Genomic DNA, 56446 nt, shown 5'->3' on the forward strand with positions numbered 1-56446 from the left:
CGTGGCCTGCGCGATCGAGCAGCACAGCGCCTTGGCCAGGATCTGGTCGTGCAGGCGTTCGCGCTGCAGTGCAGTGAGCGTCTTGGAGTCGGCGAGCCCGCGGATCGGCCGCAGGTCGTCGAGGATCACGGCCGCCGCCACCACGGGCCCGGCCAGGGGGCCGCGCCCCGCCTCGTCGACGCCCGCCATCAGGCCCGGTGCGTCCCACACCAGCGGGGCTTGCTCAGCCTTCAAGAACTTTCTGGATCGCATCGGCGCAAAGTGTCGGCGTATCGCGCTGCAATTGCACATGCAGCTCTGAAAATCTTTGTTGCAGCGACCGGGTCTTCTCCGGGGCGTCGAGCCAGGCCAGCGTGGCCTTGGCGAGCGCCTCCGGCGTGGCGGCTTCCTGCAGCAGTTCGGGCACCACGAAGTCGCGGCACAGGATGTTGGGCAGGCCGACCCAGGGCTGCAACTGCTTGCGCTGCATGAGGCGCCAGGAGAGCGCATTCATGTTGTAGGCAATGACCATCGGCCGCTTGAACAGCGCCGCTTCGAGCGTGGCAGTGCCGCTGGCGATCAGCGTGGCGTCGCAGGCGGCGAGTGCGGCATGCGACTGGCCGTCGAGCAGTTTCACGCGGCCGGTCATGCCGCTGGCCTGCAGCAGCGCCTCGACTTCCGCGCGCAAGCTCGGAATGATGGGCGCCACGAACTGGACTTCCGGCCGCTCCTTCTGCATCAGCGCCGCGGCCGCGAAGAACCGGGCCGCCAGGTAGCGCACTTCCGAACGGCGGCTGCCGGGCAACAAGGCCACGACCTGGGCGTCGGGCGCAAAGCCCATGGCGGCACGTGCGCCGGCGCGGTCGGGCGTCATCGGGATCACGTTGGCCAGCGGGTGGCCGACGTAGCTGCCTGCAACACCATGCTCCGCCAGCAACGCGGGCTCGAAGGGGAAGATGCACAGCACATGGTCGGCCGCGGCCCGGACCTTCTCGATGCGCTCAGGCCGCCAGGCCCAGATCGACGGGCAGATGAAATGCACCGTCTTCATGCCGCGGCTGCGCAGGCCTGCTTCGAGGTCGAGATTGAAATCGGGGGCGTCGACGCCGATGAACAATTCGGCCCATTCGCGCAACAGGCGGGCCTTGAGCTGGCGGCGGATGCCGGCGATCTCGGCATAGTGCCGCAGCACTTCGACATAGCCGCGCACCGCGAGCTTTTCCTGCGGCCACCAGCTCTGGAAGCCATGGGCCAGCATGCGGGGACCGCCGATGCCTACCGTCTGCAGGTCCGGCCAGCGGGCCTGCAGCCCGTCGAGCAACAGCCCCGCGAGCAAGTCGCCGGAAGCTTCGCCAGCGACCAGCGCAAAGCGTCGCTGTGCGTCCTTCTGCATCGCGGTCACGTCAGCGAGCGATGCCGCGCGTCGAGTTGGCGAGGAAGGATTCCATCAGCGCGACGTCGCCGGCGGCTTCGGGCATTTCAGCCGCGAGCGCGGCAATGGCCGTGCGCGCCTCCTCGAGCGTCTTGCCCTGGCGGTACAGCAGCCGGTGCATCTGCTTCACCGCAGCGAGCCGCTGCGCGGAGAAGTCGCGCCGGCGCAAGCCGACGATGTTGAAGCCGCGCACAGCCAGCGGATTGCCGTCGACCAGCATGAATGGAGGTACGTCTTGGGTGACAGCGCTGGCAAAGCCGAGCATGGCGTGGGCACCGATCGAAACGAACTGGTGGATGCCCGTAAGCCCGCCGACCGTGACCCAGTCGGCCAGGTGCACATGTCCCGCCAGCGTGGTGTTGTTGGACAGCGTGGTGTGGTTATCTACGCGGCAGTCGTGTGCGATGTGCGTGTACGCCATGATCCAGTTGTCGCTGCCCACGCGCGTCACGCCGCCGGCCCCCGGCACGCCGAGGTTGAACGTGCAGAACTCGCGGATGACGTTTCGGTCGCCGATGACGAGCTCGGTCGGCTCGCCGGCGTATTTCTTGTCCTGCGGCACGGCGCCGAGGGACGAGAACTGGAAGATCCTGTTGTCGCGACCGATGGTGGTGTGCCCTTCGATCACGCAGTGCGCGCCGACGGTGGTGCCCGCGGCGATCCGCACATGCGGGCCGATCACGGTATAGGGGCCGACCGACACCGAGGCGTCGAGTTCTGCCTGGGGGTCGACGAGTGCTGTCGAATGAACCTGGGTCATGCCTTGTGAAATGGCTGGCTGCGACCGGATCAGCTGATCTGGCGCATCGCGCACATCAGCGTGGCCTCGCAGGCAAGTTCGCTGCCCACCAGGGCGCGCCCCTTGAACTTCGAGATGCCGGCCTTCATGCGTTCGATCTCGACTTCGAGCGTGAGTTGGTCGCCGGGTTCCACGGGGCGCTTGAAGCGCGCGCCGTCGATGGCGGCGAAGTAATAGACCGTGTTGTCGTCCGGCACGATATCGAGCGAATGGAACGACAGCAGCGCCGCGGCCTGGGCCATGGCTTCGAGCATCAGCACGCCCGGCATCACCGGGCGGTGCGGAAAGTGGCCATTGAAGAACGGCTCGTTCATCGTCACGTTCTTGAGCGCCGTGATGCGCTTGCCCTTTTCCATGTCCAGCACGCGGTCCACCAGCAGGAACGGGTAGCGGTGGGGCAGCAGCTTGAGGATTTGATGGATATCGAGCGTCGTCGTCATGATTTTCTGTTCCTGCATCGTCGTCATTTTTTCGAGGGAGCCTTCTCCAGCGCCTTCAGTCGTTCGCGCAGGGTATGCAACTGCTTGAGCGTTGCCGCATTCTTTTCCCAGCTCGCATTGTCATCGATGGGAAACATGCCGGTGTATTGGCCGGCCTTGTGGATCGAACGGGTAACAATGGTTGCGGCGGACACGTGGACACCGTCCGCCACCGTCAGGTGGCCCAGCACGATGGCGCCGCCGCCGAAAGTGCAGTTGGCGCCGATGGTCGCGCTGCCGGCCACGCCGACGCAGCCCGCCATTGCGGTGTTCTTGCCGACGCGCACGTTGTGGCCGATCTGGATCAGGTTGTCGAGCTTGACGCCGTCTTCGATCACCGTGTCGTCGAGCGCGCCGCGGTCGATGCAGGTGTTGGCGCCGATCTCGACGTCGTTACCGATGCGAACCGCGCCCAGCTGCTCGATCTTGACCCACTGTCCTTGGTGCAGCGCAAGGCCGAAGCCGTCGGCGCCGATGACCACGCCGGGGTGCAGCAGGCAGCGTTCGCCGATCGAGCAATCTTCGCTGACCGTCACGCGCGACTTCAGCACAGTGCCCGCACCGATGCGCGCGCCCCGCTCCACCACGCACAGCGCGCCGATGCGTGCCGTGGCATCGACATGCGCCTCGGCGTGGATCACCGCGCTGGGATGGATGCGGTCGGCCTCCGGACGTGCATGGCGCGCCTTCCAGAGCTGCGTCAGGCGCGCGAAGTAGAAATACGGATCAGGCGTGACGATGAAAGCGCCCCGCGCGGCGGCCGCCTCGCGCATGGCGGGCGACACGATCACGCAGGCAGCTTTCGACGCCGCCAGTTCCTGCCGGTATTTGGGATGGCTCAGGAAGCTGAGCGCATCAGGCTGTGCATTCTGGAGCGGCGCCAGCCGCTCGATGGACAGCGTCGCATCGCCATGAAGCTCGCCCCCAAGGGCGTCAACGATGGCTCCGAGCTGCAGTGACACGCCGGTTCGCGGCGTTACTTGCCGGCCGCGGGCGTAGAAGAGCCGACCGACGCGTTCAGCGCCTTGATCACCTTGTCGGTGATGTCGTGCTTCGGGTTGATGTAGATCGCTTCCTGCAGGATGGCGTCGTACTTCTCAGCCTCGGCCACCTGTTTCACGACGCGGTTGGCGCGTTCGTAGACCTGCTGGAGCTCTTCGTTCTTGCGCGCGTTCAGGTCTTCCTGGAACTCGCGGCGCTTGCGCTGGAAGTCACGATCCTGGTCGACCAGCGAACGCTGGCGCGAAACACGCTGGGATTCGGACAGCGTGGGCGCCTCGCGCTCGAACTTCTCGGATGCTGCCTTCAGTGCCTCGCCTTGCGCGGTCAGGTCTTTCTCGCGCTTGAGAAACTCCGCCTCGAGCTTGGCCTGGGCAGCCTTGGCGGGCTGGGCTTCGCGCAGCACGCGGTCCGGATTCACGAAACCGATGCGAAAGGTTTCCTGTGCTTGCGCCTGGGCAGGCGCAGCAGCGAACACGAGAGCGGGAATCAACAACGCGCCAGCCGCGGCGCGAATCAAATGCTTCATTTAGAAAGACGTTCCGATCTGGAATTGGAGGCGCTGGATTCTATCCTTCGGGATAGTGACGAGGCCGGTGCTCGGATCCGTGACTTCCTTCTGGGACTTGATGGGGAAGGCATAAGCCAGGCGCAGCGGGCCCAGCGGCGAGATCCAGCTGACGCCGAGACCGACCGAGGCACGCAGTTTCTTCTGGGCGCTCCACTGCGCGTCCGTCAGGCCGGGCGCACGGGAGCCGAACACGTTGCCGATGTCGAAGAAGCTGTACAGGCGCAGCGTACGGTCGTTGCCGGCACCCGGGAAAGGCGTGCTCAGCTCGGCGTTGAAGATGGCCTTCTTGGTACCGCCCAGCGCGGCGCCATCGGTCTGGCCGAAGAGCGGCACGTCGCGCGGACCCAGCGAGTTCTGCTCGAAGCCGCGAATCGATCCGAGACCACCGGCATAGAAGTTCTTGAAGATCGGGTAGGTATTGCCGCCAAGCGCCTTGGCATAGCCGACCTCACCGTTGACCGAGAAGGTGTACTGCTTGTTGATCGCGAAGAACTGCTGGTACTGGTAGTTCGTCTTGATGTACTTCATGTCGCCGCCCACGCCCAATTCGAGGTTGGCGCGTTGCATACGGCCCGTGGTCGGGGTCAGCGCGCTGTCGCGGCTGTCGCGGCCCCAGCCGACGGTCAGAGGAACACCCCAGACGCTCTTCTGGTCGCAGCCGAGCACGAAGAATCCGGTCGAATCCTTCTTGCACTGGAAGTAGGAGAGATAGGAATTCGGCGTGTACAGGCCCGCGAAGATCGACGACCGGTTCGGATCGAACGCGTAACGCTCCAGGCCGATGCCGAAGAACACCGTGTCGATCTCGCTGAACGGCACGCCAAAGCGGATCGAGGCGCCCTGGTTGACGAGTTTGTAGTCGCCGTCTTCCGACGTCGAGTAGGGCCGCGTCGTGGTGTGGTAGACGCTGATCGTGCGCGAAATGCCGTCCTTGGTGAAGTAAGGATCGGTCGTGGTCAGCGACAGCGTACGGTTGTACTTGCTGGTGTTGACCTGCACGCCCAGGAAATTACCGGAGCCGAATACGTTTTCCTGCGAAATGCCGAAGGTCAGCGCGACCTTGTCGGAGCTCGAATAGCCGGCGCCCAGCTGCAAGCTGCCGGTGGGCTTTTCGGCCACGTTGACCGTCAGGTCCACCTGGTCGGGCGAACCCGGCACTTCCTGCGTTTCGACGTTCACTTCGGTGAAGAAACCGAGGCGGTCGACACGGTCGCGCGACAGCTTGATCTTGTCGCCGTCGTACCACGAGGCTTCGTATTGGCGGAACTCGCGGCGAATCACTTCGTCGCGGGTCTTGTTGTTGCCGCCGACCATCACGCGGCGCACGTACACGCGGCGCGAAGGCTCTGCCTGCAGCGTCAGCGTGACGCGGTTGTTGACCCGGTCGATGTCGGGACGCGCCTGCACACGGGCGAACGCGTAACCGAAGGTGCCGAAATAGTCGTTGAAGGCCTTGGTGGTCTCCGTGACCTGCTCGCCGTTGTAGGGCTCGCCCGGCTTGATGGTGATGAGCGACTTGAACTCGTCATCGCGGCCGAGGTAGTTCCCGTCGAGCTTGACGCCTGCCACCACGAACTTCTCGCCTTCGGTGATGTTCACCGTCACCGTCAGGTCCTTGCGGTCCGGCGAGATGGCGACCTGCGTCGAGTCGATGCGGAACTCGAGGTAGCCGCGCGTGATGTAGTACGAGCGCAGCGTCTCGAGGTCGGCATTGAGCTTGGCGCGCGAGTATTGGTTCGACTTCGTGTACCAGCTCATGAAGCCACCGCTGTCCTGGTCGAACAGACTGAGCAGCGTCGATTCGCTGAAGGCCTTGTTACCCACCACGTGAACTTCGCGAATGCGGGCCGACTCGCCTTCGGTGACGGTGAAGGTCAGGTTGACGCGGTTGCGCTCGATGGGGGTGACGGTGGTCACGACCTGCGCGTTGTACAGGCTGCGGCTCACGTACTGGCGCTTGAGCTCCTGCTCGGCGCGATCGGTCAGTGCCTTGTCGTACGGACGGCCATCGGTCAGGCCGACCTCGCGCAGCGCCTTCGTCAGCGCGGCCTTGTCGAATTCCTTGGTGCCGACGAAGTCGACGTCCGCGATGGTGGGACGCTCTTCCACGATCACCACCAGCACATTGCCGTTCACATCGATGCGCACATCCTTGAACAACCCCAATTCGAACAGCGCGCGGATCGCGGCGGAACCGCGCTCGTCGCTGTAGGTATCGCCCACGCGCAGGGGCAGCGACGCGAAGATCGTGCCGGCTTCGACGCGTTGCAAGCCTTCGACGCGAATGTCACGCACCGTGAAAGGCTCGACGGCCCAGGCGGCCGTGGCGGCGAGCGCACTGGCAACCACCGCGACAACGCTACGCAGGCGAAAGCGACTGAAGTTTTTGTTCATCTGTGAATTGAGCCGGCACGGAAAGGGCCGGCAGAAAGTTAACCAAAGAGCCGCGTGACGTCGTTGAAGAGTGCGACCGACATCATGACCAGCAACAGGGCAACCCCGCCCCGCTGCAGCCGTTCCATCCAGGCGTCAGAGACGCTTTTCCCGGTCAGGCCCTCCCAAAGATAATACATCAGGTGCCCCCCATCGAGGACCGGCAGCGGCATGAGATTGAGCACGCCAAGGCTCACGCTGATGAGCGCAAGGAAGACAAGATACTGCGTCAGGCCGAGGCTGGCGGACTTGCCGGCATAGTCGGCAATGGTGAGCGGACCGCTCAAATTCTTAAGGGAGGCTTCACCAATGACCATCTTGGCCATCATTCGCACGGTCAGCGCCGACACCTCCCAGGTGCGCACCACGCCACGCCAGACGCCGTCGACCGGCCCTTGGCGCACCGTCACCATCTCCGGGGGGGCGCCCACGTAGGCGCCGATTCGGCCGACCTTGGCGGCGCCCTCTTCCCGCACCTCGGGCTTGACGTCGATCGTGAGCGACTGCCCGCCGCGCTCGATCTTCCAGGCCTGGGTACGCGGCTGGCCGCCATCGACCGAGGCGCGGATCACTTCACGCAGCTGCTGTCCATCGACGATGGCCGTGTCGCCGATGGCGCGCACAACGTCGCCGTTGCGCAGGCCTGCCCGCTCCGCGGCGCTGCCGGCCATGACTTCGCCGATTTCCGGCTTCGTCAGGGGAGCGAGCACGCCGATCTTGCGGAACATCTGTGGATCGGCATCCCGACTCTCGAGGCTGCTCAGGGGAAGCACCAGCGTGCGCGCGGGCCGGCCGCCCTCGCCCGCCACTTCGAGCGTCAGGTCATGGCCGTCGAGCGCGCCGCGCGTCATGCGCCAGCGCAAGTCCTCGAAGGACTGAACCGGCGACAGATCGCCATCGAAGCCCGCCCGGGTGATGTATTCGCCGCCATGCAGGCCCGCGGCCTCGGCCATCGAGGCCGCCACCGGGCGGCCCAGCTTGGCGACAGGTTCCTGCACGCCGATCCAGTTGACCGCCGTGTAGAGCACCACGGCCAGCAGCAGGTTGGCGACGGGACCCGCGGCGACGATGGCCGCCCGCGAGCGCAGCGGCTGGGTATTGAAGGCGCGATGGCGCTCTTCAGGGGCAACCGGGCCTTCGCGCTCGTCGAGCATCTTGACGTAGCCGCCCAGCGGGAATGCGCCGATGACGAACTCGGTCGATTGCCCCGGATGCTGCCGCTTGGGCTGCCAGCGGAACAGCGACTTGCCGAACCCGACCGAAAAACGCTCCACCTTGACGCCACAGGCCACAGCGACACGGTAGTGGCCGTATTCGTGTACCGCGATCAAGACACCGAGCGCGACCACAAAGGCTATGACAGTAAGCATCCGGGTCCTCTGAGCTGTAAGGGTGGATCGTCGTCAGGCTGCGAAACGCAGCGCCGCGGCATTGGCCGCCGCACGGGCGCTGGCATCGATTGCCAGCAGGTCGGCCAGCGATGCCGGCTTGGAGGGGGCGACCGTCTCCAAAGTTTCCATGTTGACCGCATGAATGCGGTCGAAACGAAGCCGCCGGTTCAGGAATGCTTCAACCGCGACCTCGTTGGCGGCATTGAGCACGGCCGTCGTACCCGGCGCCGCGCGCAATGCGTGCCATGCCAGGCCCAGCCCCGGAAAGAGCGCCGCATCGGGCGCGGTGAAGGTCAGCGAAGCCATCTGGCGGAAATCGAGCCGAGCCGCGCCGCTTTCGATGCGCTCGGGCCAGGCCAGGCCGACCGCGATCGGCACCCGCATGTCGGGCGTGCCGAGCTGGGCGATGACCGATGAGTCGGTGAACTGCACCATCGAATGCACCACGCTCTGCGGATGAATGACGACCTCGATCTGCTCGGGCGACACGCCGAACAGGTGGCGTGCCTCGATCACTTCGAGCGCCTTGTTCATCATCGTGGCCGAGTCGACCGAGATCTTCCGCCCCATTACCCAGTTCGGATGGGCGCAAGCCTGTTCGGGCGTCACTGCGCCCAGTGTCTCTGGCGCGCGTGTGCGGAATGGGCCGCCCGAGGCGGTCAGGATGATCTTGTCGATGCGACGCGACCAGGTTGTCGGATCTTCGGGCAGCGACTGGAAGATGGCGGAATGCTCGCTGTCGATCGGCAGCAGCGTGGCCCCTCCGTCGCGCACCGTACGCATGAACAGTTCGCCCCCGACGACCAACGCCTCCTTGTTGGCCAGCAACAGGCGCTTGCCGACACGCGCGGCGGCCAGGCAGGGCCCGAGGCCCGCTGCGCCGACGATGGCGGCCATGACGGCGTCGACATCTTCGTGCGCCGCTATCTTTTCAAGAGCATCACTGTCAGCCAGGACAACGGTTTTCAGGTTGTTCTGCTTGATCTTTTCAGCCAGCAGTGCCGCATGCGGCGCGCTGGCCATGACGGCGAAACGCGGCAGGAACCGCGCGCATTGCGCCAGCAGTTCGTCTACCTTGGTGGCGGCGGACAGCGCAAACACCTCGAAACGCTCGGGATGACGCGCAATGACGTCGAGCGTGCTGACGCCGACCGAACCGGTCGAACCGAGCACAGTGACGCGTTGTTTGGGAGTGTTCACAGGAAAGCCAGCATCATGGCAATGGGAAGCGCCGGCAAGAGGGCATCCACGCGGTCGAGTACGCCGCCGTGGCCGGGCAGCAGCTTGCTGCTGTCCTTGGCGCCGGCGCTTCGCTTGATAAGTGATTCGACGAGGTCGCCCACGACGCTCATCGCCGCAAGAAACAGCGCACCGAGCAGCAGGAGCCACCAGCCGCGCTCGTTGAGCCGTGTGTAGAGACTGGCGACGGTCGCGCCCGTCGCCTTGTCGGCCCAGACCCAGGCAAAAGCCAGCACCACCACGCCGATCATGCCGCCCCAGACACCTTCCCAGCTCTTGCCAGGACTGATCGCGGGAGCGAGCTTGTTGCGGGTGAACTTGAGGCCGAAGGCCCGGCCGGCGAAATAGGCGAACACGTCGGCGACCCACACCAGCACCAGGATGGACAGCAGGAAGTTGATGCCGACCATGCGCGCCTGCACCGCCGCAAGCCATGCAACCCAGAGCGCCAACAGGCCACCGACCAGCCGCAGCCCGCGCGGAATCCGCGGCCAGCCCGGCACCGCCACGCGGAGCAGCAGCGCGCCACCCAGCACCCAGGCGGCGCCGGCCAGGGTCCACATCAGCACCAGCGACTGCTCGAGCAGGCCCAGCCACCACGACAGCGCGCAAAGCACCACCGTCTCGATGCCCAGGAACACCGACAGCCGCTGGCCATAGCCGTTCAGGCGCCCCCACTCCCAGGCAGCGGCACCGATCAGCACCAGCATCACGCAGGCAAAGGGAATGTAGTTTCGGTAGAACAGCGCCGGCAGCAGGATCGCGAGCAGCACGATCGCCGTGAGGATGCGTTGTTTGAGCATGCGAGAGGTTGTCTGGCTGTCAGGCCGTCTGGCTTTGGGGAGCCGAGACCTGTGCCGAGGTTTGGCCGAAGCGACGCTCGCGGCTTTGGAACGCGGCGATGGCCTCGTCCAGCGCAGCCTCGTCGAATTCCGGCCACAGCTTGTCGCTGAAGAAAAGCTCGGCGTAGGCACTCTGCCAGAGCAGGAAATTGGACAACCGCTGCTCGCCGCCCGTGCGGATGAACAGGTCGGGATCGGTCACATGGGCAAGGGCCATCGCCCTGTCGAGGCTTGCCTCGGTGATGGTGTCGCCCCGAGCCGCCAGCTTGGCCGCCGCCTGAGCGATGTCCCACCGGCCGCCGTAGTTGAAGCAGACGTTGAGCACCATGCGCTCGTTGTGCGCGGTGGCAGCCTCGGCGTCGACCAAGCCTTTCACCATCTTCGGCGACAGCCCGCCGCGCTCGCCGACGAAGTGCAGCCGCACGCCGTCGCTGCTGAGCCGGGGCACTTCGCGAGCGAGCGCACCGACCATCAGCTCCATCAGTCCGGAAACCTCCTCGACGGGCCGGTTCCAGTTCTCGGAAGAAAACGCGAACACCGTGAGCACGCCCACGCCGCGGTCGGCGCAGGCCTTGACGCAGCGGCGCAGCGATTCGACGCCCTGCTTGTGCCCCGCAACGCGAGGCAGGAAGCGCCGCGTCGCCCAACGGCCGTTGCCGTCCATGACGATGGCAACGTGATGCGGGGTGCGCGGCGTTGACGAGGCCATGACAGGCCTCAAACGGCCATGATCTCCGCTTCCTTGGCCGCGACCAGGCGGTCGATTTCCGCGATGTGGCGGTCGGTGACCTTCTGGATCTCGGCTTCGGCACGCTTCTGGTCGTCTTCCGATGCCAGCTTGTCCTTGACCAGCTTCTTGACCGATTCGTTGGCGTCGCGGCGCAGGTTGCGCGTGGCGATCTTTGCGCTTTCGCCTTCGTTGCGGACCAGCTTGGTCATTTCCTTGCGGCGCTCTTCGCTCATTGCGGGCAGCGGCACGCGTATCAGGTCACCCATCGAGGCGGGGTTCAGGCCCAGGTCGCTTTCGCGGATGGCCTTCTCGATCTTGGCGCCCATGCCCTTTTCCCAGGGCTGGACGCTGATGGTGCGCGAGTCGAGCACCGACACGTTGGCCACCTGGCTCAGCGGCACCTGGGAGCCGTAGTACTCGACGTGGATCGAGTCGAGCAGTGCCGAATTTGCGCGCCCCGTACGGATCTTGGTCAGGTTGTTCTGGAATGCGGCGAGCGACTGATTCATCTTCGCATCGGTCGCATTGCGGATATCTGCAATGGTCATCTCAAATACTCCTAGGCATGCACCAGCGTGCCCTCGTCCTCGCCCATGACGACGCGCTTGAGCGCGCCGTTCTTGAAGATCGAGAACACCTTGATCGGCAGCTTCTGGTCGCGGCACAGCGCAAAGGCCGTGGCGTCCATGATGCCGAGATTTTGCGCGATCGCCTCGTCGAAAGTCAGCGTGGCGTAGCGCGTTGCATTGGGGTTGGTCTTTGGGTCGGCGGTGTACACGCCATCGACCTTGGTCGCCTTGAGCACCAGCTCGGCGCCGATTTCGGCACCGCGCAGCGCGGCGGCCGTGTCGGTGGTGAAGAACGGGTTGCCCGTACCGGCGGCGAACACCACGACCTTGCCCTCTTCGAGGTACTGCAGGGCCTTGGGGCGCACATAGGGCTCGACCACCTGCTCGATGGCAATGGCAGACATCACCCGGGCCACCAGATTCTGCTTGTTCATGGTGTCGGCCAGTGCCAGCGCGTTCATCACGGTGGCCAGCATGCCCATGTAGTCGGCAGTGGCGCGGTCCATGCCGACGGAGCCTCCCGCAACGCCGCGGAAGATGTTGCCGCCGCCGATGACCACGGCCACTTCGACACCCATGTTCACCACTTCGGCGATTTCCTCCACCATGCGGACGATGGTGGCGCGGTTGATGCCGAAAGCGTCGTCGCCCATCAACGCCTCTCCCGACAGCTTCAACAAGATTCGCTTGTGGGCTGGGCGGGCATCAGACATGGGCAATTTCCTTGAGTTGGCGGGGGCGAGTGTAAAACGTAGCGGTGAAAAAGCGGCGGCACGCGTTCGCGCACCGCCGCTTGTGTGGCGGCTGGATCAGGCAGCAGCCTTGGCAGCAGCAACTTGCGCAGCCACTTCGGCGGCGAAGTCGTCGACCTTCTTCTCGATACCTTCGCCGACCACGTACAGGGTGAAGCCCTTGATCGTGGTGTTGGCGGCCTTGAGCATCTGCTCTACGGTCTGCTTGTCGTTCTTGACGAACGGCTGGTTGTGTAGCGAGACTTCCTTCAGGAACTTCTGCACGCCGCCTTCGATGCGCTTGGCAACGATGTCGTCCGGCTGCGGCTTCTTGCCTTCGGCTTCTGCCGTCTTGCGGTCTTCGTCGGCCTTGCCCTTGGCAACTGCACGTTCCTTTTCGATCAGGTCGGCAGGCACATCGGAAGCCTGGATGGCGACCGGCTTCATGGCGGCGATGTGCATCGCGACGTCCTTGGCAGACGTGTCGTCGCCTTCGAACTCGACCATCACGCCGATGCGCGTGCCGTGCAGGTACGAAGCCAGCTTGCCGTTGCCCGTGAAGTGCTTGAAGCGGCGGAAGCTCATGTTCTCGCCGATCTTGCCGATCAGGCCCTTGCGCACGTCTTCGAGCGTGGGACCGAAACCGTCCTGCTCATAGGCCAGCGCGCCCAGGGCGGCGATGTCTGCGGGGTTGTTCTTGGCGACCAGCATCGCGGCAGCGTTGGCCATGGCCAGGAAACTGTCGTTCTTGGTGACGAAGTCGGTTTCGCAGTTGATTTCGATCATGCCGCCGGCAGCGCCGTCGACGAAAGCCGTGACCACACCTTCGGCGGTGATGCGACCCGACGCCTTGCCGGCCTTGTTGCCGAGCTTGATGCGCAGCAGCTCTTCGGCCTTTTCCATGTTGCCGTCAGCCTCCGTCAGGGCCTTCTTGCATTCCATCATGGGCGCGTCGGTCTTCGCGCGCAGTTCGCCGACCATGCTTGCGGTGATTGCAGCCATTTGTGTATCTCCGTAAATCCAAAAATCAGGTTAAAAAAAAGGGGCACCAAAGCCCCTTCTTCAGGCTCGCGAACGCGCCGATCAGGCCGAAGCGCCTTCTTCGACTTCGACGAATTCGTCGCTGCCGCCTTCGGCAATGGCCTTGACCACGTCACCGGTGGCGCTGTTGCGGCCTTCGATGATGGCGTCGGCGATGCCGCGTGCGTACAGCGTGACGGCCTTCGACGAGTCGTCGTTGCCGGGGATCACGTAGTCGATGCCTTCGGGCGAGTGGTTGGAGTCGACCACACCGATCAGCGGAATGCCGAGCTTCTTGGCTTCAGCCACGGCGATCTTGTGGAAGCCCACGTCGATCACGAAGATGGCATCGGGCAGAGCGGTCATGTCCTGGATGCCGCCGATGTCCTTTTCGAGCTTCTCGATTTCGCGCGAGAAGGTCAGTTGCTCCTTCTTGCTCAGCGAGTCGAGGCCGGCTTCCTGCTGGGCCTTCATGTCCTTCAGACGCTTGATCGAGGTCTTGACGGTCTTGAAGTTTGTCAGCATGCCGCCGAGCCAGCGGGTGTCGACGAAGGGCACGCCGGCGCGGCGGGCTTCGGCAGCCACGATTTCACGGGCCTGGCGCTTCGTGCCGACCATCAGGATCGTGCCGCGGTTGGCCGTGAGTTGCTTGGCGTACTTCATCGCGTCCTGGAACATCGGGAGCGACTTTTCCAGGTTGATGATGTGAATCTTGTTGCGGTGACCGAAGATGAACGGAGCCATCTTGGGGTTCCAGAAGCGGGTTTGGTGACCGAAGTGGACACCGGCTTCCAGCATTTCGCGCATGGTGGTAGACATTGAAATTACTCCAAAGGTTGGGTCTAAAATCCAGCCCGTTTTGTGCTCTCTTGGATGAGTCACAACACCTTGATTGGGCCGGTTTGCGGATGTGTCTGGCTGGATGCAACGGGAGCCGTCGCTCGACCAGCGAAACCCAAAGAGTATAGCACGGCCACTCTGCCCTCTTCCTGAACCCGAGCCGTCCTCGCGGCACTGCAGCCCCACACATGAACGACCTCCACGCCACCCGTCTCTCCCTCCTGGCAGGTGGCTCCGATGTACGCACCGAATTGGAGCGCGCCATCGACGTTTCGCAGTCGGCAGCCTGCGCCCACGTCTTCACCCGAACGATGTTCGACGAGGCCCGCCAGACCGTTGCCGGCACCGACACCGAAAGCCGGCTTGCCGGGCTGGCCTTCACCAGCAAGGACCTGTTCGATGTCGCGGGCCAGCCGACGCCCGCCGGCTCCGTGGTGCTGTCGCATGCACCAGCCGCCAGTACCGACGCCCTCGCCGTGGCGCGGCTGCGCGCTGCGGGCGGCGTACTGACCGGGCGCACCAACATGACGGAGTTCGCCTTCTCCGGCGTCGGCGTCAACCCGCACCACGGCACGCCCGCCAACGTGAGCGACACCGCCACGCCCCGCATTCCGGGCGGCTCTTCGTCAGGCGCCGCAGTCTCGGTGGCCAGCGGCGCCGCTTTCATCGGCCTGGGCTCCGACACTGGCGGCTCGATCCGCATTCCGGCGGCGCTGAACGGCATCGTCGGGTTCAAGAACACCGCCCGCCTGACACCCGCCGACGGCGCGCTGCCGCTTTCGACCACGCTCGACACCGTCTGCGCCATGACGCGATCGGTGCGCGACGCCATCACCGTGCACGAAATTCTTGCCGCGCGGCGCGTCACGGCAGGCAATGCGCCCCTGGCCGCCTACCGGATCGCCGTGGTGAAGAACGTGTTCTTCGACGACATCGACCCCACCGTCGCCACCGCCTTCCAGCGTTCGTTGAAGCGGCTGCGCGCCGCCGGCGCCCGCATCGAAGAGATCGCGCTCCCCGAGTTGGCCGAGCTGGCAACCATCAACGCTACCGGCGGCTTCTCGGCGGCCGAGTCCCACGCCTGGCACCGGCTGCTGCTGGAACGCAGCAGCGCCGGCTACGACCCGCGCGTGGCCCAGCGCATCCTGCGCGGTGCCGGCATGAAGGCGCATGAATACATCGACCTGATCCATGCCCGCCGCGACTGGATCGCCCGCGTCGAAGCCGCGCTGGCGCCTTTCGACGCCGTGCTGTCGCCTACGGTGCCGATCACCGCGCCCGCCATTGCCAGCGTGGCGCCGGGTGCCGAGCGCGACGACGAGTTCTTCCGCATCAACGGACTGCTGCTGCGCAACCCGTCGATCGTCAACATGCTCGACGGCTGCGCCATCTCGCTGCCCTGCCACGTCCCCGGCGAACTGCCGGTCGGCCTCATGCTGTGGCATGCCGCGCTGCACGACGACGCCGTGCTCGCGTTAGCCCTGCAAACCGAGCGCACGCTACAGAATCAATAGCTGGCTTCGCCCATACTACGGGCGTCCGCCGTCTCTCTTATCTAGAACATTCAATGAAAATCGCGATCGTGGGCGCCGGCATCATCGGCGTCACCACCGCCTGGGAACTGGTTTCCGACGGCCATGAAGTGACCGTGTTCGAGCGCCGGGGCGCCGCCGCCGAAGAAGCCAGCTTCGCCAATGCGGGCGTGGTCGCCCCCGGATACGTCACCCCCTGGGCCGCTCCCGGCATGCGCGGCAAGGTGCTGCGCTCGCTGCTGTCCTCGCATGGCGCCATCAAGCTGCGTTGGCCCCTGAGTTCGCGCGACATCGGCTGGATGTCGCGCTGGCAGAAGGCCTGCAAGCTCGAGACCTACCTTGCCAACCGCGCCCGCATGCAGCGGCTGGCCTTCTACAGCCGCACCCGGCTGCACGAAGTGACCGAGGCGCGCGAGCTGAGCTACGAGCGCAGCGACGGCTACCTCGTGCTGCTGCGCTCCAAGCGCGAGAAAAAGCTGGTCCAGCCCGGGCTCGACGTGCTGCGCGCGGCCGGCAGCGTCTTCAAGGAAGTCGATGCCGACGAGGCCCGCCTGATCGAGCCCGCGCTCAACCCCGAAACCCCGCTGGCGGGCGCCATCCACCTGCCGGAAGACGAAGTGGCCAACTGCCGCCAGTTCGCGCTGCTGCTCAAGTGGGAGGCCGAGGCGCTGGGCGCGCAGTTTCATTTCAACTGCGACATCGCACCGCTGAGCCGCGCCGCGCCCACTTCGCTGTCGCTGGCCAGCGGCTCGGATCCCGTGCGCTACGACGCCATCGTCGTGTGTGCAGGCCTGGCCTCGGCCACGCTGCTGCGCCCGCTGGGCCTGCGCATTCCGATGGCGCCGGTCTACGGTCATTCGGTCAGCGCACCGGTGCGCGAGCCGCTCAATGCCCCGCGCAGCGCGGTGATGGACGAGCGCTACAAGGTCGCCGTCTCCCGCCTCGGCCAGCGCGTGCGCGTGGCCGGCAGCGCCGAGATCGGCGGCTCGCTGGACACGATGAATCCGGCCTCGGTGCAGATGCTCTACAAGGTGCTGCACGACTGGTTCCCGGGGGCGGCAACCCTGCAGTCGGGCGTACAGCAATGGAAAGGCGCACGGCCGATGCTGCCGGACGGCCCGCCGGTGCTGGGCGCCAGCGGCATCCCGGGCGTATGGCTCAACCTCGGCCACGGATCGAGCGGCTGGGCACTGTCGTGCGGCAGCGCCCGCGTGCTGGGCGACCTGATCGCGGGCCAGGACCCGGGGATCGACCTCGAAGGGCTCGGCGTCGAGCGCCTCAGTCTTTAGGATCCCACCGGCGCAGGCGCTCCGGGCTCGCGGGCTGCTCGACGGGAAGCTCGGGCTCCGGCGGCGGCCGCAGGCGCTCCGCGATCCATCCCAGCAAGCCGGGGCCAATCAACGCAAAGAACACCAGGCACATCGCACCGGCACCGAACAGGGCCAAGCGCGCCAGCCCCGAAACGCTTCCAGCCGGCAGATCGAACCAGCGGATCACGCTGATGCCGATGCCGACATTGGCGGCCCAGGCCACATCCCTCAACGGCACCCAGCGCTTCAGTTGGGCCAGCAGGAAGACGCCCCACACGGCACCCAGCAGGGCCAGCACCCATGCCCATCCGGCGATCCAGGCAATGGTCGCGGCCAGGAAAAAGACGAGCCCCGCAACAAGCAGGGCCAGCACCCACGCGACGCTCTTGAAGTTCATCCACCGATGATAGAGAGGCAACGCAGCGGCACAATGGATCGATGCAACGCATCACACCCGCCACCGCCGCAGACCTGTTCGACATCGCCGCCACGCGCCGCATCGAGCAGGCCGCGGCAGCCGCGCTGCCTGCTCACACGTTGATGCAGCGCGCCGGCCTCGCGGTCGCGCGACTTGCAATGGCCATTGCGCCGCATGCGCGAACCATATGGGTGGCGTGCGGGCCCGGCAACAACGGCGGCGACGGCTTCGAGGCGGCGGCGCAGTTGCGGCATCGGGGCTTCTTTCCCGTGGTCACGTTCGCCGGGGACGAGAGCCGGCTGCCGCCGGATGCGAAAACATCACTGCAGCGTGCCCGCGACGCGGGTGTCACCTTTGCAGAGAACCCGCCGACCGCTTACGAGCTCGCCATCGACGCACTGCTCGGCATCGGCTCCACAAGACCACCCGAAGGCACGATGGCCGAATGGCTACGGCAGATGCATGCGAGCGCGCAGCCGGTGCTCAGTGTCGATGTGCCGTCAGGGTTGAACGCGGACACCGGCGTGCTGCCGAAAGACGCCGACCACACGACCGCGTCGACACGCCACTGCATCACCTTTCTTACGCTGAAGCCCGGTCTCTTCACCGCACAAGGGCGCGACGCAGCAGGCATCACCTGGTTCGACGATCTCGGCTGCAGCCACATCAAGGATCAGCCAACCGCCCGGCTCGCCGGCACGCCGAGGGCACTGCCGCGCGCGCATGCCGCGCACAAGGGCAGCTACGGCGACGTCGCGGTAATCGGAGGAGCGTCCGGCATGGCGGGCGCGGCGCTGCTGGCAGGATCAGCCGCGCTGCATGCCGGCGCAGGCCGGGTGTTCGTCGGCCTGCTCGACCCCGGGGCGGCCGTCGTCGACACCTCACAGCCAGAACTGATGCTGCGCGACGCCCGCTCGCTCGACCTGTCGGCAATGACCGCCGTCTGCGGTTGCGGCGGCGGCGAAGCCGTGCGCGAACTCCTGCCGCGCGTGCTGGCGACAGCCGCTGCATTGGTGCTCGATGCGGATGCTCTCAACGCCATCGCGGCCGACAGCGCGCTGCAGCGGCAACTCGCATCGCGCGGAAAAGACGGATTGCCCACCGTGATCACCCCGCATCCGCTCGAAGCAGCTCGCCTGCTCGGCTGCACGGCCGCCGACATCCAGGCCGACCGGCTCGCGGCGGCGCGCCAGCTTGCATTGCGCTTCGGCGTGGTCGCCGTGCTCAAGGGATCGGGGACGGTGGTTTCGGACGCAAGCGGAGCGCCTCCGGTCATCAACCTGACAGGCAACGCCCGCCTGGCGACCGCCGGCACCGGCGACGTGCTGGCCGGCATGATCGGCGCCGCGCTGGCAGCCGGCCGACCCGCCTTCGAAGCGGCCTGCGAAGCTGTCTGGCAGCATGGCCACATCGCCGACACCTGGCCGGCCGATGCCGCTCCGCTCACGGCGGGCAGGCTGGCCCGCCGCGCGCCCGCCTGACGCGGCTCTTTGCCTAGCCGCGCCCGACGAAGGGCATCTTCGTCGCCATGATGGTGTGGAACAGCACGTTCGCTTCCAGCGGCAGGTTCGCCATGTAGAGCACCGACTGGCCGACGATCTTCACGTCGATCAGTGGCTCGATCGCGAGTTCGCCGTTGGCTTGCGGCACGCCCTTGGCCATGCGCGCGGCCAGCTCGGTCATCGCATTGCCCACGTCGACCTGCCCCACCGCGATGTCGTACTTGCGGCCGTCCAGCGACGCGGTCTTGGTGAGACCCTCGACCGCATGCTTGGTCGCCGTGTAGGCTGCCGAATTGGGGCGCGGCGCGGTGGCAGAGATGGAGCCGTTGTTGATGATGCGGCCGCCCATCGGCGTCTGCGCCTTCATCGTGCGGAACGCCTGCTGGATGCAGAAGAACATGCCCGTCAGGTTGATGTCGACCACGCCCTGCCATTGCTCTGGCGTCCAGTCCTCGAAGGGGCCGGGCGGGTTGCCCACACCTGCGTTGTTGAACAGCAGGTCGACACGCCCGAAGCGCTCGACCGTGGCGGCGAACAAGGCCTGCACCGAATCGGCCTTGGCCACGTCGGCAGGCACCGCAAAGGCACGGGCACCGGCGCCCGATTCTTCGGCGACCTGCTCCAGCGGCTCCAGCCGGCGCCCGGCCAGTGCCACGCTCCAGCCGTCGCCCAGCAGCGCCAGCGCCGCGGCGCGGCCGATGCCGGAACCCGCCCCGGTGACGATGGCGATGCGGCCCTTGTTGTCTTCAGCGCTCATGCTGTCTGTCTCTTTCTTTCTTGAGGTTGTCGATGGTTCATGCTGCAAGGCATCAGCGGCGCGGCTTGCGCCCCTTCATCTTGTTGGCGGCCTTCTTGACCGCCGACTTGAAAGCCTGCATCGCGGATTGCGGCCCGGCAGAAGCCGAGGTGCCCCGCTCCCCGCGCGGCTCGCCGCCGCCGGCTTCCGCCGCCTTGTGGCGGCTGCCTCGCTTGGCCGACGCCTTGACCGGCACGCCCGACGATGCCACGCCCTTGTCCTTCATGGCACGTGCCGTGAGTTCCTCGCCTTCGCGCACGAGGCGGAAGTCGATCTTGCGGCCGTCCAGGTCGACGCGGCTCACCTGCACCCGCACCCGCGTGCCGATGGCATAGCGGATACCCGTGCGCTCGCCGCGCAGTTCCTGGCGCATCTCGTCGAACTTGAAGTACTCGCCGCCGAGCTCGGTGATATGCACCAGCCCTTCGACGTACATCGCATCGAGCGTGACGAAGATGCCGAAGGTCGTGGCCGCCGTGACCACGCCGCCGTACTCCTCGCCGAGGTGCTCGCGCATGTACTTGCACTTGAGCCAGGCCTCGACGTCGCGGCTGGCCTCGTCGGCACGGCGTTCGTTGGCGCTGCAATGCAGGCCCGCGGCCTCCCATGCCAGCACTTCCTTGCTGGGCGCGACAGTCGCCTTCTGCGGCTTGTTGGTCGGCGCCTTCACGCGCGAAGCAAGCCGTTTCGCCAGCTTGGCATGCGCCTCGCCCGGGGTCGGCAGCATCGGCAGCTGGTAGCGCGTCTTGCCCAGGATGGCCTTGATCACGCGGTGCACCAGCAAGTCCGGATAGCGCCGGATCGGGCTCGTGAAATGGGTGTAAGCCTCGTAGGCGAGGCCGAAGTGGCCGCTGTTGATCGGCGTGTAGATCGCCTGCTGCATCGAGCGCAGCAGCATGGTGTGGATCTGCTGCGCGTCGGGGCGCTCCTTGGTGGCCTCGGCGATCGCCTGGAATTCGCCCGGCTTGGGGTCGTCGGTGATGCTCAGGCCGACACCCATCGCCTTCAGGTAGCCGCGCAGGATTTCCTTCTTCTCGGGCGTCGGGCCTTCGTGCACGCGGAACAGCCCCGGGTGCTTGCCTTCGGCGATGAAGTCGGCGCTGCAGACGTTGGCCGCGAGCATCGCTTCTTCGATCAGGCGATGCGCTTCGTTGCGCGTGCGCGGCACGATCTTCTCGATGCGGCCGGCGTCGTCGCAGATGATCTGCGTCTCGGTGGTTTCGAAGTCGACCGCGCCGCGCTTGCCGCGCTGCTTGAGCAGCGCCTTGTAGACGTCGGCGAGGTTCAGCAGGTCCTTTACGCGGTCCTTGCGCTTGGCGGCTTCAGGGCCACGCGTGTTGCCGAGGATGGCCGCCACTTCGGTGTACGTGAACCGCGCGTGGCTGAACATCACGGCCGGATAGAACTGGTAGGCGTAGATCTCGCCGTCGGCCGCAACCAGCATGTCGCACACCATGCACAGGCGTTCGACTTCGGGGTTGAGCGAGCACAGGCCGTTCGAGAGCTTCTCCGGCAGCATCGGGATGACGCGGCGCGGAAAGTAGACGCTGGTGGCGCGGTCGTAGGCGTCGATGTCGATGCCCGAACCGGTCTGAACATAGGCGCTGACGTCGGCAATCGCGACCAGCAGGCGCCAGCCCCTGCCACGGCCCACCTTCGCGGGCTCGCAGTAGACGGCATCGTCGAAGTCGCGTGCGTCTTCGCCGTCGATGGTGACGAGCGGAACGTCGGTGAGGTCTACGCGCCCCTTCTTGTCGGCGGGGCGGACCTTCTCGGGCAGCGCCTTGGCTTCGGCCAGGCACTCCGCGGAAAACTCGTGAGGCACGCCGTACTTGCGCACGGCGATCTCGATTTCCATGCCGGGGTCGTCGATCTCGCCCAGCACTTCTTTCACTCGGCCCACGGGTTGGCCGAACAGCGCCGGCGGTTCCGTGAGCTGCACGACGACGACCTGACCCACCTTCGCGGGACCGGTCGCGCCCTTGGGAATCAGGACGTCCTGCCCGTAGCGCTTGTCTTCCGGCGCAACGAGCCAGATGCCGCCTTCGTGCAACAGGCGTCCGATGATCGGCTGCTCTGGGCGTTCGACGATTTCGACCACGCGCCCCTCGGGGCGGCCGCGCCGGTCTTGCCGCACCACGCGCGCCTTGACGCGGTCCTTGTGCAGCACCGCGCGCATTTCGTTCGGCGGCAAATAAATGTCTGCTTCACCGTCATCACGCTGCACGAAGCCGTGCCCGTCGCGATGTCCTTGAACAGTTCCTTCGAATTCGTCCAGCAAGCCGCTGGAAGTGCCATTATTTTTGATATGATCTCCTTCTTTCCTGAAATTCAAAACGCAGTTGCTTCGGCAACTACGTGGGCCCAGATGGCGGAATTGGTAGACGCACTAGTTTCAGGTACTAGCGAGTAACATCGTGGAGGTTCGAGTCCTCTTCTGGGCACCAAGTTTATACAGACCCTCACCAGGTCATTCGATTCAAGCCACCGGTATCCGGTGGCTTTTTTCATGGTCGTTCGCATCCGCATCACGTGCGACACGATCGCCAGATTGCACCCGCCGATACCGACCGTGCACGCACGAACACGCTCGCCCGCATTCGGCAACAAATCACCCACACGAACAAAGCCGTGAAGACGCAAAAATTTCCACTCGCCAAAAAGGTTGCGCCAAATCTGTGTATATAATCGCAGTCTTTGCTGAAAAGCAGAGAATGCCCAGATGGCGGAATTGGTAGACGCACTAGTTTCAGGTACTAGCGAGTAACATCGTGGAGGTTCGAGTCCTCTTCTGGGCACCAAATTCACATTGACCCCCGCCAGGTCATGTTCCGAAACAAGCCACCGGTCTCCGGTGGCTTTTTTCTTGTCCGTTCGAATCTGCATCAAATCGGCAGGGCGATCAGGTCGTGACCTTCGGCGCCCACGATGCGCGCGCGCGTGAACTCGCCGACCTTCAGCGTCTTGCTGATCTTCTCGGGCGGCAACAGGCGGACCGTGCCGTCGATCTCAGGCGCATCGGCGTACGTGCGCCCCACTCCACCCTTGCGGCCCAGGCCCGGCGCCGAATCGACAAGCACCTGCATGGTCGAGCCGATGCGACGCTGCAGCTTGGCGATCGACACAGCCTCTGCCACTTCCATGAAGCGGGCACGGCGCGCTTCGCGCTCAGGCTCGGGCAGCATGCCCGGAATGTCGTTGGCCGTGGCGCCTGCGACCGGGCTGTAGGCAAAGCAACCGGCGCGATCGATCTCGGCTTCGCGGATGAAGTCGAGCAGGTGCTCGAATTCCTGCTCGGTCTCGCCTGGGAAGCCGGCAATGAAGGTGCTGCGGATCACGAGCTCCGGGCACACCTCGCGCCAACGCGCAATACGCTCCAGGTTCTTCTCGCCGCTGGCCGGCCGCTTCATGCGCTTGAGCACATCAGGGTGGCTGTGCTGCAGCGGCACGTCGAGATACGGCAACACCTGGCCGCTCGCCATCAGCGGAATGACTTCGTCCACGCTCGGATACGGGTACACATAGTGCAGGCGAACCCAGGCGCCATACGGCTCGGCGATTTCACCGAGGGTGCGCACCAGTTCGAGCATGCGGGTCTTGACCGGCTTGCCATCCCAGAAGCCGGTGCGGTATTTGACGTCGACGCCGTAGGCCGAAGTGTCCTGGCTGATCACGAGCAACTCTTTCACGCCACCCTCGAACAGGGCCTTGGCCTCGCTCAGCACGTCGCCGACCGGCCGCGACACGAGGTCGCCGCGCATCGACGGGATGATGCAGAAGGTGCACCGGTGGTTGCAGCCTTCGCTGATCTTCAGATAGGCATAGTGGCGCGGCGTCAGCTTGAGGCCGGCAACGCCGAAGGTGTTGGGAACCAGGTCGATGAACGGGTCGTGCGGCTTGGGCAGGTTCGCATGCACCGCATCCATCACCTCTTGCGTGGCATGGGGGCCGGTAACGGCCAGCACGCTCGGATGCATCTGGCGCACCAGATTGCCACCTTGGTCGCCCGTCTTGGCCCCGAGACAGCCCGTGACGATGACACGGCCGTTTTCAGCCAGCGCTTCGCCGATGGTGTCCAGGCTTTCCTTCACGGCATCGTCGATGAAGCCGCAGGTGTTGACGATCACAAGATCGGCACCTTCGAAGGTCTTGGCAGTTTGATAACCCTCGGCACTCAACTGGGTCAGGATCAATTCGGAATCGGTAAGGGCCTTGGGGCAGCCCAGGCTCACGAATCCGACCTTGGGGGCGGTCGGCGTGGCCGTGCGTTCGGGGGAGGCAACTTCGCTCATATGCCTCTATTGTCCCAGCTATCGGTGACGGCCGGGCGCCCATCGAAAAACCTTTGCCTTATGGCGATCGGGCGGTACTCAAGGACGCTTGATGCCAAAGGCCCCCAATACCTGCTCGGTGTTTTTCTGCATCTGCTCCTGCATCTGAAGGAAAACGTTCTTGGATTGCTCGACGTAGTTGCCCATCAGCCCCTGCAGCATCGGCGACTGCATGGTCATGAAGCGCGACCACATCTCGGGCGTCAGGCCTTCGGCCTTGTCGGCCAACTGCGCCTGCACTTCGGTCATGGCCTGGATGTTCTTCTCGAGATACGGGCCCATGTAGCCCTGCATCGCCTGCCCGTAGAAGCGAATGATGTTGGCCAGCACCTGCTCGGTGAACATCGGCGCGCCACCCGCCTCTTCTTCGAGAATGATCTGCAGCAGGATGCTGCGCGTGAGGTCGTCACCGGTCTTGGCATCCCGCACCACGAACTGCGCGTTCTGGATGACCAGCTGCTTCACCTCGGTCAAGGTGATGTACGTCGATGTCTCGGTGTCGTAGAGCCTTCGGTTGGGGTACTTCTTGATCACACGCTGTACCGGCTTGACCCCGGACTTCTTGCTCTGCACTGCGGACTCCTTCACATGGACGCCCATGTCATCGGATGATTCTAGGGAGCGGTTTTGCTGCATCGCGACAAGGTTTACCCTGACCGCGCCCCGCACATTGTTCAATCCGGCGATATTGCGTACTCCGCGCCGCATGCATGGCAGGCCGCGGTTTCGGGCCGCTCTTCAGCGGTACTACGAAAACGCAGTGGATTTTTTTGCCCGTAGACGACCCAGCAGCGCGGGCAGTGCTCCTGCCCGGTGGTAGGCAGATAGGCGCGCGCACGCTGTTCGGCTCGCTCTTCGGTCACCGGCATACCCTGGCGTTGTGCACGCGCTACTTCGCGTGCGGCCATCGTGTCGGTGCGGCCACTTGAGTGGTCGTTGATGCCGTAGACAGCGCGTGCAAACTCGAGAGGAGCCTGCTTCATCAGCGCCGCAAGACGCCTCTCGGCATGAGCCCGATCAACCAGCGTTGATCGCGTATGTATCGGATCGCTAATCAAGAAAATTGGAATGAAATTTCAGAGCCCTCAAGGTAGCACAACAACATGGCCGAGGTCTTCCAAAACCAGACTGCATGACGCGAACACCCGAACGCTTGCGTCGGATTTATGCGAGATAAATCGATAGTGCCATCGGGGCGGTAAGAAAGAAAAATTGCAGGCTGCTTTTGCTGGCAGCTGCAGTTTTCAAATTTTCCCTGTAAGCCTGAAGACTGGTCTTCTTCAGAGGGAAAATTGGTAGGCGCGATTGGACTCGAACCAACGACCCCCACCATGTCAAGGTGGTGCTCTAACCAGCTGAGCTACGCGCCTAAGGATGTGTCCGAGAAGCAGCTATTGTAGCAGGAGAAATGGCACTTTTTAGCGACGACGTGCAGATCGCACGCCAATTACTGCAGTGACCACGCCAAGCACCTGCGTGAGCCGCGCGGCATCTGCGATTTCGACGGTGAACGTCATCCACGCCGTGCCCTTGATCGATTGCGTCTGCACGCCGATCACGTTCATCTTCTCGCGCGCAAAGACGTCGGAGATATCGCGCAGCAGACCCTGGCGGTCTGCTGCTTCCACAGCCACGTCCACCGCATACACAGGCACTTCCGCGCCCTTCTTGGGAGCACCCCACTCGACATCGATCACGCGCTCGCCATCCTTGGCCGCCATCGTGCGGAAGTTGCTGCAATCGCTGCGGTGAACGCTGACGCCATGCCCGCGCGTGACGAAGCCGCGAATCGCATCCGGCGGCGCGGGCTTGCAGCACTTGGCCAGTTGCGTCATCAATGAAGACACGCCAACCACCAGCACGCCGCCCTTGCCCGACTTCTCGCTGCCGCGCGCCTTCTTGATGAGCACGCCATCGTCCGGCCCGGGCGTCGGCTCCGGCGGACGCAGCAGCGTCTCGATGTTGCGCAGGGAGAACTCGTCCTTGCCGACGACTTCGAACAGATGGTCCGCCGACTTGAAGCCGAGCTGCGAAGCCAGGTCTTCCAGCCGCACCGCCGTCTTGCCTTCGCGCTGCAGCAGCTTCTCGACCGCCTCGCGCCCACGCGCCACGGTCTCGTGCGTGATCTGCGCGTTGAACCATGCACGCACCTTCGCGCGCGCACGATGGCTGGCGAGATAGCCGAGTTCCGCGTTGAGCCAGTCACGCGAGGGCCCGCCTTCCTTGGCGGCGATGATCTCGACCGTCTGCCCGTTCGACAGCGGCGTGTTAAGCGGCACCATCGCGCCATCGACACGCGCACCGCGGCAGCGATGGCCCAGCGTCGTGTGCACCGTATACGCAAAGTCGACCGGCGTGGCTCCCTGCGGCAGCTCGACGATCGCCGCATCGGGCGTCAGTACATAGATGCGGTCGTCGAACAGGCCTTGTCCCTGCAGCCCGCCGGACAGATCACGCTCCCACGCCAGCAGTTGCCGCAGCACCGCGATCTTTGCGTCGTACTCGCCGCTGGCCCACACGCCCGCATAACCCTTGTGGCCGGCTTCCTTGTAGGCCCAGTGCGCGGCCACGCCGTGCTCGGCATGGTCGTGCATTTCTTCGGTGCGGATCTGGATCTCGATGGGCTTGCCCGGCTTGCCATCGACCAGCTCGCGCACCACCGTGTGCAGCGACTGATATCCGTTGGGCTTCGGCCGAGCGATGTAGTCGTCGAACTCCTCGTCGATGGGCTGGAAGTGCGAATGCACCCAGGCCAGGGCCGCATAGCAGTCCTTCACGTCGGGCACCACTACGCGCAGCGCGAGGATGTCGAAGACTTGCGCGAAGTCGAGCGACTTGCCGCGCATCTTCTTGACGATGCTGTAGATATTCTTGGGCCGCCCCTGCACCGTGGCCTTGACGCCCTCGGCCTGCAGTTCGCGCTCCAGTTGCGAACGCAGTTGCTCGACGTGCCCTTCGCGCTCGATGCGCTTCTCGTCGAGCAGCCGCGCGATCAGCTTGTAGGTTTCGGGCTCGAGGAAGCGGAACGAAAGATCCTCGATCTCCCACTTCACCTGCCAGATGCCCAGCCGGTTGGCCAGCGGCGCAAACACCTGCAGCGACTCGCGCGCCACGCCTTCGGGCGCCGGCTGCTTGCTTGCCGCCGCGTGCCGCAAGGTCTGCAGGCGCGAAGCCAGCCGCAGCATCACCACGCGCAAGTCGCGCGAGAACGCCAGCAGCATCTTGCGCACGTTCTCCGTTTGCGCACCCGCGCCTTCGGCGTGATGCCCCTGCGAGGCCGAACGCGCCTGCTCCTGCACGCGCACCAGCTTGGTCGTCTCGACCGCGAGCGCCGCGAAGTTGTCGCCGAACACCTTGGCGATCACCTCCTGCGGACGGTTCAGGTGCTGACAGGCATAGACCAGGTAGCTCGCCGCCTGCATCGCCTCGGAGCCACCCATCTTCGCGACGATGGCGGCCACTGCGTCGGCATGTGCGAGCGTGTTCTCTCCCGTGTCCAGCTTCTCATCGGCGATCAGCGGCTCGGCGAACGCACGCGCGCGCGCCAGCATGTTCTCCATCACCGGCGAGCGCTCGGCAGTTGCGGCGGACAACGGATAGTCGACCATGGCCATGTCGGACACGGGCGCCGTCTGGAGGCTCGATGAATCGCGCTTCACGCTTCTTCACTCAATCGAACAGGAAGCGGGTGACGACAGCGATCTGCGCGGGGTCGACGAAGGTCGGCGCATGGCCGACACCTTCGAACTCGACCAGCGCGGCATGCGGGCCGCGCTGCGTCATCGCTTGCGCGGTTTCGCGCGACAGCAGATCGGACACTGCGCCGCGCGTGATGAGCGTACGCGCCTCTATGGCGTCGTACAGCCCCCACATGATCGCGCCGCCCTGCGCCGCAGCTTCGGGCGTGATGGCCCGCAGCGCCACGCCGATGGCGGGGTCGTAGTGCAGCAGCCAGCCGCCCTGCTTGCCGCCTTTTTCGCCGCTCACATCGACCTTGGCCGAGCCGTCGGCCGTGCGCTGCGACGCCGGCACCACCATGTGGCGCGACAGCGCGAGCCATTGCTCAGGCGTGTGCGGTCCGAAGGTGGTCGACAGCGCCCACATGGCATCGGCCGCCGCCTGCACGCTCTCGTAGCGGCCGCTCTTGCCTACATAGGCACCGATGCGCTGCACCGCAGCGGGCTCAATCGTCGGGCCGACATCGTTGAGGACGAAGCGGCGGATCGGCCGCGCCAGCGGCAGTTCCTTGTGTCCCGCGAGCACGAAGCCGATCAAACCGCCCATGCTGGTGCCGATGTAGTCGAGCGTGTCGATGACCTGTTCGCGGTGCAGTTGCGCCACCAGCGCCACCATGTCGGCCGCATAGACTGGCACCTGGTAGAAGGCTGGATCGCGCAGCCAGTCGCTGCGCCCGCGCCCGGCCACGTCGGGGCAGACCACGCGCACGTTGCCGCCGGCGCGCGCCACGATGGCCTGTGCCAGCAGGTCGAAGTCGCGCCCCTGCCGGGTCAGCCCGTGCACGCAGACGACGACGTGCGCACTGCGTGCGTCGCCCCATTGCCAATAGGCCATGCGATGGCCGCCTTGGGCGTCGTCGCACGCCACGTAATGAAGCGTCGGTTCAGTCATGAAAACGAAGTCGTCCTGGTGCGGATAATTGTCTCGTCGCATCCTAATTCATCCGGAGATTGATCTACATGCTCAAAGGCAAAACCGCGCTTGTCACGGGGTCCACCAGTGGCATCGGCCTGGCCATCGCCAAGTCGCTCGCGCAACAGGGCGCGAACATCGTGCTCAATGGTTTCGGCGACGCCGAGGCCCCCAAGTCCCAGATCGAGGCGCTGGGCGTTCGCGCCGAGTACCACGGGGCCGACATGAGCAAGCCCGGGCAGATCGAGGACATGATGAAGTTCGCCGCCTCGAAGTTCGGCCGTGTCGACATCCTTGTGAACAACGCCGGCATCCAGCACGTGGCCAAGGTCGAGGACTTCCCCGCCGAACGTTGGGACGCCATCATCGCAATCAACCTCACCAGCGCATTTCATACGACCCGGCTGGCGATTCCGGCGATGCGCGAGGCCAACTGGGGCCGCGTCATCAACATTGCCTCCGCCCACGGGCTCGTGGCCTCGGCGCAGAAGTCGGCCTACGTGGCGGCCAAGCACGGCATCGTCGGCCTGACCAAGTCGGTCGCACTGGAAACCGCGACCACCGGCGTCACCGTCAATGCCATCTGCCCCGGCTGGGTGCTCACGGCGCTGGTGCAAAAGCAGATCGACGACCGCGCGGCGCGCGAAGGCATCACGGCCGCGCAGGCGCAGAACGAGCTGCTGGGCGAAAAGCAGCCTTCGCTGCAGTTCACCACCGTCGAGCAACTGGGCGGCCTGGCCGTGTTCCTGTGCTCGCCGGCGGCCGACCAGGTCCGGGGCGTTGCCTGGGCCATGGACGGCGGCTGGACTGCCCAGTAAAGGGTAGCCCGGCGGTACGCAGCCTTCTTATTTGAGCTGCACGGAACCCGACACGTTCACGATCACGCTGGTCTTGCCGGCCTCGACCGGCACGGCCGAATCGGACGAGAACGACGCCTTCGCCTGCATCGCCATCATGCGCGGGCGCGGGCCGTTGTCGCTCGCGTTCACCGACACCTCGCGCAGGGTGTAGCCGCCGAAGCCGAAGCCCTTGGCCAGCTCGGCGGCCTTCTGCTTGAAGTTATCGATGGCAATGCCCTGTGCCTCGGCCTCGGTCTTGGCGCGCTGCTCGCGGCTCAGGCCGAAACCGACGTTGCCCACGCTCAGCGTGCTGATGCGGCCGGCGGTCTGGGTGATGCGCGGGAAATCGCGGCCTTCGAGCACCAGCTCGGTGGAGCCCTGCCAGCCATTGATCTTGCCGTCCTTGGTGTAGCGCGGCGACAGGCTGAAATTGCCTGTGTGCACGTCCAGCTGGCCCGGCTGGGCGCTCTTCCTGGCCTCGCTCAGGGCGGCATCGAGCGCTGCCTTGAGCTGCGTCTGCACGGTGGCGGCATCGGCAGCGTCGCGGGTGGTCGTGAGCGTCATGCTCAGCATGTCCTGCTGCACCTCGACCGTTCCGGTCGCCGACAGCTGCAGCACGTTCTGCGGCGCGGGCGTGACAACGCTTTGCGCAATGGCGGTGCCGGCCACGGCCAGGGCGGCGCAGGCCGCGAGCAATTTGATGGTTTTCAAGGTGTAGTTCTCCCCAGTTGGTATGAAAAGACAAGCCGAGGCCAGCAAGCAAGCTGGCTGGCCCGCCGGAGCGCCTCAGCGGCGTTGGCTGCTGGGATACGTCAGCGGACGGGCCTCGGTCGGCGGTGCCGGCGCGATCCGCTCGGCCGGCTGCGATTCTGCCGAATTGACCAATGCACCCGCGGCGGGCGGGGTCCATTGGCCGCGAACCTGCTGGCGCAGCTCGAACAACTCGGCGGCCGTCAGGCGCCGGCCGGCCACGGCTTCCTCGCGGCGGACCTCTTCGCGCTGCCCGGCCCGATGGGCTGCGACGGCATCGCGAACCTCGCTGCGGCGCACCTCGCCGACCCTCATGAAATTGCCTGGAACCGCCTGCGCCCACAACGGCGCGCAGGCACAGGCGACAAGAAATGACCGGGCGAATAATGGGTGTCTCATTGAGCGAAAGTCATAAGGCAGCAGGAACTTTGCCACCTCAACGCGTACCGCTGGTGACCAGACCGCGAGCGTCCGCAAGTTTTGTAACTTAGTGTCAAACCATAAGTAAATCTGGCTCAACGAGTCCTTAACGCCTTCAGAATCGGCCCTGTTACAAATTCATCGTTGTAGAAATGACTCAAGTTCCCGCTCGCACCGACAAGATCGTGATCGTCGACGACGACGCCCGCATCCGCGACCTGCTGCGCCGCTACCTGACGCAAGAAGGCTTCGAAGTGATCGTGGCCGAGGACGGCAAGGCGCTCAACCGCATCCTGTTGCGCGACACGGTCGACCTGATCGTGCTCGACCTGATGATGCCCGGCGAAGACGGCCTCTCGGTCTGCCGCCGCCTGCGTGCCGCCAATGACCGCACGCCGATCATCATGCTCACCGCCAAGGGCGAGGATGTGGACCGCATCGTCGGTCTCGAAGTCGGCGCCGACGACTACCTCGGCAAGCCCTTCAACCCCCGCGAACTGCTGGCCCGTGTGCACGCCGTGCTGCGCCGCCGCCCGCCGCTCGAGGCGCCCGGCGCCCCCTCCACAGAGAACGAGACCGTCACCTTCGGCCCGTTCGCGTTCGATCTCGGCTCGCGCACCCTGAAGAAGGATGGCGAAGAACTCTCGCTGACCACCGGCGAGTTCGCGATGCTGAAGGCGCTGGTGCGCCATCCGCGTCAACCGCTGTCGCGCGAAAAGCTGGCCCAGCTGGCGCGCGGGCGCGAGTTCGAGCCCTTCGACCGCAGCCTGGACGTGCAGATCTCGCGCCTGCGCAAGCTGGTCGAGTCCGACGCCGCTGCGCCGCGCTACATCCAGACCGTCTGGGGCGTGGGCTACGTGTTCGTGCCGGACGGCACGGCCTGACGCCCCGTTGAAAGGTGGCCATCGGCCAACCCGCCAGACCGGGCCTGGTCCAGGAGGACGGCGCGCAGGTCACGATGCCGAGCCCGCTCGAGGCGAGCTCCCAGCGTGACCGCCGCCCCGGCCTCAAGCTGGGCTTCAGCCTCTTCTGGCGCACCTTCTTCCTGCTCGCGCTGCTGCTGATCGGCTGTACGGTCGCCTGGCTGCAGACCTTCCGCTCGCTCGAATACGAGCCCCGAGCCATCCAGACCGCGCACCAGATCGCCTCGCTCGTGAACCTCACGCGCGCGGCGCTGGTGTATTCGGACGCGATCACCCGGGTCTCGCTGATCAAGACACTGGCCGACCAGGAAGGCGTGCGCATCCTCCCGCGCGAGCCCAACGACCGCTTCGAGCCCTACACCAGTGGCGCGCTCGACCTGCGCGTGACCGAGGAGCTGATCGACCAGCTTGGCGAAGGCACCACGGTGGCCAGCCGCGTGAACGACGAAGCCGGCCTGTGGATCGGCTTCACCATCGAGAGCGACACCTACTGGCTGCTGCTCGACCCCACGCGCTTCAGCCGCGTGGGCGGGCGCACCTGGCTGGTCTGGCTCAGCACGGCGATGGCGCTGTCGCTGGCCGGGGCGGCGCTGATCACGCGGCTCATCAACCTGCCGCTCAAGCAGCTGTCACGCGCGACCATGCAGGTGCGCGAAGGCGAGTACGAAGCCCACCGGCTCGACGAGCGCGCCCGCACCAACGAGATCCGCGCCGTGAACATCGGCTTCAACCGCATGGCCGACCAGCTCGCCAAGATCGAGCAGGACCGAGCCATCATGCTGGCCGGCATCTCGCACGACCTGCGCACGCCGCTGGCACGGCTGCGGCTGGAAACCGAGATGAGCGTGGCCGACGAAGACGCGCGCGACCACATGGCCGCCGACATCGCCCAGCTCGACGCGATCATCGACAAGTTCCTGGACTACGCCCGGCCCGACCATGTCGATCCGCGCCCCGTGCTGCTGCGCGACGTGGTCGACGCCTGCACCTACGCCGTGCAGGACTACGACGAAATGAACATCACCGTCGACGTGCCCGCCGACCTGCGCGTGCTGGGCGACGAGGTCGAGCTCACGCGGGTGATCTCCAACCTGGTCGAGAACGCACGGCGCTACGGCAAGACGCCTTCCACCGGCGTGGCCGACGTGACGATCCAGGCGCAGGCCAACAACGATGCGGTGCTGATCAAGGTGCGCGACCACGGCGCGGGCGTGGAGCCCGCCCTGCTCTCGCAACTGACCAAGCCCTTCTTCCGTGGCGACACCGCCCGCACTTCGGCGGCCGGCGCGGGCCTGGGCCTGTCGATCGTGGCGAAGAACATCGAGCGAATGGGCGGCACCTTTGCGCTGACCAGCACGCCGGGGCGCGGCCTCGCGGCCCATATCCGGATGCCGCGCGCAATGCCGGCGGGTGCCGGCAAGCCCGGCGATTTGCCAGGCGGCAAGAAGCCGGCCTGAGCGCCGCCGCGTCAGCGGTGCAGCAGAACGGCCGCGCGCGCTTCCATCGCGCGGCCTTCGCCCACCGGGCCCAGCTTCTCGGCCGTCTTGGCCTTCACGTTCACCTGTTCCAGCGCCACGCCCAGCGTGTCGGCGATGCGCTGGCACATGAGCGGAATGTGCGGCGCCAGCTTGGGCGCCTGGGCGATCACGGTGCTGTCGACGTTGCCGATCTCCCAGCCCGCCGCGCGCACCCGGCGTGCTGCCTCGGCCAGCAGCACGGACGAATCGGCACCGCGAAACTGCGGGTCGGTGTCCGGAAAATGCCGGCCGATGTCGCCCAGCCCGGCGCCGCCCAGCAGCGCGTCGGTAATGGCGTGCAGCAGCACGTCGGCGTCCGAATGGCCCAGCAGGCCCGTGACGTGCGGCACCTCGATGCCGCCCAGGATCAGCTTGCGCCCCGCCACCAGCTGGTGAACGTCCCAGCCCTCGCCGACGCGGAAATTGAAAGCGCTCGTCATGCCATGCCCTTCCTGCGCCCGAGCAGCACCGCCTCGGCGAGTGCGAAGTCTTCGGGGTAGGTCACCTTGAAGTTCTGGGCGCTGCCCGGCACCAGCAGCGGCGACAGGCCGATGGCCTCGATGGCGCCGGCCTCGTCGGTCACGGCGTCGCCGATGCGCTCCAGCGCGTCGAGCAGCATGCCGATGCGGAACATCTGAGGCGTTTGCGCCAGCCACTTGTCGGCGCGCGGCAGGGTCTGGGCCACGCGGCTTTCCGTGGTCGATGCTTTCAGCGTGTCCGCCAGCCGGTGGGCCAGCAGGCCGCCCACGGCGTCGTGCTCGCAGGCCGCGATCAGCGCCTCGATCTGGCTCGAACTGACGAGGCAGCGCGCCGCGTCGTGCACCAGCACCCAGTCGTGCGCGCCGGCGCCCTTCTGCCGCAGCGCCGCCAGGCCGTTGCGCACCGTGGCCGCCCGGGTCAGGCCGCCTACGCGCAGCAGGTATTCGTTCTCGGCGGGAAAGCGCGGCAGCGCGGCGTCCACGTCGCGGTCGTCCGGCGACACCACCAGCGCCAGCCCCGCGAAACGCCCCGCCAGGGCCCGGAAGGCCTCCAGCGTGTGCGCCACCATCGGCAGGCCGGCCAGGCGCCGGTACTGCTTGGGCTGGGTGGACTGCCCATGGCCCGCGCGATGGCCGGAGCCGGCGCAGGGAATCAGCACGAAAAGGCGGGAAGAAGACATGAGGTCCTGTACGGGCGGGCCAATGGCCGACAAGCGGATGAAGGGCCGCCATTCTAGAATTGCCCTTCGCACACCCCTCGCCAGCCGGCGCGGGGTGTTGTGCATTTCCTAAGCGTTCCATGGACCTCCCCCATCTCACGGCGGGCAAGCGTTTCACGCTGCCGCGTCCCCCGTTGTCGGCCGATGCACTGCTGCTGGCGCAGTTGGCCATGCGCGAGAAAGCCGCCGGGCGCGCCACGGCGATGTTCACCGCCGATGCCAACGACGCCCAGCGCCTGATCGACGAAATCGCCTTCTTCGCTCCCGACCTGCGCTGCGCCCTGTTCCCCGATTGGGAGACGCTGCCCTACGACAGCTTCTCGCCCCACCAGGACCTGATCAGCGAACGCCTGGCCACCCTCTGGCGCATCAGCCAGAAAGAGGCCGACGTGGTGCTGGTGCCCGCCACCACCGCGCTCTACCGCCTGGCGCCGCCGTCCTTCCTGGCCGGCTACACCTTCCACTTCAAGGCCAAGCAGAAGCTCGAGGAATCGAAGCTCAAGGCCCAGCTCACGCTGGCCGGCTACAGCCATGTGACGCAGGTGGTGAGCCCTGGCGAATACGCAGTGCGCGGCGGGCTGATCGACCTGTTCCCCATGGGTTCGCCGGTGCCGTTCCGCGTCGACCTGTTCGACGACGAGATCGACTCCATCCGCACCTTCGACCCCGACACCCAGCGCAGCCTCTACCCCGTGCCCGAGGTACGCCTGCTGCCCGGCCGCGAGTTCCCGATGGACGAAGACGCGCGCGGGCGCTTCCGCAGCCGCTGGCGCGAGCTGCTAGAGGGCGACCCGACCAAGAGCCGCATCTACAAGGACATGGGCAACGGCGTGGCCACGGCCGGCATCGAGTACTACCTGCCGCTGTTCTTCGACGAGACGGCCACGGTGTTCGACTACCTCGGCCCCGACGCCACCGTGGTGCTGCACGGCGACCTGGAGCCAGCGTTCCAGCATTTCTGGCAGGACACCAACGAGCGCTACCGGCTGGTGCAGGGCGACCCCGAGCGCCCGGCGCTGCCGCCCGAAGCGCTGTTCCTGAACGCCGAGCAGTTCTACCAGCGCGCCAAGCCCCATGCGCAACTCGCCATCCGTGGCGATGTGCCCACCGAGGCGCCCTACGCCGAGTTCGACAAGCTCCCGCCCTTCGCCGTGGTGCGCGGCGCCGAAGACCCGCTGGTAGGCCTCAAGGCGCACATCGCGAAGACGCCGCACCGCGTGCTGCTGATCGCCGAGAGCGACGGCCGCCGCGAGAGCCTGCTCGACTTCCTGCGCGCCAGCGGCGTGAACCCGCCGGCCTTCGACTCGCTGGCCGAGTTCGAAGCCTCGACCGACGAGAAGGTCGGCATCGCCACCGCCGCGCTGGCTTCGGGCTTCGCGTGGCGCGAACAGGGTATCGACCTCGTCACCGAGACCGAGCTGTTCGCCACCGCGCCCACCACGCGCCGGCGCAACAAGAAGCAGGAACAGGTCAGCGACGTCGAAGCGCTCATCAAGGACTTGTCGGAGCTGAACGTCGGCGACCCCGTGGTCCACACCGCGCACGGCATCGGCCGCTACCGCGGCTTGATCCACATGGACCTGGGCCAGGGCAACGGCCCCGACGGCAAGCCCCTGCTGCAGGAAATGCTGCACCTGGAGTACGCCGACAAGGCCACGCTCTACGTGCCGGTGTCGCAGTTGCACCAGATCAGCCGCTACACCGGCGTCAGCGCCGACGAGGCCCCGTTGCACAAGCTGGGCTCCGGCCAGTGGGAAAAAGCCAAGCGCAAGGCCGCCGAGCAGGTGCGCGACTCGGCTGCCGAGCTGCTCAACATCTACGCCCGCCGCGCCGCGCGCGAAGGCCATGCCTTCCGCTATTCGCCGGCCGACTACGAGGTGTTCGCCAACGACTTCGGCTTCCAGGAAACCGCCGACCAGAAGGCCGCGATCCATGCGGTGGTGCAGGACATGATCTCGCCCCAGCCCATGGACCGCCTGGTGTGCGGCGACGTGGGCTTCGGCAAGACCGAAGTGGCGCTGCGCGCCGCCTTCATCGCCGTCACCGGCGGCAAGCAGGTGGCCTTCCTCGCGCCAACCACGCTGCTGGCAGAGCAGCACTACCAGACGCTGGTCGACCGCTTCGCCAAGTGGCCGGTGAAGGTGGCCGAGATGAGCCGCTTCCGCTCGGCCAAGGAAATCACCACCGCTGCCAAGGGGCTGGCAGAGGGCCAGGTCGACATCGTGGTCGGCACGCACAAGCTGCTCTCGCAGTCGGTCAAGTTCAAGAACCTGGGCCTGCTGATCATCGACGAGGAACACCGCTTCGGTGTGCGCCACAAGGAAGCGATGAAGGCCATGCGCGCCGAGGTCGACGTGCTCACGCTCACCGCCACGCCGATTCCGCGCACGCTGGGCATGGCGCTGGAAGGCCTGCGCGACCTGAGCGTGATCGCCACCGCGCCGCAGCGGCGCCTTGCCATCAAGACCTTCGTGCGCAACGAAGGCACGGGCGTGATCCGCGAGGCCGTGCTGCGCGAGCTCAAGCGCGGCGGGCAGGTCTACTTCCTGCACAACGAGGTCGAGACCATCGAGAACCGCCGCCAGAAGCTGGAAGAGATATTGCCCGAGGCCCGTATCGCCGTGGCCCACGGCCAGATGCCGGAGCGCGAGCTGGAGCGCGTGATGCGCGACTTCGTGGCGCAGCGCTACAACCTGCTGCTGTGCTCGACCATCATCGAGACCGGCATCGACGTGCCGACCGCCAACACCATCGTGATGAGCCGCGCCGACAAGTTCGGCCTGGCGCAGCTGCACCAGCTGCGCGGCCGCGTCGGCCGTTCGCACCACCAGGCGTATGCCTACCTCATGGTGCCCGACACCGAGGGCCTGACCAAGCAGGCGGCCCAGCGGCTCGACGCCATCCAGCAGATGGAAGAGCTGGGTTCCGGCTTCTACCTGGCCATGCATGACCTGGAGATTCGCGGCACTGGCGAGGTGCTGGGCGAAAGCCAGAGCGGCAACATGATGGAAATCGGCTTCCAGCTCTACAACGAGATGCTCAGCGAGGCCGTGCGCGCGCTCAAGGCCGGCCAGGAGCCCGACCTGCTGTCGCCGCTTTCGGTCACCACCGAGATCAACCTGCACGCCCCCGCGCTGCTGCCGGACGACTACTGCGGCGACGTGCACCTGCGGCTGTCGTTCTACAAGAAGCTGGCCACCGCGAAGACGCCCGACCAGATCGACACGCTGCTCGAAGAAATCGTCGACCGCTTCGGCAAGCTGCCGCCGCAGGCGCAGACGCTGATCGACACGCACCGCCTGCGCGTGCTGGCGCGGCCGTACGGCGTGGTGAAGGTCGATGCCGCGCCGGGCATCATCAACATCACCTTCAGGAAAGACGCGCCGGTCGACGGCATGGCCATCATCCAGCTGATCCAGAAGAACAAGCACATCAAGCTGGCCGGCAACGAAAAGCTGCGCATCGAGCGCGAACTGAAAGAGCCGAAAGACCGGGCCCAACTGGTGCGCGACGTGCTGCGCAGCCTGGGCCAACCCATCGTCAAGGAGACCGCCACCGCATGAGCGCCATTCAAGAAATCTCCCCCGGCCTGGTCATCCAGCGCGTGAAGCCGCCGCTGAAGCTGGCCGACTTCAAGCTGATCGCGTTCGACATGGACTCGACGCTGATCAACATCGAGTGCATCGACGAAATTGCTGACGCGGTCGGCAAGAAGGCCGAGGTGGCCGCCATCACCGAAGCCACGATGCGCGGCGAGATCAAGGACTTCAAGGAGAGCCTGCGCCGCCGCGTGGCGCTGCTGAAGGGTGTGCCGGTCGAAGCGCTGCAGCAGGTGTACGACGAGCGGCTGAAGCTCAACCCCGGCGCGAGCGAGCTGGTTGGGGCCTGCAAGAAAGCCGGCCTCAGGGTGCTGCTGGTGTCGGGCGGTTTCACCTTTTTCGCGAACCGCGTGAAGGACCGCCTGGGCATCGACTTCGCGCGCTCCAACCTGCTCGACGAAGCCGACGGCAAGCTCACGGGCGAGGTCGTCACGCAAAGCTGGGGCGACATCTGCGACGGCGCCGAAAAACGCCGCACGCTGCTCGAGGTGGCTTCGCTCATGGGCATCTCGCCGCAGGAAACCATCGCCGTCGGAGACGGTGCCAACGACCTGCCGATGATGGGCGAAGCCGGTCTCTCGGTGGCCTACCACGCGAAGCCGAAGGTGCGCGAGCAGGCGATGGTTGCCATCAATGAAGGCGGCCTGGACCGCGTTCTCGAAATACTGCGATGACCGGTTGGGGCGTGGTTCCTGGGGCGATCACGCCCCGAACGGACAGCAAACAACACAACGAGACAACGGAGCACTGACATGACCGACACCGCCCCGCTCTACCGCGCCGACGCCCTCAAGGACTACGCCAGCGCCCTCCTCCAAAAAGCCGGACTCGAAGCATCCAGGTCCGACAGCGTCGCCCGCACCTTGGTCGAAGGCGACCTGCTGGGCCACGACACCCACGGCCTCGCGCTGCTGGCCGGCTACGTGAAAGAACTTGAATCGGGCGGCATGACCCGCGACGGCTCACCCGAAGTGCTGTCCGACCGCCCCGCCGCCGTACTGTGGGACGGCAAGCGCCTGCCCGGCCCGTGGCTCATGGACCAGGGCATGGATCTGCTCGTGCCGCGTGCGCGTGAACTGGGCACCGCCTCGCTCGTCATCCGCCGCAGCCACCACATCGCCTGCCTCGCCGTCTACATGCTGCGCGCGCTGCAGGAAGACATGCTGATGCTGCTGGCCTGCTCCGACCCCAACGCCGCCAGCGTCGCGCCCTTCGGCGGCACGCAGGCCGTGTTCACGCCGAACCCGCTGGCCATGGGCTTTCCGCTGTCGCAAGGCGGCGTGATGGTCGACATCTCGGCTTCCATCACCACCAACGGCATGAGCAACCGCAAGCGTGCGGCCGGTGAAACCTTCGCCGAGGAATGGCTGATCGACGCCGCCGGCAAACCGTCGAACGATCCGCAGGTGCTGTTCGACCAGCCGCCCGGCACGCTGCTGCCGGTGGGCGGCCTGAGCCACGGCCACAAGGGCTACGGCATGGCGCTGCTGGTCGAGACACTCACCGCCGGCCTCGCGGGCCACGGCCGGGCCGACCCGCCCGAAGGCTGGGGCGCCACGGTGCACATCACGCTGCACGACCTGAACGCCTTCGGCGGCAAGGACGCCTTCCTGCGCCAGATGGACCACGTGGCCGCGCAGTGCCGCGCCAACACGCCCATCGACCCGGCCAAGCCTGTGCGGCTGCCGGGCGAAGGCGGGTTGAAGCGCAGGGAAGCGCAATCGAAGAACGGGGTGCGGCTGCACCCGTCGATCGCGCGTGCGCTGCACGATGCTGAGCAGCGCTACGGCCTGCGGCTGGCGCAGGCGCTGATCTAGACCAAAGGCAGGCTCAGTCTTCTTCCGTTTCGGAAGAACCAGGAGCGGCCTCACCCTCGGGCCGCGGCTTGCGCTTGCCGGGCTTGGCCACGACCTCGACATAGAACTGCTTGCCGCCGTCCTTGACCACGCCGTCGATCAGGCCGGTGATGGCCGAGAGGTGGACGACTTCGGCCGATTCCTCGGCCGCGCCGAACTTGCAGTCGAAGTCCCAGAAGTCCGCGCCTTCGGGCAATTCGCGCCGTCGTTCGCGCTTGATGTACTTGCGGATCTCGTGCTTGATGGCTTCGAGGAGACGGTCGGGGTGCTTGCCCTCGACCTGAAGCTGAAAGGTTTTTCTCATGGGTGATCGTAACGCCCCCGCCGCGTCGCTGTGTACAGTCGGCGCTTCAAACGAAAGCAGGTGAAAGACATGGCGCGCGCAAACGACTGGGCAAGCAAGGTGATGGCATTGATCAACGGTGGCAATCCCACCGCCGCCATCGCGCAGATCAAGGTCGCGCCCTCGGTCAAGGACCTGAAGGCGCTCCAGACCATCATGACGCTCTCGAAAATGAAAGGCCGCTATCCGAACGTGGATGCGGCCATTGCGGACAACCTGGAGCTGCTCGCGGCGCCCCGCCTGCACCGCTCCCCGTGATTTACAGCGCCTGACCCAGGCGCTTGACGCCCTCTTCGATCTTCGCCACGTCGGCCGTCGCGAAGCTCAGGCGCAGCGTGGCCACGTCGGGCTTCTCGGCAAAGAACGGCGCGCCGGGCACGAAGGCAACCAGCTTCTCGATGGCGCGCTTGGCCAGTTCGTTCGCATCGGCCAGCTTGCCGTTGGCACCCGTGAGGCGGGCCCAGAAGAAAAGGCCTCCGCTGGGTTGGGTGAAGCTCACCGCATCGCCCAGTTCGCGCTTGAGCGCATTGCCCATGGCCTGCGCACGCTGGCCGTACACCTCGCGCACATGCGCCAGCGTAGCCGGCATGCGGCCGCTCTTGAGGTACTGGGCCGCGGTGGCCTGCGAGAAGGTGCTGGTGTGCGCGTCGCTGAACTGCTTGCACATGGTGGCCTTGGCCAGCAGCTCGGGCGGGGCGATCATCCAGCCGATGCGCAGGCCGGGGCTCAGCACCTTGCTCAGGCTGCCGCAGTGGGCCAGCAGCTCGCGGCTGCCGGGCACGTCCTTGCTCAGGGCCATGATCGACGGCGGCGGGGCTTCGCCGAAGTAGAGGTCACCGTAGGGGTCGTCCTCGACGATCAGCGTCTGGTACTTCACGGCCAGCTCGAGCACCTTCTTGCGGCGCTCCAGGCTCAGCATGGCGCCGCTGGGGTTGCCGAAGGTGGGAATCAGGTAGACGAACCTGGGCTTGTGCTCGGCGATGAGCTTTTCGAGCTCGTCGGTCTTCACGCCGTTGGCGTCGATGGGCGCGCTGATGAGCTGCGCGCCGTACAGGCGGAAGCACTGGATGGTGGCCAGGAAGGTCGGGCCCTCGACGATCACCTTGTCACCGGGCGAGATCATGGTCTTGCCCAGCAGGTCGAGCGCCTGCTGGCTGCCGGTGGTGACGATCAGGCCGCCGGGCTCGACGTCGACGCCCTTGGTCTTCATGAAGGCGCTCAGCTGCGTGCGCAGCGGCTCGTAGCCTTCGGTGGCGCCGTATTGCAGCGCGCCGCCGGGTTCTTCGGTGAGTGCCTTGTTGCTCGCCTCCTTGAGGCCCTCGACGTCGAACATGGCGCTGTCAGGGAAGCCGCCCGCGAAACTGATGATGCCGGGCTTGCCCAGCAGCTTGAAGAGTTCGCGGATGGCGGAGGTCTCGACGTTGTCGAGTCGGGAGGCGAATTGCATGGTCTGGCTCTCTTTCTGGGGTGCCATTGTCGCGAAAGCGGCGGGCAATAAAGCTGCGTAAGGCTTTGGCCTTTCAACGATATATTGCGCTAAAGCCGATGCTCGCCCCATGAAAAAAGAAAACATCCCCCTCTTCTTCGCCACATTGCAGGCGGCCAACCCCGAACCCAGGACCGAACTCGAATACACCACGCCCTTCGAGCTGCTGGCAGCCGTGCTGCTGTCCGCGCAGGCCACCGACGTGGGCGTGAACAAGGCCACCCGCAAGCTGTTCCCGGTGGCGAACACGCCGCAGGCCATCCTCGGCCTCGGCGTGGAGGGCCTGGAGGAATACATCAAGACCATCGGCCTGTACCGCAGCAAGGCCAGGCACCTGATCGAGACCTGCCGCATGCTGGTGGAGCAGCACGGCGGCGAAGTGCCGCGCACCCGCGCCGAGCTGGAGGCGCTGCCCGGCGTGGGCCGCAAGACCGCCAACGTGGTGCTGAACGTGGCCTTCGGCGAGGCCACCATCGCGGTCGACACGCACATCTTCCGCATGGGCAACCGCACCGGGCTCGCGCCGGGCAAGACGCCGCTGGAGGTGGAACTCAAGCTGGAGAAGCGCGTCCCACTGCAGTACCGGCTGCACGCGCACCACTGGCTCATCCTGCACGGACGCTACGTCTGCGTGGCGCGCAAGCCGCGTTGCTGGGAATGCGCGGTCGCCACCCTCTGCGACTACAAGCCCAAGACACCCGCGCCGAAGACGGCATGAGAAGCACACACTGCAAGCACATCCGGCAAACACATCGAATGAAAATGAAGAAGACCCCGTCCCGAATGCTCGTAGCCACCGCCCTGCTCGGCATGGCGGCCTGCATGCCGGCCGTGTCGTGGTCGCAGGCCGCTTCGTCGGGCCTGCCCGCCGATGCGATGGCGCAGTACGGCGGACGCTGGTCGACCGACTGCGCCAACGCCGCCGCGCCCACCGTGCAGGTGCATGCCGACATGCTGATCGCCGAAAGCGGCAAGCGCCGCGTGGTCGGCACCGCTCCGCAAACGGCCCACAGCTTCTTCGGCAACAGCCCGCCGCCGCCCAACTTCGACGTGGCGCTGATGAGCAGCGTGGCCAAGGCCGGCGCCATGACATTCCTGGTCTACCGCGAGGCTCGGGGCCAGTCGATCACGCTGGACGCCGAGAAACCCGTCGCCGGCCAGCTCGGCCCCGACATGATGAAGCTGCGCTACTGGCGCTGCGACGGTGCCGCGCGCGCCGTGCCGCCGCCGGCCGAGGCCGCGGCGCCAGCGAAGCAGCCGGCACCGCCCACCGGCAGCCCCGCCGCGCTGGCGCAGGGACCGGCCATGCAGAAGGCCTGGCGCGCCGCACTCGGCACGCGAGAAACCGACCGCTGGCTGGTGCGCCGCGAAGGCCCGGCGCCCGAGCCCCAATGGGTGACGGTCGACGGCACGCGCTACCTGCTGCATGCCTTCTGCAAGCCGCACGACTGCTACGACAACAACGCCATCGCCCTGTACGACCAGGGCTCGGGCCGCATCTACGGCCTGGTGCAGCGCGACGGCAAGAACCGGCTGGTGGGCACGCCGCCTGCCGCGCTCGCACCCCAGCTCGACAAGCTCTGGCGCGAGCAGTGGCGCAAGAAGGGTTGAGCCGCCCCTGCCCCGGGCGCGCTCGCGGCACTCAGGCCAGCTTGAACATGCGCACCGCATGCACCAGGCCCGCGGCCTGATCGTTCATCGACTGCGCGGCGGCTGACGCCTGCTCGACCAGCGCCGCGTTCTGCTGCGTGGTGCGGTCCATCTGCTTGATGGCGTCGTTCACCTGCTCGATGCCGGCCGACTGCTCCTGGCTGGCCGCGGTGATCTCCGCCATGATGTCCGTCACGCGCCGCACGCTGCCCATGATCTCTTCCATGGTCTTGCCGGCTTCGTTGACCAGCGTGCTGCCCGCGTCGACCTCTTCCACCGAGTCACCGATCAGCGTCTTGATTTCCTTCGCGGCCGCGGCCGAGCGCTGCGCCAGGCTGCGCACCTCCGACGCCACCACAGCAAAGCCGCGCCCCTGCTCGCCGGCACGCGCCGCCTCCACCGCCGCGTTCAGCGCGAGGATGTTGGTCTGGAACGAGATGCCGTCGATCACGCCGATGATTTCCACCACCTTGCGCGACGAGGCGTTGATGGACGCCATCTTCTGCACCACCTGATCCACCACTGCGCCGCCGCGCGAAGCCACCTGCGAGGCCGAGTCGGCCAGCTGGTTGGCCAGCCGTGCGTTGTCGGCGTTCTGCTTGACGGTGGAGGTCAGCTCCTGCATCGAGGCCGCCGTCTGCTCCAGCGAACTGGCCTGCGCCTCGGTGCGCGAAGACAGGTCGCGGTTGCCCGAGGCGATCTGGCTCGACGCCGTGGCGATGGAATCGGTGCCGTCGCGCACCTGCCCCACCACCTTGGCCAGCTCGTCGTTCATGGAGCGCAGGGCACGCATCAGCATGCCCGACTCCGAGGAATCGGCCACCTCGATGCGCGCCGTCAGGTCGCCCGAAGCCACCTGCTGCGCCACCGTCACCGCCTGCACGAGAGGCCGCGTGATCGAGCGCGTCATGCGAAAGGCCAGCAGCAACCCGCCGACCAATGAAGCGCAGCTGATCCATACGATCAGCCACTTGGCGCGCTGGTACGCGGCCTGGGTCGACGCGGTGCTTTCGTCGGCGCTCTTCTTCAGTTGCGCCTGGAAGGCCGCGACATGCGCCAGCACCTGGTTGAGCAGCGGCATGCACTCCTGGGTCAGCACCCTGACTGCAGCTTCGGTCTGGTGCGAGGTGGCGAGCGCGACCACATTCCTGGCAATGGGCAGGTACTGCGCCTCGAGCGCGCGCAGCTTCTCGAGCATCTTGCGTTCTTCGGGGGTGGAGGCGGCCGGGTCTGCCATCACCGTGGCCAGGCTCTGCAGGCCGGCGTCGATCTCGCGCTGGGAGCTGCCGACGAGTTCGATGTCGCCTTTCTGCCCTGCCGAGTCATTCACCAGCGCCAGGTTGCGCGCCGCGATGGCGCGCTTGCCGATGGCGGATTGCACGTTGTTGAGTTCGTCGAGCTTGCGCTGGCCGACCTCGGTAGCGAAGGCGATGCGCTCCGAAAGATTGGCCATCTGGTGCAGGCCGATGCCCGTGATGACCAGCTGGAGCAGCAGCAACAGCGCAAAGCCCAGCCCGAGACGGGCTCCAATCCTGAGATTCGAAAGATCGAGCATGTAGCTTCCTTCAAAAAGTTGCGTGGTCTCCCTTTCGTCATCGGCGGCCCTGGCATGCGCCACCCCACCCCTGAAGGGTGGGATGGGCAAACCCGGATACATGTGTTTCAGCGGGCGCGGGATGAATGAAAATTCACCAGGATGCAATCCGAACTCTCCCCCGGCGCGACGGCACTGCGCGCCCGCAGCCGCAGCCGCCGGCTGCTGGTCCGCCAGAGGCTGCTCGACCGGCTCGCCGGGCCGGGCACGCGCCGCTGTGTCGTGCTTCGGGCGCCCGCCGGCTTCGGCAAGAGTTCGCTGCTGCTCACATGGCAGCGCGAGCTGGTCTCGGCGGAAACCGACATCGCCTGGGTCAGGCTCGCCGACGTTCCAGAAGGCGACCTGCATTTCATGACCGCCCTGATGGCGGCTCTGGGCGCCATCGATGCCGCCATCACCAGGCAGGCGGTGGCGCACGCCCGCCCCGATGCCTATGCCATCGAGCGGCTGGTCATCGCGCTGGTGCGGGGCATCGCCGCGCATGGCCGCAAGGTGGTGCTGATCGTGGACGACGTGCACTGCGCCCAAAGCGAGAACGTGCTGCACGCGCTGCAACTGCTCGTGGAATACGCGCCGCCCAACCTGCTGTGCGTATTCGCGAGCCAGGACGACCTGCCGATGACGCTGGCGCACGCCCCGGCCTCCAAGACGGTGCTGGAGCTGCGCAACGACGACCTGCGCTTCAGCCTGCCGGAGTCGATCGACTACCTCGGCATGCGCCTGCCCGACCTGGACGAGCGCGCCGCCGCGGCGATCCACCGGCTCACCGAGGGGTGGCCGGCCCTGGTGCGGCTGGCCAGCGCCGAAGTGCGCCGGCGGCGCGGCGTGCAGTCGTCGCCCCTGGTTCACGGCGTGCCCGACCCCGAACCCTTTGCCGCGTACTTTCACGCGCACGTCTTCTCCCGCGTTTCGGCGACGCAACTGCGCCTGCTCACCTGCTGCGCCGCCGCCACCCGATTCAATGCGCCGCTGTGCGCCGACCTGGCGGGCACCGGCTACACCCCCGCCCTGTGCTCGGAACTGCTGGAACCGCTGGCGCGCGAAGGCCTGCTGTCCGCGGCGCCGGAAACGACCGAACCGGTGGAAGACGCCGCACCGCCGCGCGAACGCTGGTGGCACATGCACCCGCTGCTGCGCAGCGTGCTGCTGACGCGCTTCGCGGCCTGGCCCGACGCCGAGCGCCTGCGGGTGCATGCCGCGGCCTGCCAGGTGTTCGCGGTGCGCGGCATGCACCACCAGGCCGTGCGGCATGCGCTGGCCGCCGGCCAGCATGAGACGGCCGCCCGGCTGGCCGAGCGCGGCGCGGCCGCACTGTTCACCCAGGGCCGGATGAACGAGGTGATAGCGCTGGTGCGCCAGCTCGACGCCCACACCGTCGGAGACAACACCAATCTCGCTCTCTGGATGGCCTGGGTCGAACTGGCCGACTACCGCCTCGACGACTGCGCCCTCAGCATCGAGCGGCTGCGCGGGAAGGCCGGCGCGGTCGCGCCGGCCATGCGCTACCGGCTGGCGCTGCTGAACTGCCTGCTCGCCATCCGCAACGACGACAACGACGCGCTCTCGCGGCTGCTGCCCGAACTGCTGGCCCCGCCGCCGGGAGCCGACGACTTCGCGCTGGCCGGCCGGCGCAACGTGCTGACCTGGCTCTACCTGCACCGCGGCGAGTTCGAGCAGGCACGGCGCATCCAGCGCGACGAGCCGACGCCGCGGGTCGACGGCGAACCGATGGTCGGCACCCTGTTCGGGTCGCTGGTGGGGCGCTGCCTCGTCGGCCTGTCGTATGCCGTCGAGGGACAGATGCACCGCGCGGAGCGCATCTACCGCCAGGTGCTGAGCGAAGCACAGGAGCGCGGCGCGCGCTGCGCCGAGGCCGAGCGGCTGACCGCCCAGTTGCTGGTCGAGGTGCTCTACGAGCAGCACGGTCCGCTGGTGGCCGCGCGCTTCATCCAGGAACAGCTCGGCACGCACGACGGCCTGATTCCCGACACCGCCTTGCGCATGATCCTCGTGTCGAACCGCGCGCTGCAGGCCGCGGGCCGCCGGCGCGAGGCGCTGGAGCATCTGGCGCAGGCCGCAAGCTTCCTGGGGCGCTTCGGCATGGACCGCGCGCTGGCCTGCGTGCTGCTGGAGCAGCTCAGGGGCCAGCTGGCGAACAACCATGCCGAAGCGGCACGCACGTCGTTGCAGGAACTGGAAGTGCTGCAGAGCCGGCACCCGGGCGTCGAGCCCGGCACCCTCCGGCGCATCGCCGACATCGTGGAGCAGGCGCGCATCTGGCTGGCGATGCACGACGGCGAACTGCTGCCCACGCTGGCGAAGATCGAAACCCTCTCGCACCGCTACGGGCAACGCGGGCAGGTCGGCTTCGTCGCCGCCCTCCAGCTCCAGGCGGCCGAGGTCGAGCGCAGGCTCGGGCGCGCCGAGGCGTCGAGGGCGCGCGTGTGCGCGGCCCTGCGCCTGGGCCACCGGCTGGGGCTGCTGGCCACCCTGCTCGGCGCGCACGACAACGCCCTGGAGCTGATCCGCACGGCGGCCACGATTCCCAACCTCGATCCGGTGCTGTCGTTCTTAATCGAGCGCATCGAGGCGCTGGCGCAATCGCAGCGCGACGCACGCGCCGAGCCTGTGCCGGTGCCGCGCTTGCGGGACGACCGCCGCGCGAGCAGCCAGCTCACGCTGCGTGAAGCCGAGATCGCCGAGCTGCTGCTGCAGTCGCTGCCGAACAAGAAGATCGCGCTCACGCTCGGCCTGTCGCTGGACACGGTCAAGTGGCACCTGAAGAACATCTACATGAAGCTGGACGCCCACGGGCGCAGCGCCGTCGCGCAGCGCATGCGGCAGGAGCTGGAGCGCGACGACGGCGGGAGGTAGCCGCCATCTCCGTCAGGCGGTGGGCGGATGCTCGAAGGTCAGCCAGCCGCCGAACGGCATTTTGCCGCCGGGCCAGTCGCCCGCGACGGCGGGGCAACGGATGCCGCGCCGCAGCAGCGTCACCGCGCGCAGCACGCCGGAATGCGTGACCCAGAGCGTGTCGCGCCCCCGCGCCAGCCATTCGTCGTGCGCGGCGGCAATGCGCGACATGAAGGCGCGCACGCTCTCGCCGTGGGTGCCCACGCGCAGGTCCGCGAAATCGGCGGTCCAGGCGTCGAAGTCTCCGCGCGGAATGGCAGCCCACGGCCGGCCTTCCCAGGCACCGAAATCCATCTCGGCCAGCCGTGCGTCGCGCCGCACCGGCAGGTCGGACCGCAGCGCGGCGATGGCGTCGGCCAGCGCAACGCAGCGCCGCAAAGGCGAACTGCACAGCAGCGTGCCGGCCGGCAGCAACGGCGCGATGCGCCGGGCGGCGTCCAGCGTGGCGTCGGCATGGGCGTCGAGGTCCGTGGCGCCGTAGCAAAGGCCCGGTTCGGCCACCACCGGGGCATGGCGCTGGAGCCAGAGCGTGCTCATGCGTGCCAGGCCAGCGCCAGGTAAATCGCGAGTTCGCAGACCTGCTGGGTCGCGCCCAGGCCGTCGCCCGTGAAGCCCTGCAGCCGCCGCATGAAGAGCCGCGCCATCCAGCTCGCGGCCAGCAGCGCCATGAGCACCGCCGCCCCGACGTGCACCGGGTCGTGCGCCAGCAGCAGCAAACCCACCGCGGGCACCGTCCACAGCGCGGCGATGAGCAGCGCGCCGCCGCTGATGGCGTCCGCCAGCGGCTTGGCCTTGCTCGCGCCGCTGTCGCCCACGTAGGGCAGCCAGCGGATCAGGAACAGCGGCATCAGCCGCGACAGCACATGCGCGCCGACGATGGCGATGGCCACCGACTGCAGCCCCCGCGCCGCCAGTGTGGCGAGCAGCGCGAACTTCAGGCCCAGCGCCAGCACCAGCGCCACCGCGCCGAAAGCGCCGATGCGCGAGTCCTTCATGATTTCCAGCGCCCGTTCGCGCCCGGCCGAGCCGCCAAGGCCGTCTGCCACGTCGGCCAGTCCGTCTTCATGAAACGCGCCGGTCAGCATCACAGTGGCCACGGTGCTCAGCACCGCCGCCGCCAGCGCGCCCGCCACGCCGGGCAGCCCCATGCCTACGCCAGTGAAGACCAGCGCCGCCACCCCACCCACCAGCCAGCCGATGCCCGGCAGGTGCGCGGCGCTGGCGCGCAGCATCTGCGGACTGAAGCCGACCCAGTCCGCGAGCGGGCCCGTCACCGGCACCCGCGTGAAGAACTGCAGCGCCAGCAGGAAGTGCCTGATACCGCTCATGCGTCCTTGCGCGACACGCCCGCCGCCTCGAAGCTCGCCATTTCACGCAGGATGCGGCAGGCCGATTCGAGCAGCGGCCACGCCAGCGCCCCGCCGGAGCCTTCGCCCAGCCGCATGTCGAGGTTCAGCAGCGGCTCCAGGCCCAGTTGCTCCAGCAGCAGCACGTGGCCCGGCTCGGCCGAGCAATGCGCCGCCACGCAGCGCTGCCCCACGCAAGGCTGCAGGGCCTGCGCCACCAGCACGGCCGAGCTGGCGATGAACCCGTCGACCACGATCACGCGGCGCTCCTCGGCCGCCTGCAGCACCGCGCCGACCAGCGTGGCCACCTCGAAGCCGCCGAAGGCCGCCAGCGCGTCCAGCGGTGCCGTCGCGTTCGCGTGCAGCGAGAGCACCTGGCGCAGCACCTCGCGCTTGCGCGCCAGCCCCGCCCCATCGAGCCCGGTGCCGATGCCGGTGCAGTCGTCGATGCGCAGGCCGCCCAGCCGCGACAGCAGCAGCGCGGCCGACGAGCTGTTGCCGATACCCATCTCGCCGAGCAGCAAGGCATTGCCAGGCAGCGCCCGCACCACCTCGCGCCCGTTGGCGATGGCCTGGGCGCATTGCTCGGCGGTCATGGCCGGGCCGACCGAGGCATCGGCCGTGCCCGGGGCGATCCGGCGCGAGACCAGGCCGGGCCGGGGCTGGAAGTCGCGCCGCACGCCGCAGTCGACCACCGTCAGCGCCAGACCGTGCTGGCGCGCCAGAACGCTCACCGCGGCGCCGCCGGCCAGGAAGTTCTCGACCATCTGCCAGGTCACGTCGCCCGGATAGGCCGAAACGCCGCGCGCCGCCAGCCCGTGGTCGCCCGCGCAAACCAGCATCTGCGGCGCCTCGAGCCGCGGCAGCTCGGTGCCCAGGATCAGGCCGATGCGCAAGGCCAGCGCCTCCAGCCGGCCGAGCGCGCCGAGCGGCTTGGTCTTGTTGTCGAGAGCGCTCTGCAGGCGCGCCGTCAGCGCGGTGTCGGCGAGGTCGGGAATAGTGGGAATAGCGGGAATCAGGTTGTTGTCGTTGTTCATGCAATCAGTCCGGCCAGCACGCCGGCGTCGAAGTGGGTGTCGATGAAATCGGCCAGGCCGTCGAAGGTGGCGTCCAGCGTGGGCGCCGAGGCGCCGAACAACGCATGAAGCGCGCCGGGGTCTTCGAACAGGCCATGGAGGTAAATGCCCAGCACATTGCCGCGCGCGTTCTGCCAGGCCAGCCCGTCGGGCATTACCGGCTTGCCGTCGTGTGCCAGTTGCGGATGGGCGGCTGTCTGGCCGTGGTGGATTTCATAGCCGGCCACCGGCACGCCGGACAGCGCGGCCCAGGCGCCACCCAGTTCGCCGAAGGTGGCCGCGCGGTGGCGCACCGTCTTCTCGCGCGCGAACACCGTCACCAGCGGCAGCAGGCCCAGCCCCGGCGCGTTGCCGTCGATGCCGTGCGGATCGACCAGCGCCTCGCCCAGCATCTGCAGGCCGCCGCAGATGCCCAGCACCGCGCCGCCGCGCTCGGCATGCGCGGCCACGGCGCCGTCGAGCCCCTGCGCGCGCAGCCAGGCCAGGTCGCCGCTGGTGTGCTTGGAGCCGGGCAGCACGATCCAGTCGGCGCCCGCCACGTCGGCCGGCGTGCGGGCCCAGACCAGGCGCACGCCCGGCACGTTCTTCAGCGCCTGGAATTCGTCGAGGTTGCTGATGCGCGGATACGCCACCACCGCCACCGTGCGGGTGACGGTGCCGCTCGCGCGGCTGCGGTCGTCGAACACACCGTCTTCCTCGGGCAGGCCGTGCTGCCACCACATGGGCAGCGTGGCCACGGTGGGCACGCCGGTCAGTTCCTGCAACTGCTGCGGCGCCGGTGCCAGCAGCGCGGCGTCGCCCCGGAACTTGTTGAGCACGAAGCCTTGCAGCAGCGCCCGGTCGGCCTCGGGCAACAGCGCCCAGGTGCCGTACAGGTGCGCGAAAGCGCCGCCGCGGTCGATGTCGGTCGCCAGCAGGCAGCGGGCCTGGGCGTGGCGGGCGATGCGCATGTTGACGATGTCGCTGGCCATCAGGTTGATCTCGGCCGGCGAGCCGGCGCCTTCGATCACAACCACGTCGTTCCCGGCGCGCAGTTCGTCGAGCGCCTGGGCGATCTGCGGCCAGACGCGCTCGCTGCGGCCGCGCCACGGCAGGGCCGACAGCTCTTCGCTCACCTGCCCCATCAGCACCACCTGGCTATGGGTGTCGCGCTCGGGTTTGAGCAGCAGCGGGTTCATGCGCACGTCGGGCACGGCGTTGGCGGCCAGGGCCTGGAAATACTGGGCGCTGCCGATCTCTCCGCCGCCCACCACGCGGGCGTTGTTGCTCATGTTCTGCGCCTTGAACGGCGCCACCTTCAGGCCGCGCCGCGCATACCAGCGGCACAGCGCCGTGGCTAGCCAGCTCTTGCCGGCCCCGCTGGTGGTGCCAAGGACCATGACGCACCGCGCCGGCCTGTTTTTCGCCGTTGAACTCATCGGCGGATTGTCGTTGAGCGCCAAAACCGTCCAGGCAGATCGACGAAATGCGACATCTTTCACACCTCGAGCAGTTCAAATGCAGCGCGTGAATCCAAAAGTGGCTCTGATGCGTAGATACGGCTTACACAACGCACAGCAACCAGGGACCATGCCAGTTTTGAACGATTTGGCGCTAGCCGTCGAGGAACACGAGCCGGGCCAGTTTTTCTGGACCCTTCTCGAAGCCCATCACGGCGGCGACGCCTCCGAGACCCTCGACTACCGGGTCTACCGCACGGCCGCCAAGCCGCAGGCCACTTATTCCAATGCGATGGCCATGGGCGTGCTGGAGCTGCAAAAAATAAGCGCCGCCGCAGGCACAGCCGGCGATACCGACTAGGGCCTGCCCACGGCGGCGCAAAGACCGCTTTGCAGCGTTCAGGCTTTCACTCTTTCCAAATCTTGCGGTCGCTCCGGCCGCTCAGCGCGCGGCCACGGCCTGCCCGGCCGCGGACGCTGCTGCCGCCACGGGCGCCGGCACGTCCCAGCCGCCGCCAATCGCGCGGATCAGCCCAACGGCCGCCTGGTACTGCGCCGACTTCACCTGCAGCGCCTGCCGGCGGTTGCGCAGTTCGCTGCGGCGCGCGTCCAGCAGGTCGAGCTGGCTGATGTAGCCGTTGCGATAGCGCGTGTCCGACAGGCTCGTGGCGCGCTGGGCCGAGGTCACGGCCTGCGCCTGCACCACCGATTGCTCCTGCAGGATGCGGATGGCGGCCAGCTGGTCTTCGACCTCCTGGAACGCCACCAGCGCCTGCGTGCGGTAGCTGGCCAGCGCGCCGTCGAGCTGTGCATTGGCGCCCTGCACGCCGGCCTCGCGGCGGCCGCCGTCGAAGATGGGCAGCGAAAGCAGCGCGCCGACGCCCCACGAGCGGGCCGACCACTTGAAGAGGTCGCCGATCTCGGGTGACGCATAGCCGGCGGCGCCGGTCAGCGAGATGTCGGGGAACCACGCGGCCTGCGCCACGCCCACGCGGGCCTGTGCGGCCAGCACCGCGCTCTGCGCGGCCGACACGTCGGGCCGGCGCATCAGCACGGTGGCGGGCACGCCCGGCGGAATGTTCGGCAGCACCGTCGACCACTCGTCGGTGCGCAGCCCGAAGCTGGAAGCCGAATCGCCTACCAGCACCGCCAGCGCATGCTCGACCTGGGCGCGCTGCCGGTCGAGCGCGAGCGCGTCGGACTCGGTGGACGACACCTCGGTCTGCACCCGCGCCACGTCGAGCTCGGCGATGTCGCCGGCCTGCTCGCGGCGCTGCGACAGGCGCAGCGTGTCGCGGTAGGCCTCGACCTGCTCGCGCACCAGGGCGCGTTCGGCATCGAGCGCGCGAAGCTGCAGGTAGGTCTGCGCGGTCTGCGCCTGTATCGCGAGCCGGGTGCTCTGCAGCAGCGCCTCGCGGCCGGCGGCGTCGAGCCGGGCCGCGTTGCTGGCGCCCGAGAGGCGGCCGAACAGGTCGACCTCGTACGAGAACGTGGCGCCCACGTTCGTCATCGTGGCCGGCCGGGTGCTGGCCGTGGCCTTGTCCAGCCCCGCACCACGGTTGGCGCCGGCGCCCAGGCCGATCTGCGGCAGGCGGTCGGCGTCGGCGGTGCGCGCCAGCGCGCGGGCCTCGGCCAGCCGCGCGGCGGCGGCCTGGATGTCGTTGTTGTGGATGTCGGCCTTCTCGACCAGCGCGTTGAGCGTCGGGTCGTTGAACACCAGCCACCAGGCGCCGCGCGACTGTGCCTCTGAGGGCACGGCGCGCATGAAGCCGGCGGGCGGCGTGGCGCCCTGGTCCTTGCCCTGTTCCTTGCCCTGTTCCTTGAACTGGGCGGTGGTCGTGATTTCGGGCAGGCCCGAAGGCACGGTGGCGCAGCCGGCCAGCACCAGGGCGGCCAGCAGCGGCAGCAAGGCGGCGCGAAGGGGCTTCACCAAAGTCTTTGCTTGGATATTCATGATGAACTTTCTTGATCAGTCGTCATGCGAAGGACGCGGCGACGCAGGCACCGGGTGCAGGCCACCGCCGCCCGAGCCACCGTGCGACGACGAAGGGGCCGGTGCAGCCGGATGGTCGGCCGACACGAAGTCTTCGCCATGCGGCACCTGTCCATGCAGCTTCAGCGGCCGGTTGCCCGCAAGGCGGCGCAGCAGCACGTAGAACACCGGCGTCAGGAACAGGCCGAAGGCCGTCACGCCGATCATTCCGGCGAACACCGCCACGCCCATGGCCTTGCGCATCTCCGAGCCCGCGCCGGTCGACAGCACGAGAGGCAGCACGCCCATCACGAAGGCCAGCGAGGTCATGAGAATCGGGCGCAGCCGCAGGCGGCTGGCTTCGATGGCGGCCTGCACGGGTGTGCGGCCGGCAAACTCCAGCTCCCGGGCGAACTCCACGATCAGAATCGCGTTCTTCGCACTCAGCCCCACCAGCACTATCAGCCCGATCTGGGTGAAGACGTTGTTGTCACCCCCCGAGATCCACACGCCCGTCATCGCGGCCAGGATGCCCATGGGCACGATCAGGATGATCGCGATCGGCAGCGTCAGGCTTTCGTACTGCGCGGCCAGCACCAGGAACACCAGCAGGATGGCCAGCGGGAACACCAGGAAGGCGGAGTTGCCGGCCAGAATTTCCTGGTAGGTCAGCTCGGTCCACTCGAAGCTCACGCCCTTGGGCAGCGTCTCGGCCGCGATCTTGGTGATCACGTCCTGCGCCTGGCCCGACGAGTAGCCCGGTGCCGGGCCGCCGTTGATGTCGGCGGCCAGGTAGCCGTTGTAGCGCATGGCGCGTTCCGGGCCGAAGGTCGAGTTGACCTTCATCAGCGCCGACAGCGGCACCATCTCGCCCGAGGTCGAGCGCACCTTCAGCAGGCCCACGTCTTCGGCACGGGCGCGGTAAGGCGCATCGGCCTGGACGCGCACGCTGTACGTGCGGCCGAACTTGTTGAAGTCGTTCGCATACAGGCTGCCGAGGTAGATCTGCATGGTGTCGAAGATGTCCGTCACCGGCACGCCGAGCTGGCGGGCCTTGGTGCGGTCGATGTCGGCATACAGCTGCGGCACGTTGACCTGCCAGCTCGTGAACATGCCGGCCAGCTCGGGCGCCTGCTGTGCCTTGGCCATGAAGGCTTTCACTGCCGCATCCATCTGGTCGTAGCCCACCGAGGCGCGGTCTTCCAGCTGCAGCTTGAAGCCGCCCGTGGTGCCCAGACCCGCCACCGGCGGCGGCGGGAACATCACGATGAATGCGTCCTGGATGCCGGCGAAGGCGCCGTTGAGCTGGCCGGCCACCGCGCCGCCGCTCTGGTCGGGGCGCTTGCGCTGGTCGAAGGGCTTGAGCGTGGCGAACACGATGCCCGAGTTCGAGCTGTTGGTGAAGCCGTTGATCGACAGGCCCGGGAAGGCGATGGCGTCTTCCACGTTCGGGTTCTTCTTCATGATCTCGCCCATGCGCTGGATCACCTCGTCGGTGCGGTCCAGCGTGGCGCCGTCGGGCAACTGGGCAAAACCGATCAGGTATTGCTTGTCCTGCGCAGGCACGAAGCCGCCGGGCACAGCCTTGAAGAGACCGAAGGTCACGGCGATGAGCGCAACGTAGATCGCCAGCATCAGCGCCTTGCGCGAGATGACGTTCTTCACGCCGCCGCTGTAGGCCTCGGAGCCGCGATGGAACAGCCTGTTGAAGCCGCGGAACAGCCAGCCGAAGGCACGGTCCATGCCGCGCGTCAGCGCGTCCTTGGGCTGGTCGTGGCCGCGCAGCAGCAAGGCGGCGAGCGCGGGCGACAGCGTGAGCGAGTTGATCGCGGAGATCACCGTCGAGATCGCAATCGTCACCGCGAACTGGCGGTAGAACTGGCCCGTGAGGCCGCTGATGAAAGCCAGCGGCACGAACACGGCCACCAGCACCAGCGCGATGGCGATGATGGGACCCGACACTTCGCGCATCGCGCGGTACGTGGCCTCGCGCGGCGTGAGCCCCGCCTCGATGTTGCGTTCGACGTTCTCCACCACCACGATGGCGTCGTCCACCACGATGCCGATGGCCAGCACCAGCCCGAACAGGCTCAGCGCGTTGATCGAGAAACCCAGCACATGCAGCACCGCGAAGGTACCGATCACCGACACCGGCACGGCCAGCAGCGGAATGATGGAAGCGCGCCACGTCTGCAGGAACAGGATCACGACCAGCACCACCAGCATGATGGCTTCGAGCAGCGTGTGGATCACCGATTCGATGGACGCGCGCACGAACTGCGTGGGGTCATAGGCGATGCGGTATTCCAGGCCCTCGGGCATGTTCTTGTTGAGCTCTTCCATCGTCTTGCGGACGTTGGCCGAAATGTCGAGCGCGTTGGAGCCCGGTGCCTGGAACACGCCCATGCCGACGGCCGGGTCGTTGTTCAGCAGCGAACGCAGCGAGTAGTCGGCGGCGCCCATTTCGAGGCGGCCGATGTCGCGCAGGCGGGTCACGGCGCCGTCGGTGCCGCTCTTGACGATGATGTCGCCGAACTCTTCCTCGCTCTGCAGGCGCCCTTGCGCATTGATGGAGAGCTGCATGTCCACGCCCGACAGGCCCGGCGAAGCGCCGACCACGCCGGCCGCGGCCTGCACGTTCTGGCCGCGGATGGCGGCCACCACGTCGCTGGCCGAGAGGCCGCGCTGCGCGACCTTCTGCGGGTCGAGCCACACGCGCATCGAGTAGTCGCCGCCGCCGAAGATCTGGACCTGGCCCACGCCTTCGATGCGCGCCAGCGGGTCTTTCACGTTCAGCACCGCGTAGTTGCGCAGGTAGTTGATGTCGTAGCGGTTGTTCGGCGAGACGAGGTGGACCACCATCGTCAGGTCAGGCGCGCTCTTGACGGTCGTGATGCCGAGCCGGCGCACTTCCTCGGGCAGGCGCGGCTCG

The 56446-nt window shown here is 66.9% G+C and carries 50 protein-coding genes and 3 tRNA genes (2 of these 53 running past the window's edge); 16 read left to right on the forward strand and 37 right to left on the reverse strand.

Annotated elements, in window-relative coordinates:
* The 15 genes from rnhB to rpsB form a co-directional block, all read right to left on the reverse strand.
* Window positions 1-252, reverse strand: partial view of a ribonuclease HII gene (gene rnhB, locus ACQY8B_RS12285; protein WP_422086957.1) — the 5' end (the start) only. It extends 462 nt beyond the left edge of the window; only the first 252 of its 714 coding nucleotides appear in the window; its start codon is at window positions 250-252; its stop codon lies off the left edge, out of view.
* Window positions 224-1372 carry a lipid-A-disaccharide synthase gene (gene lpxB, locus ACQY8B_RS12290; RefSeq protein ID WP_422086958.1) on the reverse strand — a complete coding sequence of 383 codons (1149 nt, stop codon included), beginning with the start codon at window positions 1370-1372 and terminating at the stop codon, window positions 224-226. The genes rnhB and lpxB overlap by 29 nt, the downstream gene beginning before the upstream one ends.
* A 10-nt stretch (window positions 1373-1382) precedes the next feature.
* Window positions 1383-2171, reverse strand: a complete 789-nt coding sequence (lpxA, locus tag ACQY8B_RS12295; RefSeq protein WP_422086959.1) for an acyl-ACP--UDP-N-acetylglucosamine O-acyltransferase — start codon at window positions 2169-2171, stop codon at window positions 1383-1385.
* 29 nt (window positions 2172-2200) lie between these two features.
* On the reverse strand, window positions 2201-2650 hold the full coding sequence (gene fabZ / locus ACQY8B_RS12300; protein ID WP_013541729.1) for a 3-hydroxyacyl-ACP dehydratase FabZ: 450 nt from the start codon (window positions 2648-2650) through the stop codon (window positions 2201-2203).
* A 23-nt stretch (window positions 2651-2673) separates the two neighbouring features.
* The gene (gene lpxD / locus ACQY8B_RS12305) at window positions 2674-3651 is read right to left on the reverse strand and encodes a UDP-3-O-(3-hydroxymyristoyl)glucosamine N-acyltransferase (protein ID WP_422086960.1); all 978 of its coding nucleotides are present in this window, start codon (window positions 3649-3651) and stop codon (window positions 2674-2676) included.
* A gap of 14 nt (window positions 3652-3665) precedes the next feature.
* Window positions 3666-4217 (reverse strand): OmpH family outer membrane protein, encoded by a 552-nt coding sequence (locus tag ACQY8B_RS12310; protein WP_422086961.1) that lies wholly within the window; start codon window positions 4215-4217, stop codon window positions 3666-3668.
* Window positions 4218-6653, reverse strand: coding sequence for an outer membrane protein assembly factor BamA (bamA, locus tag ACQY8B_RS12315; protein ID WP_422086962.1), 2436 nt, complete (start codon window positions 6651-6653; stop codon window positions 4218-4220). It lies immediately after the preceding gene.
* 38 nt (window positions 6654-6691) lie between these two features.
* Window positions 6692-8062 (reverse strand): RIP metalloprotease RseP, encoded by a 1371-nt coding sequence (gene rseP / locus ACQY8B_RS12320; RefSeq protein WP_422086963.1) that lies wholly within the window; start codon window positions 8060-8062, stop codon window positions 6692-6694.
* Between the two features lie 33 nt (window positions 8063-8095).
* Window positions 8096-9283 carry a 1-deoxy-D-xylulose-5-phosphate reductoisomerase gene (gene ispC, locus ACQY8B_RS12325; protein WP_422086964.1) on the reverse strand — a complete coding sequence of 396 codons (1188 nt, stop codon included), beginning with the start codon at window positions 9281-9283 and terminating at the stop codon, window positions 8096-8098.
* Window positions 9280-10125: a phosphatidate cytidylyltransferase gene (locus tag ACQY8B_RS12330; protein ID WP_422086965.1), complete on the reverse strand. Its 846-nt coding sequence runs from the start codon at window positions 10123-10125 to the stop codon at window positions 9280-9282. The genes ispC and ACQY8B_RS12330 overlap by 4 nt, the downstream gene beginning before the upstream one ends.
* Before the next feature lie 19 nt (window positions 10126-10144).
* On the reverse strand, window positions 10145-10873 hold the full coding sequence (gene uppS, locus ACQY8B_RS12335) for a polyprenyl diphosphate synthase (protein ID WP_422086966.1): 729 nt from the start codon (window positions 10871-10873) through the stop codon (window positions 10145-10147).
* Window positions 10874-10881: 8 nt separating this feature from the next.
* Window positions 10882-11442 (reverse strand): ribosome recycling factor, encoded by a 561-nt coding sequence (frr, locus tag ACQY8B_RS12340; protein WP_081267263.1) that lies wholly within the window; start codon window positions 11440-11442, stop codon window positions 10882-10884.
* An 11-nt stretch (window positions 11443-11453) separates the two neighbouring features.
* Window positions 11454-12176 carry a UMP kinase gene (gene pyrH, locus ACQY8B_RS12345; protein WP_081267264.1) on the reverse strand — a complete coding sequence of 241 codons (723 nt, stop codon included), beginning with the start codon at window positions 12174-12176 and terminating at the stop codon, window positions 11454-11456.
* 96 nt (window positions 12177-12272) lie between these two features.
* Entirely contained in the window at window positions 12273-13196 is a 924-nt protein-coding gene (gene tsf, locus ACQY8B_RS12350; protein WP_422086967.1) for a translation elongation factor Ts, read from the reverse strand.
* A gap of 81 nt (window positions 13197-13277) precedes the next feature.
* Window positions 13278-14033 carry a 30S ribosomal protein S2 gene (gene rpsB / locus ACQY8B_RS12355; RefSeq protein WP_081267266.1) on the reverse strand — a complete coding sequence of 252 codons (756 nt, stop codon included), beginning with the start codon at window positions 14031-14033 and terminating at the stop codon, window positions 13278-13280.
* A gap of 209 nt (window positions 14034-14242) precedes the next feature.
* On the opposite strand from rpsB, the gene ACQY8B_RS12360 reads away from it, so the two are divergent.
* Both ACQY8B_RS12360 and ACQY8B_RS12365 read left to right on the forward strand, forming a co-directional pair.
* Window positions 14243-15568 (forward strand): amidase, encoded by a 1326-nt coding sequence (locus tag ACQY8B_RS12360; RefSeq protein WP_422086968.1) that lies wholly within the window; start codon window positions 14243-14245, stop codon window positions 15566-15568.
* Between the two features lie 53 nt (window positions 15569-15621).
* The gene (locus ACQY8B_RS12365; RefSeq protein ID WP_422086969.1) at window positions 15622-16875 is read left to right on the forward strand and encodes a D-amino acid dehydrogenase; all 1254 of its coding nucleotides are present in this window, start codon (window positions 15622-15624) and stop codon (window positions 16873-16875) included.
* Here the strand turns inward: ACQY8B_RS12365 and ACQY8B_RS12370 are convergent.
* Complete coding sequence (locus ACQY8B_RS12370; RefSeq protein WP_422086970.1) at window positions 16865-17293, reverse strand: hypothetical protein; 429 nt, start codon at window positions 17291-17293, stop codon at window positions 16865-16867. The genes ACQY8B_RS12365 and ACQY8B_RS12370 overlap by 11 nt on opposite strands.
* Window positions 17294-17334: 41 nt before the next feature.
* Between ACQY8B_RS12370 and ACQY8B_RS12375 the strand changes: the two genes are divergently transcribed.
* The gene (locus ACQY8B_RS12375; protein ID WP_422086971.1) at window positions 17335-18795 is read left to right on the forward strand and encodes an NAD(P)H-hydrate dehydratase; all 1461 of its coding nucleotides are present in this window, start codon (window positions 17335-17337) and stop codon (window positions 18793-18795) included.
* Between the two features lie 13 nt (window positions 18796-18808).
* On the opposite strand, the gene ACQY8B_RS12380 is transcribed toward ACQY8B_RS12375, so the two are convergent.
* Together ACQY8B_RS12380 and rnr are read right to left on the reverse strand one after the other, a co-directional pair.
* The gene (locus tag ACQY8B_RS12380) at window positions 18809-19573 is read right to left on the reverse strand and encodes an SDR family oxidoreductase (protein WP_422086972.1); all 765 of its coding nucleotides are present in this window, start codon (window positions 19571-19573) and stop codon (window positions 18809-18811) included.
* Window positions 19574-19625: 52 nt separating this feature from the next.
* Entirely contained in the window at window positions 19626-21893 is a 2268-nt protein-coding gene (rnr, locus tag ACQY8B_RS12385; protein ID WP_422086973.1) for a ribonuclease R, read from the reverse strand.
* An 81-nt stretch (window positions 21894-21974) separates the two neighbouring features.
* Between rnr and ACQY8B_RS12390 the strand changes: the two genes are divergently transcribed.
* Together ACQY8B_RS12390 and ACQY8B_RS12395 are read left to right on the forward strand one after the other, a co-directional pair.
* A tRNA-Leu gene (locus ACQY8B_RS12390) sits at window positions 21975-22059 on the forward strand.
* A 269-nt stretch (window positions 22060-22328) separates the two neighbouring features.
* Window positions 22329-22413 (forward strand) — tRNA-Leu (locus ACQY8B_RS12395).
* Between the two features lie 84 nt (window positions 22414-22497).
* Here ACQY8B_RS12395 and rimO read toward each other — a convergent pair.
* The 6 genes from rimO to ACQY8B_RS12425 all read right to left on the reverse strand — a co-directional run bounded on the left by rimO (window position 22498) and on the right by ACQY8B_RS12425 (window position 28614).
* Window positions 22498-23904: a 30S ribosomal protein S12 methylthiotransferase RimO gene (rimO, locus tag ACQY8B_RS12400; RefSeq protein WP_422086974.1), complete on the reverse strand. Its 1407-nt coding sequence runs from the start codon at window positions 23902-23904 to the stop codon at window positions 22498-22500.
* A gap of 78 nt (window positions 23905-23982) precedes the next feature.
* On the reverse strand, window positions 23983-24543 hold the full coding sequence (gene phaR, locus ACQY8B_RS12405) for a polyhydroxyalkanoate synthesis repressor PhaR (protein ID WP_081267273.1): 561 nt from the start codon (window positions 24541-24543) through the stop codon (window positions 23983-23985).
* 74 nt (window positions 24544-24617) lie between these two features.
* Entirely contained in the window at window positions 24618-24926 is a 309-nt protein-coding gene (locus ACQY8B_RS12410; protein ID WP_422086975.1) for a hypothetical protein, read from the reverse strand.
* 310 nt (window positions 24927-25236) lie between these two features.
* Window positions 25237-25313, reverse strand: a tRNA-Val gene (locus ACQY8B_RS12415).
* Window positions 25314-25361: 48 nt separating this feature from the next.
* Complete coding sequence (locus ACQY8B_RS12420) at window positions 25362-27557, reverse strand: RelA/SpoT family protein (protein WP_422089189.1); 2196 nt, start codon at window positions 27555-27557, stop codon at window positions 25362-25364.
* Between the two features lie 55 nt (window positions 27558-27612).
* Window positions 27613-28614, reverse strand: a complete 1002-nt coding sequence (locus ACQY8B_RS12425; protein ID WP_422086976.1) for an alpha/beta fold hydrolase — start codon at window positions 28612-28614, stop codon at window positions 27613-27615.
* Between the two features lie 26 nt (window positions 28615-28640).
* On the opposite strand from ACQY8B_RS12425, the gene ACQY8B_RS12430 reads away from it, so the two are divergent.
* Entirely contained in the window at window positions 28641-29411 is a 771-nt protein-coding gene (locus tag ACQY8B_RS12430) for a 3-hydroxybutyrate dehydrogenase (protein WP_422086977.1), read from the forward strand.
* Window positions 29412-29438: 27 nt separating this feature from the next.
* Here ACQY8B_RS12430 and ACQY8B_RS12435 read toward each other — a convergent pair whose 3' ends face one another.
* Window positions 29439-30143 carry an SIMPL domain-containing protein gene (locus ACQY8B_RS12435; RefSeq protein ID WP_422086978.1) on the reverse strand — a complete coding sequence of 235 codons (705 nt, stop codon included), beginning with the start codon at window positions 30141-30143 and terminating at the stop codon, window positions 29439-29441.
* 75 nt (window positions 30144-30218) lie between these two features.
* Entirely contained in the window at window positions 30219-30497 is a 279-nt protein-coding gene (locus ACQY8B_RS12440; protein ID WP_422086979.1) for a hypothetical protein, read from the reverse strand.
* A gap of 257 nt (window positions 30498-30754) precedes the next feature.
* On the opposite strand from ACQY8B_RS12440, the gene ompR reads away from it, so the two are divergent.
* Together ompR and ACQY8B_RS12450 are read left to right on the forward strand one after the other, a co-directional pair.
* Window positions 30755-31486, forward strand: coding sequence for a two-component system response regulator OmpR (ompR, locus tag ACQY8B_RS12445; protein ID WP_007837017.1), 732 nt, complete (start codon window positions 30755-30757; stop codon window positions 31484-31486).
* Between the two features lie 74 nt (window positions 31487-31560).
* Window positions 31561-32982, forward strand: a complete 1422-nt coding sequence (locus tag ACQY8B_RS12450; protein ID WP_422089190.1) for an ATP-binding protein — start codon at window positions 31561-31563, stop codon at window positions 32980-32982.
* 11 nt (window positions 32983-32993) lie between these two features.
* Here ACQY8B_RS12450 and ispF read toward each other — a convergent pair whose 3' ends face one another.
* Together ispF and ispD are read right to left on the reverse strand one after the other, a co-directional pair.
* Entirely contained in the window at window positions 32994-33482 is a 489-nt protein-coding gene (gene ispF / locus ACQY8B_RS12455) for a 2-C-methyl-D-erythritol 2,4-cyclodiphosphate synthase (RefSeq protein ID WP_422086980.1), read from the reverse strand.
* Entirely contained in the window at window positions 33479-34201 is a 723-nt protein-coding gene (gene ispD / locus ACQY8B_RS12460) for a 2-C-methyl-D-erythritol 4-phosphate cytidylyltransferase (protein ID WP_422086981.1), read from the reverse strand. The genes ispF and ispD overlap by 4 nt, the downstream gene beginning before the upstream one ends.
* 119 nt (window positions 34202-34320) lie before the next feature.
* Here ispD and mfd point away from each other — a divergent pair, with 119 nt between their 5' ends.
* The 3 genes from mfd (at window position 34321) to ACQY8B_RS12475 (ending at window position 39656) form a co-directional block, all read left to right on the forward strand.
* Window positions 34321-37803, forward strand: coding sequence for a transcription-repair coupling factor (mfd, locus tag ACQY8B_RS12465; RefSeq protein ID WP_422086982.1), 3483 nt, complete (start codon window positions 34321-34323; stop codon window positions 37801-37803).
* Window positions 37800-38513 carry a phosphoserine phosphatase SerB gene (serB, locus tag ACQY8B_RS12470; protein ID WP_422086983.1) on the forward strand — a complete coding sequence of 238 codons (714 nt, stop codon included), beginning with the start codon at window positions 37800-37802 and terminating at the stop codon, window positions 38511-38513. Before mfd ends, serB begins: the two co-directional genes overlap by 4 nt.
* A gap of 78 nt (window positions 38514-38591) precedes the next feature.
* Entirely contained in the window at window positions 38592-39656 is a 1065-nt protein-coding gene (locus ACQY8B_RS12475) for an Ldh family oxidoreductase (protein WP_422086984.1), read from the forward strand.
* Window positions 39657-39669: 13 nt separating this feature from the next.
* Here the strand turns inward: ACQY8B_RS12475 and ACQY8B_RS12480 are convergent, their stop codons facing one another.
* Window positions 39670-39999: a DUF6172 family protein gene (locus ACQY8B_RS12480; RefSeq protein ID WP_422086985.1), complete on the reverse strand. Its 330-nt coding sequence runs from the start codon at window positions 39997-39999 to the stop codon at window positions 39670-39672.
* A 69-nt stretch (window positions 40000-40068) separates the two neighbouring features.
* On the opposite strand from ACQY8B_RS12480, the gene ACQY8B_RS12485 reads away from it, so the two are divergent.
* Window positions 40069-40296 (forward strand): hypothetical protein, encoded by a 228-nt coding sequence (locus ACQY8B_RS12485; RefSeq protein ID WP_081267286.1) that lies wholly within the window; start codon window positions 40069-40071, stop codon window positions 40294-40296.
* 1 nt (window position 40297) lies between these two features.
* Here ACQY8B_RS12485 and ACQY8B_RS12490 read toward each other — a convergent pair whose 3' ends face one another.
* Window positions 40298-41485, reverse strand: coding sequence for a PLP-dependent aminotransferase family protein (locus ACQY8B_RS12490; protein WP_422086986.1), 1188 nt, complete (start codon window positions 41483-41485; stop codon window positions 40298-40300).
* 109 nt (window positions 41486-41594) lie between these two features.
* Here ACQY8B_RS12490 and nth point away from each other — a divergent pair, with 109 nt between their 5' ends.
* Window positions 41595-42242 carry an endonuclease III gene (nth, locus tag ACQY8B_RS12495; RefSeq protein WP_422086987.1) on the forward strand — a complete coding sequence of 216 codons (648 nt, stop codon included), beginning with the start codon at window positions 41595-41597 and terminating at the stop codon, window positions 42240-42242.
* A gap of 65 nt (window positions 42243-42307) precedes the next feature.
* Window positions 42308-43135, forward strand: a complete 828-nt coding sequence (locus ACQY8B_RS12500) for an Ivy family c-type lysozyme inhibitor (RefSeq protein ID WP_422086988.1) — start codon at window positions 42308-42310, stop codon at window positions 43133-43135.
* A gap of 31 nt (window positions 43136-43166) precedes the next feature.
* Here ACQY8B_RS12500 and ACQY8B_RS12505 read toward each other — a convergent pair whose 3' ends face one another.
* Window positions 43167-44729, reverse strand: coding sequence for a methyl-accepting chemotaxis protein (locus tag ACQY8B_RS12505; protein ID WP_422086989.1), 1563 nt, complete (start codon window positions 44727-44729; stop codon window positions 43167-43169).
* Window positions 44730-44870: 141 nt separating this feature from the next.
* On the opposite strand from ACQY8B_RS12505, the gene ACQY8B_RS12510 reads away from it, so the two are divergent.
* Window positions 44871-47642 carry a LuxR C-terminal-related transcriptional regulator gene (locus ACQY8B_RS12510; protein ID WP_422086990.1) on the forward strand — a complete coding sequence of 924 codons (2772 nt, stop codon included), beginning with the start codon at window positions 44871-44873 and terminating at the stop codon, window positions 47640-47642.
* 12 nt (window positions 47643-47654) lie between these two features.
* Here ACQY8B_RS12510 and ACQY8B_RS12515 read toward each other — a convergent pair whose 3' ends face one another.
* From ACQY8B_RS12515 to ACQY8B_RS12530, 4 genes are read right to left on the reverse strand one after another with little or no spacing between them, the layout of a single operon-like run.
* Window positions 47655-48218, reverse strand: coding sequence for a histidine phosphatase family protein (locus tag ACQY8B_RS12515; protein ID WP_422086991.1), 564 nt, complete (start codon window positions 48216-48218; stop codon window positions 47655-47657).
* Entirely contained in the window at window positions 48215-49009 is a 795-nt protein-coding gene (locus ACQY8B_RS12520; protein WP_422086992.1) for an adenosylcobinamide-GDP ribazoletransferase, read from the reverse strand. The genes ACQY8B_RS12515 and ACQY8B_RS12520 overlap by 4 nt, the downstream gene beginning before the upstream one ends.
* Window positions 49006-50064 (reverse strand): nicotinate-nucleotide--dimethylbenzimidazole phosphoribosyltransferase, encoded by a 1059-nt coding sequence (gene cobT / locus ACQY8B_RS12525; protein ID WP_422086993.1) that lies wholly within the window; start codon window positions 50062-50064, stop codon window positions 49006-49008. Before cobT ends, ACQY8B_RS12520 begins: the two co-directional genes overlap by 4 nt.
* Entirely contained in the window at window positions 50061-51521 is a 1461-nt protein-coding gene (locus tag ACQY8B_RS12530) for a cobyric acid synthase (RefSeq protein ID WP_422086994.1), read from the reverse strand. The genes cobT and ACQY8B_RS12530 overlap by 4 nt, the downstream gene beginning before the upstream one ends.
* Between ACQY8B_RS12530 and ACQY8B_RS12535 the strand changes: the two genes are divergently transcribed.
* Window positions 51481-51903 carry a hypothetical protein gene (locus ACQY8B_RS12535; RefSeq protein WP_422086995.1) on the forward strand — a complete coding sequence of 141 codons (423 nt, stop codon included), beginning with the start codon at window positions 51481-51483 and terminating at the stop codon, window positions 51901-51903. The genes ACQY8B_RS12530 and ACQY8B_RS12535 overlap by 41 nt on opposite strands.
* 81 nt (window positions 51904-51984) lie before the next feature.
* Here the strand turns inward: ACQY8B_RS12535 and ACQY8B_RS12540 are convergent, their stop codons facing one another.
* Together ACQY8B_RS12540 and ACQY8B_RS12545 are read right to left on the reverse strand one after the other, a co-directional pair.
* Window positions 51985-53496 (reverse strand): efflux transporter outer membrane subunit, encoded by a 1512-nt coding sequence (locus ACQY8B_RS12540; RefSeq protein ID WP_422086996.1) that lies wholly within the window; start codon window positions 53494-53496, stop codon window positions 51985-51987.
* Window positions 53497-53511: 15 nt separating this feature from the next.
* A protein-coding gene (locus ACQY8B_RS12545; protein WP_422086997.1) for an efflux RND transporter permease subunit crosses the window boundary here: on the reverse strand, window positions 53512-56446 show its 3' portion. Its footprint extends 347 nt past the window's final position; the window shows 2935 of its 3282 coding nt (coding positions 348-3282); the start codon falls outside the window, past its right edge — the gene reads right to left on this strand; it ends in the stop codon at window positions 53512-53514.

This window comes from Variovorax sp. (genome assembly GCF_965279555.1).
Taxonomy (GTDB): Bacteria; Pseudomonadota; Gammaproteobacteria; order Burkholderiales; family Burkholderiaceae_C; genus Variovorax.

Bases quoted from the DNA above. Each gene is read 5' to 3' on its own strand.
- ACQY8B_RS12365 (WP_422086969.1), top strand. From the start codon at position 15,622: ATGAAAATCGCGATCGTGGGCGCCGGCATCATCGGCGTCACCACCGCC.
- mfd (WP_422086982.1), top strand. From the start codon at position 34,321: ATGGACCTCCCCCATCTCACGGCGGGCAAGCGTTTCACGCTGCCGCGT.
- ACQY8B_RS12430 (WP_422086977.1), top strand. From the start codon at position 28,641: ATGCTCAAAGGCAAAACCGCGCTTGTCACGGGGTCCACCAGTGGCATC.
- uppS (WP_422086966.1), bottom strand. From the start codon at position 10,873: ATGGCCTCGTCAACGCCGCGCACCCCGCATCACGTTGCCATCGTCATG.
- ACQY8B_RS12505 (WP_422086989.1), bottom strand. From the start codon at position 44,729: ATGCTCGATCTTTCGAATCTCAGGATTGGAGCCCGTCTCGGGCTGGGC.
- tsf (WP_422086967.1), bottom strand. From the start codon at position 13,196: ATGGCTGCAATCACCGCAAGCATGGTCGGCGAACTGCGCGCGAAGACC.
- cobT (WP_422086993.1), bottom strand. From the start codon at position 50,064: ATGAACAACGACAACAACCTGATTCCCGCTATTCCCACTATTCCCGAC.
- ACQY8B_RS12380 (WP_422086972.1), bottom strand. From the start codon at position 19,573: ATGAGCGCTGAAGACAACAAGGGCCGCATCGCCATCGTCACCGGGGCG.
- ACQY8B_RS12425 (WP_422086976.1), bottom strand. From the start codon at position 28,614: ATGCGACGAGACAATTATCCGCACCAGGACGACTTCGTTTTCATGACT.
- ACQY8B_RS12450 (WP_422089190.1), top strand. From the start codon at position 31,561: ATGCCGAGCCCGCTCGAGGCGAGCTCCCAGCGTGACCGCCGCCCCGGC.
- ACQY8B_RS12310 (WP_422086961.1), bottom strand. From the start codon at position 4,217: ATGAAGCATTTGATTCGCGCCGCGGCTGGCGCGTTGTTGATTCCCGCT.
- ACQY8B_RS12475 (WP_422086984.1), top strand. From the start codon at position 38,592: ATGACCGACACCGCCCCGCTCTACCGCGCCGACGCCCTCAAGGACTAC.
- fabZ (WP_013541729.1), bottom strand. From the start codon at position 2,650: ATGACGACGACGCTCGATATCCATCAAATCCTCAAGCTGCTGCCCCAC.
- ACQY8B_RS12410 (WP_422086975.1), bottom strand. From the start codon at position 24,926: ATGAAGCAGGCTCCTCTCGAGTTTGCACGCGCTGTCTACGGCATCAAC.
- ACQY8B_RS12375 (WP_422086971.1), top strand. From the start codon at position 17,335: ATGCAACGCATCACACCCGCCACCGCCGCAGACCTGTTCGACATCGCC.
- ACQY8B_RS12490 (WP_422086986.1), bottom strand. From the start codon at position 41,485: ATGCAATTCGCCTCCCGACTCGACAACGTCGAGACCTCCGCCATCCGC.
- ACQY8B_RS12480 (WP_422086985.1), bottom strand. From the start codon at position 39,999: ATGAGAAAAACCTTTCAGCTTCAGGTCGAGGGCAAGCACCCCGACCGT.
- ACQY8B_RS12535 (WP_422086995.1), top strand. From the start codon at position 51,481: ATGACGCACCGCGCCGGCCTGTTTTTCGCCGTTGAACTCATCGGCGGA.
- ACQY8B_RS12500 (WP_422086988.1), top strand. From the start codon at position 42,308: ATGCTCGTAGCCACCGCCCTGCTCGGCATGGCGGCCTGCATGCCGGCC.
- nth (WP_422086987.1), top strand. From the start codon at position 41,595: ATGAAAAAAGAAAACATCCCCCTCTTCTTCGCCACATTGCAGGCGGCC.
- lpxB (WP_422086958.1), bottom strand. From the start codon at position 1,372: ATGCAGAAGGACGCACAGCGACGCTTTGCGCTGGTCGCTGGCGAAGCT.
- ACQY8B_RS12370 (WP_422086970.1), bottom strand. From the start codon at position 17,293: ATGAACTTCAAGAGCGTCGCGTGGGTGCTGGCCCTGCTTGTTGCGGGG.
- rpsB (WP_081267266.1), bottom strand. From the start codon at position 14,033: ATGTCTACCACCATGCGCGAAATGCTGGAAGCCGGTGTCCACTTCGGT.
- bamA (WP_422086962.1), bottom strand. From the start codon at position 6,653: ATGAACAAAAACTTCAGTCGCTTTCGCCTGCGTAGCGTTGTCGCGGTG.
- ispF (WP_422086980.1), bottom strand. From the start codon at position 33,482: ATGACGAGCGCTTTCAATTTCCGCGTCGGCGAGGGCTGGGACGTTCAC.
- lpxA (WP_422086959.1), bottom strand. From the start codon at position 2,171: ATGACCCAGGTTCATTCGACAGCACTCGTCGACCCCCAGGCAGAACTC.
- ACQY8B_RS12530 (WP_422086994.1), bottom strand. From the start codon at position 51,521: ATGAGTTCAACGGCGAAAAACAGGCCGGCGCGGTGCGTCATGGTCCTT.
- serB (WP_422086983.1), top strand. From the start codon at position 37,800: ATGAGCGCCATTCAAGAAATCTCCCCCGGCCTGGTCATCCAGCGCGTG.
- ACQY8B_RS12520 (WP_422086992.1), bottom strand. From the start codon at position 49,009: ATGAGCGGTATCAGGCACTTCCTGCTGGCGCTGCAGTTCTTCACGCGG.
- frr (WP_081267263.1), bottom strand. From the start codon at position 11,442: ATGACCATTGCAGATATCCGCAATGCGACCGATGCGAAGATGAATCAG.
- ACQY8B_RS12330 (WP_422086965.1), bottom strand. From the start codon at position 10,125: ATGCTCAAACAACGCATCCTCACGGCGATCGTGCTGCTCGCGATCCTG.
- ACQY8B_RS12510 (WP_422086990.1), top strand. From the start codon at position 44,871: ATGCAATCCGAACTCTCCCCCGGCGCGACGGCACTGCGCGCCCGCAGC.
- ACQY8B_RS12515 (WP_422086991.1), bottom strand. From the start codon at position 48,218: ATGAGCACGCTCTGGCTCCAGCGCCATGCCCCGGTGGTGGCCGAACCG.
- ompR (WP_007837017.1), top strand. From the start codon at position 30,755: ATGACTCAAGTTCCCGCTCGCACCGACAAGATCGTGATCGTCGACGAC.
- ACQY8B_RS12485 (WP_081267286.1), top strand. From the start codon at position 40,069: ATGGCGCGCGCAAACGACTGGGCAAGCAAGGTGATGGCATTGATCAAC.
- ACQY8B_RS12440 (WP_422086979.1), bottom strand. From the start codon at position 30,497: ATGAGGGTCGGCGAGGTGCGCCGCAGCGAGGTTCGCGATGCCGTCGCA.
- pyrH (WP_081267264.1), bottom strand. From the start codon at position 12,176: ATGTCTGATGCCCGCCCAGCCCACAAGCGAATCTTGTTGAAGCTGTCG.
- rseP (WP_422086963.1), bottom strand. From the start codon at position 8,062: ATGCTTACTGTCATAGCCTTTGTGGTCGCGCTCGGTGTCTTGATCGCG.
- rimO (WP_422086974.1), bottom strand. From the start codon at position 23,904: ATGAGCGAAGTTGCCTCCCCCGAACGCACGGCCACGCCGACCGCCCCC.
- ACQY8B_RS12420 (WP_422089189.1), bottom strand. From the start codon at position 27,557: ATGGCCATGGTCGACTATCCGTTGTCCGCCGCAACTGCCGAGCGCTCG.
- ispD (WP_422086981.1), bottom strand. From the start codon at position 34,201: ATGTCTTCTTCCCGCCTTTTCGTGCTGATTCCCTGCGCCGGCTCCGGC.
- ACQY8B_RS12360 (WP_422086968.1), top strand. From the start codon at position 14,243: ATGAACGACCTCCACGCCACCCGTCTCTCCCTCCTGGCAGGTGGCTCC.
- ACQY8B_RS12540 (WP_422086996.1), bottom strand. From the start codon at position 53,496: ATGAATATCCAAGCAAAGACTTTGGTGAAGCCCCTTCGCGCCGCCTTG.
- phaR (WP_081267273.1), bottom strand. From the start codon at position 24,543: ATGGGCGTCCATGTGAAGGAGTCCGCAGTGCAGAGCAAGAAGTCCGGG.